This is a genomic window from Mesorhizobium sp. LNHC252B00 (assembly GCF_000502955.1).
Lineage (GTDB): Bacteria > Pseudomonadota > Alphaproteobacteria > Rhizobiales > Rhizobiaceae > Mesorhizobium.
The window spans coordinates 228,799-286,469 of sequence record NZ_AYWO01000001.1 but is presented as its reverse complement, the minus strand read 5'-3'; the positions used below and the strand labels follow the sequence as shown (position 1 = coordinate 286,469).

Genomic DNA, 57,671 nt, shown 5'->3' with positions numbered 1-57,671 from the left:
AGGCACAGCGGCAGGCTTCGGCGGAAAGATGTGGCTGTATTCGCGGCCGATCATCAGTTCGACCACTTCATTGTCGCTCTTCGAACCAGCCGGATAGCTTGCGACGTTACGACCGTTGCGGAACACCGTGCACTGGTCAGCCAATTCGGCGATCTCGTTCATGCGATGCGAGATGTAGAGCAGGGCCAGCCCTTCCGAGCGCAGCCGCTTCAGCACCGCGAAGATGTTCGAGACGTCCGCCACCGTCAGCGCCGACGTCGCTTCATCGAGGATCAGGATGCGCGGCTTTCTGGCGAGTGCCTTGGCGATTTCGACCATCTGCCGCCGCGACAAGGGCAGGTCCTTGACCAGTGCCGACGGATGAATGTCGGCCGCACCCGCGCGCGCCAGGGCCTCTTCCGCGATGCGGCGCTGCGCCTTGCGGTCGATCATGCCGAAGCGTTTGGGCGGATCGGAGATGACGATGTTGTCGGCGACGCTGAGTTCTGGGACCAGCGACAGCTCCTGGAAGATGCAGACGATGCCAGCATGGTTGGCAGCAGCCGGCGACGCGAACGTCAGCTCGCGGCCATCCAGCGTCATTCGGCCTTCATCGGCCGCGACGACGCCCGCCATGATCTTGATCAGCGTCGATTTGCCGGCGCCGTTTTCGCCAAGGATGGCGTGGATGCTGCCGGACGTGACCGAAAGTTCGGCCTTTTCCAGCGCCCGCACGCCACCATAGCGCTTCGATATACCTTCCATCCGGAAGAGCGGAACCGCACCGTCCATCGGCCCTCCCCAGGCACTTTGACGACCAGACTATCGAGTGGTCGGCGCCGTGGGTTCCACGGCGCCGATTGTGCAGCCTACTGGTTTTCCTTGGTCTGCCCCATGATTTCCTGCGCGGTGAAATTGATGCCGCAAGTCGGGAAAGAATTGCCGACGAAGAAATTGTCGGATTGGTCGGGGAAGAAATCCTGACCAGCCTTGAAGTTCGGATCCTCGACGATGGCAAGCGGCAGCTTGACTGACTGAGGGACGACATTGCCTTCAAGCGCTGCGATCGCGGTCTTGATAGCAACGGCCACCTGCGCCGGCCCGGTACCGGCTGACGAACATTTCAACCCGTCGGCTGCATGGGCCGCGCAGAACTTGCGGAAGCCGTTTTCGGTCTCGCCACCGAACGGCACGAATGGATGCTTGGCATCGATCATCGCCTGCACGATGCCAGTGTCGCCGCCCTGGCCGGTAATGCCGACGAACGGACCATTGGTGGCGATCGCGTCAGCCGTGACCTTCTGCGCTGTCGGATCATCCCACTTGCCGGCGACTTCGGTGACGTCCCATTTCTTGCCCGAAGCATCGAAGACCTCATGGATGCCATTGTGGCGGTCGGTATCGACCGACGTGCCAGCAACACCGCGTACCTCAAGTATCTTGCCGCCATCGGGTATATGGTCGACCAGCCATTTGCCCCAAAGTTCGCCGAGACCCTTCTGATCGACATTGACGTTGATGGCGTCCTTGGTGTCGAGAATGTTGTCGAAGGCAACCAGCACGACACCGGCCTCCTTGGCGCGCTTGATGACCGGCGCGAAAGCGGTCGGGTTCTGCGCGTTGACGACAATGGCGTCATAGCCGGAATCGATGAAGTTGTTGATCGCCGAAATCTGCGCCGGCACATCCTCGCCGGTCGACACCACCTTGAATTCCTTCAACTTGGCGGCGACGTCCTTTTGCGCTGCGTAAGCCTTGGCGGTCTGGATCATCTGGATGCGCCAGGTGTTGGCGATGTAGCCATTGGCGAGCGCGATCCGGTATGGGCCGTCCTTTTTGGGAAACTTGAAAAACTGCGTATCCGCGGCCCAGGGCGCGAAGCAATCCGGCTCCGCTGCCGGGCCCTTGACGATTTCAGGGCCCGCGGCAATCGCCGACGAGCTCAGCATGACGAATGCAGTGGCGGCAACGATGCCACCAACAAGTGACTTGATCATCGATATTCCTCCCAGTTGCAGTTCTGATTGTGGTTTTCGCTATGCGAAATTATTGACGCGATCGGGCCGGCACCTCCTTGCCTTGGCATACGCGTTTAGTCGCCTGTGACGGCCGACCCAGTTCCTCCCCTTGTCACCGCCAGCCGAGCGAAAACTATCATATTATCCATAATAAACAAGAATTAGTTGTCGCTTATGTATAATAAACAGCCGCACCCCGCTGCGCGCCCATCTGCTCAGCGGAAAATGGTAGCGCTACCAAATTGTCCTGTAAACCGGCATTCGCACAGTCGTTTCTGTGTATTCAACGGGCGGTGCTCTCGCGGCGCTTGAGCTCGAAACCGAGATCGACGATCCGTTGCTCCGGCCTGTCGCCGGCGATCGCAGCCAGCGCCATGGCGACCGCACGCCTGCCGATCTCGTAGCGATGGGTGCGGATGCTGGTGATCGACGGAAACGCCACCTGCATCATGTCGAGGTCGTTGAAACCGACGATACCGATCGTCTTCGGCACCAAGATCGAGGTGCGATGACACTCGAACAACACGCCGAGCGCGATGTCGTCATTGTTGCAGAAGACAGCGTCGAGTGTCGGCACCTTGGCCAGTGCGTCGCGGAACATCTCGCGGCCGAGCGATACGCTGGACGGAACCGGCGTGGTGGTGACGAGGCGCGGGTCGAATAGCCCGGCCGCCTCCATCGCCGCGCGGTAGCCGGCAAGGCGTCGCTGCGAACGTGGGTCCATGCGCGCGCCGATGAAGCCGATGCGGCAATAGCCGGCCTCGATCAGATGTTCGGTCGCCGTCCTGCCGCCGTCCAGATGCGAGAAGCCGACCATCATGTCGACTGGATCTGGCCCGGTTTCCATGACCTGCACCACCGGGCAGCCGGCGTTCTCCAGCAGCTTTCGCGAGACTGGTGTCTGGTCGATGCCGGCGACGATCAGCGCTGCCGGCCGCTGCGAGCCGAACACCTGCAGCAGCCGTTCTTCCTCGAGGCCGGAATAATGGGTGTTGCCGAGTTGGATGCGAAAGGGGCTGTCGGACAGGCTGTCATAGATGCCGCGCACCACCTCGGCAAAGACGTTGTTGGTAAGCGACGGCACCAGGACGCCGAACACCTCGGCGCGCGCCGAGGCCAGCGCCCGCGCATTCGGGTCCGGCACATAGCCGAGTTCGTCGACGGCGGCCTGGATCTGGCGACGCAGCTCTTCCGAGACACGCTCCGGCTCGCGCAAGGCGCGCGACACTGTGATGGCGCCGACCCCGGCCTTGCGCGCGACATCCGATATGGTCGGGCGGCCGCCACCACGGCGAGAGCGCGGCTTGATCACGGAAGCGCTCGCTCGGGAATGCACCCGGCAGTGCGCGGTCGCGATACAGTCGTTTTTGCTGTCACCATCCCGCCGGCCCGCTTTGCCGCACCCACTCGCCTTCTGGCGTCGCGCAGCCTGTTGTCCTTGTCAAGCAACGGCAACAATCCTGCCAGCCTTCAAGCCATCGCGGCGGTGCTGCGCCGGGCCTTCCAGAACAACAGTCCGATCGCCAGTATGTTCAGCAAATTCCAGGCGATGCCGTTCAGGAACGCCGCGGCATAAGAACCGGTGAGGTCGTAGATCCAGCCCGACATCCAGCCACCGATCGCCATGCCGAAGATCGTCGCCATCATCACGATGCCGATGCGCTGGCCGGCCTCTTTGGCGGGCATGTAGTCGCGCACGATGATGGCGTAGCAAGGCACGATGCCGCCTTGCGACAGGCCGAATACCAGCGACACCACATAGAGCGAGGCAAGCCCGTCGAACGGGATGTAGAACAGCAGCGACAGACATTGCAGCACCGAACCGATCATGAGCGTTTTCATGCCGCCGATGCGATCGGCAACAAAGCCCGATGCCAACCGGCTGACGACGCCGCCCGCCATCATGATCGACAGCATGTCGGCGCCGTGTGCCACGCCGTAGCCGAGATCCATGCAATAGGCGACGATATGCACCTGCGGCATCGACATCGCCACGCAGCAGCCGAGGCCGGCGACGACCAGCAGCACCTGCAACGCCGCCGGCGACAGCGAGATCGGCTGCACCGGCCGGCTCCCGGGCGAACCTGCGGCTGCCGCCGCCGGGGCACCGCGCCGCAGCATCAGCACCAGCGGCACCATGGTCACCAGGCAGAAGATGCCGATGGCCGCATAGGTGAAACGCCAGCCCTCCGCCTTCATGAGTGTCGGCATGATGGTCGGCCAGAACGCCCCGGCAAGGTAGTTGCCGGCGGCCGCCGCGGTCACCGCGACACCGCGCCGGCGGTTGAACCAATGCGAGATATCGGCGATCAGCGGCCCGAAGATCACCGATGTACCGACGCCGATCAGCAGCCCTTGGGCAAGGGTGAACTGCAGGATCGAGGTCGACAGCGCCGCGAGCAGGAGGCCGGCGGAGAGCGCAATCGAAGAGAGCAGCGCCGGGACCCAGTAGCCCATACGGTCGATGGCGCGGCCGATCAGCACGTTGCCGGCGGCAAAGCCGACCATGGTCGCGGTGTAGGGCATGGACGCCGCGGCGCGGTCGACGCCGAACTCGGCCTGCACGGCGGGCAGCACCACGACAACCGCCCACATGCCGACGGCACCGATCGTCGCCAGCAGCATCGAGATGGCGAGCCGCATCCAGGCATAGGAGCTGTCGATGCCGGTGCTCGGCTGAATGCTGTCGGTTCGGGCCAATGCGTTTCCTGTCGGCGCTCTCAGTTCGGCTGCCGTCTCGCGCCCATTATCGGCCCATCCTCAAGCCGCAGCAGCGCCACAGCGGGCAAATCCGTGGCTCCAGAGCCAGGGACGTGGGAACCGATGCCAAAGTGCGGAGTTTCCCGGCCAGCCCCCTGCATAAGGAGTCCTGCCGTGAGCGCGAAGAAAAAATGGTCGGCCGACGTGACCGAGCACAGCGATGCGTTGGATCTCGAGGACCACGTCTTCGAATCCGACGACGCCAAGAAGATCGCCGCCTCGCTCAAGCGATCCGCCGAACACAGCCACCGGCGCAAGGCCGGACCGTTCCAGTCAGCCATGTCGATGCTGAACTTCTACATCAACCGCGCCGGCAAGAACCTGCCCGCCGAGCGCAGACAAGTACTTGAGGACGCCAAGGACGAACTGCGCGCCGCCTTCGGGCGTGAGAAAGACGATTAGCAGCGCCCAATAGGCCCTATCGGGCGCGGATGACGCCGTCGGTGTTTGCCAACAACTTGCGCACCGCGTTGCGCGCCGCATCCGGGCGTTGCAGCCGGATGTTCTTCTCGATTGCCTCATGCAGCTTCTGCGCATGATTGAGATCGTCGATCTCCCGCGTCGTATAGGCAAAGAGATGATCGAAGGCGGATTCGATCAGCACGCCGAGCGGCACCAGAAGGTCGTTGCCCGAGGCACGCAGAATGGCGAGGTGAAAACGGGTGTCGGCGCGGGTGCGATCCTGCAGGCTGGCCGCCTCGCCCATCTCCCGGCATGCCTGGCTGATCTCGGCCATCTGTTCGTCGGTCCGCCGCATCGCGGCAAAGGCGGTCGCTTCCGGCTCGATGATGTGGCGGAACTCCTGCACGGTCTTCAGGAACACTTCGCGATCCGGCGATGTCGCGTACCAGGCCAGCACATCGCGATCGAGCAGGTTCCAGCGTTCCTTCGGCTCGACCCAGCTGCCGATCTTGGGGCGTGAGGCCAGCAGGCCCTTGGCCATCAGCATCTTGATCGCTTCACGCACCGCCGAGCGGCTGACGCTGAAGGTCTCCGACCATTTCGCTTCATTCGGCAGGATCGTGCCGGGCGGATAGTCGCCACGCACGATCCTGAGGCCTATCTCGCTGGCCAGCGAGGCATGAACGCTCGAGCCTGGAATGCGCGCCGCGTCGGGTCGGCGTACGCCGGCGGAACGCTCGGTGGAAGCCGCTTTCGCTGGCGATTTTTCCTTGTTCGGCTTCGCGTCCCGCATGCGTTCCAGAAAGTCCGGATTGAGGGTGCTGTCAAGCGCGGCAAGCGGCTTGGGCCGCAAAGCCGGGCGCTGTGCACAGATCAGCCCAGTTGCTCTCGTGAATCAGGCCGTCGTCACGTATTTGCGCCAGCTATGCTCCGGGTGGAAACCGAGCACCTCGCGTGCCTTGCGGTTGGACAGCAGCGTTTCATATTCGCCGAGTTCGGTTTTGACCGGCACGCCGGGGTAGAAACGCTTCAAGAGCTCGGCGGTCGGCAGATCGGACGAGGTATCATCGTTGGCGGCGTTGAACACCTGGTAGCCGAGGCCGTCCTTCTCGATGGCGCGCAGCGTTATCTGGCCGAGGTCGCGCGCATCGACATAGCTCCAGGCGATGCGCTTGCGGAAACCGGGATCGGCGAACCATTTCGGAAAAAGCGAATATTCATGCGGCTCGATGACGTTGCCAATGCGCAAGGCGTAGATATCGGTGCCGTTGCGCTGTGCGAACGCGCGTGCCGTCTTCTCGTTGACGACCTTGGACAGCGCATAGCTGTCCATCGGATCGACGTCGTACTCCTCGTCGAGCGGGAAATATTTGGGATCGCGCGGCTCGTTGGCGAAAACCAGGCCATAGGTCGTTTCGCTGGAGGCGATCACCACCTTGGGGATGCCGAGCTTCACAGCCGCCTCGATGACATTGTAGGTGCCGAGCGCATTGATACGGAACACCTCATTGTCGGTGGTAATCATGATGCGCGGGATGGCGGCGAAATGGACCACGGCATCGACCGGCTGGGGGCGCAGCGATGGGTCGAATTCATGCAGGCCCATGTAGCTCGACAGCGCGTTGAACACCTGCCCGCTGTCGGTGATGTCGGTGATCAGCGTGCGCACCTTGGGGTTGCCGAGCGGCTTGGTGTCGATGTTGAGCACCTGACAGCCCTGCTCCACCAGATACTGCACGACATGGCGTCCAGCCTTGCCGCTGCCGCCGGTGAACATGATCCGCTTCGCCATTTTGCTCTCCACATCCTCTGGAATTTATGTGTATTGTCAGACAATACCGCGATCCGCAACCGCTCTCGCCTGCAAAACGGCAGCGCCGATCATCAATCATTGCAACAGGACTTGAAGACATGAATACGACCGCCGCGAGCGAAAAGATCGGCTTCATCGGCCTTGGCCTCATGGGACACGGGATCGCCAAGAACATCGTCGACAAGGGCTACGCCCTGACCTTTCTCGGCCGCAAGAACCGCAAGCCGGCGGAAGACCTTATTGGCCGCGGCGCCACTGAAGCATCGACCTCGCGCGATGTGGCGGCGGCATCGACAATCGTCTTCATCTGCGTCACCGGCTCACGCGAGGTCGAAGCCATCATTCGTGGCCCCGGCGGCCTCAAGGAGGGTTTGAAGAAAGGCTCGGTCGTGATCGATTGCTCGACCTCAGATCCTGTCTCGACGGTGGCGCTGGCGGCGGAACTTAAGGCGCTCGGCATCGATCTTGTCGACGCGCCGCTGAGCCGCACGCCGAAGGAAGCCTGGGAAGGCACGCTCGACGCCATGGTCGGCGCGCCGGACGACCTCTTTGCCAGGGTGAAACCGGTGATCGAAACCTGGGCCGGCCGCATCGTCCATATCGGCGATACCGGCGACGGCCACCGCATGAAGCTGCTCAACAATTTCATCTCGCTCGGCTACGCAGCGATCTATTCCGAGGCATTGGCGCTGGCCGAGAAGGTCGGCATCTCGCCGCCGCGCTTCGACAGCGTCATCCGCAATGGCCGCATGGATTGCGGCTTCTACCAGACCTTCATGCGCTGGACGCTGGAGGGCGACCGCGACGCCCACAAATTCTCGATCGCCAACGCCTTCAAGGACCTGACCTACCTGGAATCGATGGCGGGGGCAGCCGGCATCGCCAATCCGCTCGGCAACGCCACCAAGAACTCCTTCGCCGGCGCCCATGCCACCGGCCCTGCCGAGCAATTCGTACCTATGCTGGCGACGCATATCGGCAAGATCAACGGCGTCGACCTGATGCCGACCAAGGACGGCAAGAAGCAGACGATCTGAGCCAGACAAAGGCGCCTGTCAGCGCCTTGACCGCCCGATCCCATCGTCGGTGTTTTCAAGCAGCTTGTGCACGGCACTGCGCGCGGCTACCGGACGTCGCAGGCGGATGTTCTTCTCGATCGCCTCATGCAGTTTCTGTGCCTGCCGCTGATCACCGACCTGCTGCGTTGTGAACGCGAAGAGATGGTCGAGCGCCGACTCGATCAGAACGCCGAGCGGCACCAAAAGGTCGTTGCCGGAGGCGCGCAGGATAGCCAGATGAAAGCGCGTGTCGGCGCGGATACGGTCCTGCAGGCTCAGGGCCTCGTTCATGTCGCGGCAGGCCTGGCTGATCTCCTCCATCTGCTGGTCGCTACGCCGCACGGCGGCAAAGGCCGACGCCTCGGGCTCGATGATGTGGCGGAACTCCTGTACGGTGCGCAGAAAAGCCTCGCGGTCAGGAGCGGTCGCGTACCAGGCCAGCACGTCACGGTCGAGCAGGTTCCAGCGCTCCTTCGGCTCGACCCAGCTGCCGATCTTGGGGCGCGATGCCAACAGGCTTTTCGCCATCAGCATCTTGATGGCTTCGCGCACCGCCGAACGGCTGACATTGAAGATCTCGGCCCATTTGGCCTCATTGGGCAGGATAGTGCCGGGCGGATAGTCGCCGCGCACGATCCGCAAGCCAATCTCGCCGGCCAGCGAGACATGCACGCTCGCCCCTGCGAAGTGCGCCGCACCACCCGTTCGCATGACGGCCGTACGGCGGCTGGCTTGTGCCTTGGTCCGATCGGCTCGCTCTTTTGACTTCTCGTCCGGCATCCACGTTCCAATGCGTCGGCCGTCTGACGTCCGGACTGGCCCGAACCTGCACGGTGCGCCGATCTTGCCGAAAAATCCAAACCATGGACGCGCCAAAGCCGGCGCCTGTCGCCCCAACCATTGCGTCCAATTCAGGAAGTGACGGGGCGCCCGTTGCCGAGCGCCCCGAAATCGAAAACCTACTTCTGGATGCAGGTGTCGACAGTATCCTTGGTGCATTCGTCGAGGCCGGTGAACACCGGATCGGCGACGGCCTTGCCCTCGATGAGGTCGATCATCACCGACGGCGCCTTGTAGCCCATTTCGAACGGCCGCTGACCGACCAGCGCGGTCACGAGACCGTCACGGGCGATCGCCACCTCGTCGCCGATCGTGTCGGCGGCACCGATGACGAAGTCGTTGCTGGCTATCCGGTCCTTGAGCGGTCCGAACAGATCGCGATAGGGCTGCGGCGCGCCGAACAGCGGCCAGCCGCCCATGATGCCGAAGGCGTCGAGCTTGGGGTTGGCGGCGAGGATGTCGGTCATCGCCTGTACGCCCTTGGCGCCGTCGTCATTGGTGAACACCGGGCAGCCTGCAACTTCGGTCCAGCCACCTTCACCGGCAAGTGCGGCGAGGCCGTCCTTGCCCGAAAGCGCATCACGCATGCCCTGGGCACGACGCAGGATGTTGTCGGCAGCCGGGTTGCCTTCAATGGTGCAGATCGTACCACCATTCGGCTTGCCCTTCTTGATGTACTCGCCGATCTTCTTGCCCATCAGATAGTTGTCGGTGCCGAGATAGGTCTTGCGAAGTGCTGCATCTTCCTTGCTGAGATCCGCATCGACGGTCATGATCGGGATCGTCGGGTTGGCGGTCTTGATCGTCTGCGCGATCAGTGGCGCGTTGGACGGCGAAATTGCCATCGCCACCGTGTCGGCCTTGCTCAGCATGTCCTGGACGATCTGCGCCTCGCCGGCTTCATCGGAAGTCGACGCCGGACCGGTGTAGAAGCACTCATATTCCGAGCTGGCGTTTTCCTTGTTCCATTTCTCGCAGCCCTGGTGAATGGCTTCGAAGAACGGATTGTCGAGACCTTTCACGACAATGACGAGCTGTTTCTTGGCCAAAGCCGGCCCGGCGCCAAGCGCCATGGCGGCGACGGCGGCGAGCAAAAGTGTTTTCCTCATGTCAGTCCTCCCTTGGAAACAGACGGGCACGGCGTGCCCGCCACACAGATCGACCGGATGCGTGCTGACAGAGGGTCGTTGTGCGAGCGCTCATGTCATACGCCAGGCCGATAAGTATTTTCATCTCGGTCGGCCAGATCGAAAACTGACTGGCAACGACCGACAATCCTCCGATGATCCCGCGCGGCAGGCCGGCATGGGATCGGTATATTAAATTTAGTCCTCCGATGCTCAGCTAATCTCGGCTCGCGGCCAACGTCAATGCCATTTGTCCTACAAAACTGATTTTTCGAAAGATTCAACCCCGTCCCGCAAGAGCCTCCGGCCGCATTTCCATGACTATCGCCAATTCTTATTCGTCTGACAATTGACGCCTGCGCAGGCATTCGCGTAGATGCACGTCAGCGCTGTTTCCGGGAGGAGCTGGAAAAGCGTGGCGAAAGCTGCGCCCGGTCCACCGGAAAAGCAGGCAAGGCACGGGGAGGTTAAGGCTGGTGGCGGTTCTCGAACTCACCAACATCTCAAGGCATTTCGGCGCCATCCAGGCGGTCAACGACGTGTCGTTGTCGATCGAGCCCGGACAGGTGGTCGGCCTGATGGGCGACAACGGCGCCGGCAAGTCGACGCTGGTCAAGATCATGACCGGCATCTACCAGCCCGACACGGGCACAATCAGCATCGANTGTCGATCGAGCCCGGACAGGTGGTCGGCCTGATGGGCGACAACGGCGCCGGCAAGTCGACGCTGGTCAAGATGATCGCCGGCAATTTCCGCCCGAGCCATGGCACCATGCGAATGGACGGCAAGGAGTTGATCCTGCACAAGCCGGCGGAAGCCCGCCAGCACGGCATCGAGATCGTCCACCAGGATCTGGCGCTCTGCAACAATCTGACCGCGGCGGCGAATGTCTATCTCGGCCGCGAATTGCGCCGCGGCCTAGGGCCGCTCCGCATCCTCGATTATGCGACGATGTACAAGCGCGCAGGCCAGCTCTTCGCCGAATTGAAGTCCGAGACCCGTCCGCGCGACCTCGTCAAGCAGATGTCGGGTGGCCAGCGCCAGGCGGTGGCGATTGCCCGCACCATGCTGTCGCAGGCCAAGATCGTGCTGATGGACGAACCGACGGCCGCAATCTCGGTCCGCCAGGTCGCCGAGGTGCTGAACCTGATCCGCCATTTGCGCGACCAGGGCATCGCCGTGGTGCTGATCAGTCACCGCATGCCCGATGTCTTCACCGTCGCCGACCGCGTCATCGTCATGCGACGCGGCCGCAAGGTCGCCGACAAGACGATTGCGTCGAGTTCGCCCGAGGAAGTCACCGGGCTGATCACCGGCGCCATCGAACAGGTTTGATTTCAAGCTTTTCACTATGACAGCAAATGAAGGTCGATGATGGCACTGACAATTGACCAGCCGATCGAGCACAAGCAGCAATCCTTGCCGGCAAGGTTGTTTGCCAGCCAGACTTTCTGGGTGGTGATCTCCGTCATCCTTGCGTGCGTGTTCCTATCGTTTGCCACCGACGCCTTCGCCACGTCGAAAAACCTCTACAACATCACCCGCAACATCACCTTCGTCGCCATCATCGCGCTCGGCATGACCTTCGTCATCATCACCGGCGGCATCGACCTGTCGGTCGGCTCGGTGCTTTGCCTGTCGTCGATGATTTTGGCCGTCACCATGCATGCCGGCTACTCGATCGAGGTCGGCATTCTGGCCTCTATCGCAACCGCGCTCGCCATCGGCGCCTTCAACGGCATCCTGATCGCCTATCTTGGCTTTCCACCATTCGTGGTAACGCTCGGTGTGCTGTCGATCGCCCGCAGCCTGGCGATGGTCGCCTCCAACAACACCGTCGTCTTCCAGTTCGGGCCAGACCACGCCAAACTGCTGGCATTGGGCGGCGGCGCCTGGGTGTTCGGCATCGCCAATCCGGTTCTCTACATGATCCTTCTGGCGCTGATCACCGGCTTCATCCTGCGCTGGACCAAGTTCGGCCGCCACATCTTCGCCATTGGCGGCAATGAGCATGCGGCGACACTGACCGGCGTGCCGGTGCGCAAGATCAAGGTTGCCGTCTACATGATCTCGGCGCTGTCGGCAGGCATTGCCGGCATCATCCAGACCGGCTGGCTGGGCGCCGTCACCACCAATCTCGGCACCGGCATGGAGTTGCAGGTGATCGCCGCCACTGTCATCGGCGGCGCCAATCTGGCTGGTGGCGTCGGCACCGCCTTCGGCGCCATCGTCGGCGCGGCCCTGATCGAAGTGATCCGCAACAGCCTTGGCCTTCTCGGCATCAATGCCTTCTGGCAAGGCGTGTTCATCGGCGGCGCCATCCTGCTGGCGGTGCTGTTCGACCGCATCCGCAATTTCCGCCGCAGCGATTAAGACCATGATCCCCAAGAGTGGAAACCGGTTTTCTCGGACAAACGGAACCGGTTGCCCAGAGATCATCGTCATACGACAAAACAGTCTGTGACAAACGCCCTGTTCAGCCTCGATGGGCGGCTTGCGCTGACGGCTTCGGTTTGAGAGGGCGTTCTTCCCTTCTTCCCTTGTGGGAGAAGGGGAAACCTATCGCTCAGTCTGAAAATCCGCCGGCATCGACCGTCATTCACCTTCGTCGCAGCCCCGCGTCTTGACGCGGCCCCGAACTCAGCAGCACTATCCCGGCGCAGGCGAAGGGAGGCCAGTCGTCTGCGGGAGGATATACCCATGACGGAAGCGATCAGGCTCTACTGGGGCCGGTTCGGACATGTTTCTGTCCTCAATGTCGCAAGCGACTTCGTCACCCATGCCCATGTCGAGGCGCATCTGATCATCTGGCTGGAAGGCACGGCCGGGGAGATGACCATCGGCCGAGAGACCGTACGGCTTGGCCCCTGCACCGCCGCCGGCATCAACTCCTTCCAGCCGCACAGCCATGTTCTGTCGCAAAACAGGACGCCCGGTCTGTTTCTCGCCTTCTACATCGATCCGGATTGGGCGCGGCGCCGCCGCGACCTGCCCTCGTCCGCGCCACTGTTTTCACAAGCCGCGATCACGCTCGAACCTTGGCTGCATCAGGCCGCCGCCAATCTGCTCGACCATCTCAGCGATAATGAGAGCATCGACGACATCGCCAACTACGAGATCGAGCGTTTCATCGACTCGGTGCTCGATGCCGCCGACGCCTCGGCGCCGCAGGAGGTGCGTGTCCGCATCAACACCATGCAGGACTTCCGGGTCCGCAAGGCGATCCAGTTGATGAAAGCCAATGTCTGCGAGCGCATTTGCTTCGACGAGGTGGCGCGCAGTGTCGGACTGTCGCGGCCGCATTTCTTCGCTCTGTTCAAGGAACAGACCAATCTGACGCCCAACGTCTACTGGAACACGCTGCGCATGGACGAAGCGGTGCGGCAGCTGCAATGGTCGCAGGAGCCGCTGATCTCGGTCGCGTGCAATCTCGGCTTCACCACGCAGGGCAATTTCTCGCGCTTCTTCCGCGACCATGTCGGCGTGCCGCCGACGGTCTATCGTGAGGCCGCGCGAGCCATCGCCTGAACCAGCGGCCCCGCCACCCTTTTTCAGACTCCTTGATACGCACTCAAGACGCATTGATAAGCGTCGCTAGACCTGCCGCCCTACCCTTGCACCGGATCGCATTTGCAAGGGAACATTAGATATGGCGAAAGTCACCATCTCCAGCGTCATCGACGCGCCGGTCGAAAAAGTCTGGGCGCGCATACGCGATTTCAACGGATTGCCAAGCTGGCATCCGCGCATGGTCGAAAGCCATATCGAGGACGGCAAGGACGCTTCGACGATAGGCAGCGTGCGCAATTTTCAGCTCATCAGCGGCGCGCGCCTGCGCGAAAAGCTGCTCGACTTCTCCGACCGGGATTTCCTCGTCAGCTATTCTATCCTCGAGACGCCGCAGCCGCTCACCAACCACAAGGCGACGCTGCAATTGCGGCGGGTGACCGATGGCGACCGTACCTATGCCGAATGGACCGCCAGCTTCGACGCAGCACCCGAAGAAGCCGACAAGCTGGCCGAGGGCATGGGCGCCAATGTCTTCCAGGGCGGCTTCAATGCCCTGAAGAGCCACTTCGCCGGCCAGAGCTGACAGGAGCCAAACCATGGCGCTAGCACTGCAGACCTTTGCAACGGTGAAGGACGCCAACGCAGCACTGAAAGCCGCTGGCACGCGCTATCTCGGTGGCGGCACACTCGTGATCCGCGCGGCCAACGAGGGCGATGTTTCGGTCTCCGGCTTTGTCAGGTCGACCGAGCCGTCTTTGTCCACCATCGCGGTTGCCGGCGGCAAGGTCCGCATCGGCGCTTCGGTGACCATGTCGACGATCTCCCGCCATGCGGACCTCGGCGCTCTTGCCAAGGCCGCCCGCGCCGTTGGCGGCCCGGCAGTCCGCAACATGGCGACCATCGGCGGCAATCTGTTCGCGCCGGCTCCCTATGGCGATTTCGCTGTTGCCCTGCTGGCGCTCGACGCCATTGTCGGCACCGATGACGGCGAAGCGCCGATAGAGATCTTCCTGGCCAATCGGTACGGCAGCGCCATCGTCACCTCAGTGAGCTTCGCGCTGCCGAAAGCCGACAGTTTCCGTTTCCTGAAAGTGTCGCGGGTCAAGCCCAAGGGCGTCTCGGTGCTCAGCATCGCCAGCGTTCTGGAACTGGCGCCGGATGGCACCGTGTCTTCGGCGCGGATTGCATTGGGATGCATGGCCGACCGGCCAATGCGCGCCAAATCGGCCGAAAACGCTCTGATCGGCCAAAGCCTGACCAAGGACGGCATCGCGTCGGCCTTGGCGGCAGTCAACGACGGCACTTCGCCTGCAACCGATCCGATTGCCAGCGCCTGGTATCGCAACGAAGTGCTGCCGGTCCATCTCGGCCGGCTGCTGCTCGGCTAATAACCTGTCGGGGGCGCGCGCTTGCCCTGCGGGGCAGGCGCGCTGGGAGGAAAAACATGGCGAAGGTCCCGGTTCAATTCACGCTCAACGGCTCCGAGAAGGCCGAATTCGTCGACAGCGGCACGACGCTGCTGCACGCCTTGCGCGACAAGATCGGCGACACCTCGCCGAAAGGCGGTTGCCATCAAGGCACCTGCGGCGCCTGCTCGGTCATCATCGACGGCGAACTCAGGCTCTCCTGCCTGACGCTGGCCGAGACCTGCAATGGCGTTGCCATCACCACGACGGCGGGGCTTTCGGAAGCTGGCGTGCTGCACCCGCTGCAGCGCGCCTTTCTGGAGGCCTTCGCCACGCAATGCGGCTTCTGCACGCCTGGCATGATCATGGCCGCCAAGGTGCTGCTCGACCACACCCCGAACCCCAGCCGCGACGAGGTGGTCGAGGCGCTGTCGGGCAACATCTGCCGCTGCACCGGCTACGAGCCGATCATCCAGGCGGTGCTGACCGCCGCGCGGTCCAACTCTCAGAACGCGGCCTAGAGCCGGATGATTTCAGGTCGATTCGACCTGAAATCTGAATCCGCCTCTAAATCAAAGAGATAGAGCATGATGTCGTCCGAAAACCGCTTCACACCTTTCGGCATCATGCTCTGAGGGAACAAAAGAATGGAACTGCGCAAGAACTACTTCGCCGATGTCCGCAAGGACGATCTGCATGAGATCGGCCAGCCAAGGCCGCGCTCGGATTCGCCCGGCCATGTCACCGGCAAGACCGCCTTTTTCGCCGACCGCAATTTCCCGGGCATGCTGCATCTGAAGATGGTGCGCAGCCCCCATCACCATGCCCGCATCCGCTCGATCGACGCGTCGGAAGCCGAGAGGCATCCGGGCGTCGTCAGAGTGCTGACCGCCAAGGATGTGCCGCACAATGTCTATACCATTCTCATCCTGATCCAGATCGGGCCGGAGGATGAAACCGTTCTGGCCGACGGCAAGGTGCGCTGGAAGGGAGAGGCCGTGGTCGCCGTGCTGGCCGAGACCGAGCGCGCCGCACAAGAGGCTGTCGCCAAGGTCAAGGTCGACTATGAGGTTCTGCCGGCTGTCTTCGACATGGAGGAGGCGCTGAAGCCCGGCGCGCCGCTGGTGAATGAGTACCACGGCCAGAACTACTACCTCTATGACAGCGGCGAGTGCCGCAAGGTGCGCTTCGGCGATGTCGAGGCGGGCTTCGCCGGCGCCGACCACGTGCTGGAGCAGAGCTACCAGTCCTCGCCGATCGAGCACGCGCCTACCGAAACGACGGGCTGCCTTGTGGTGCCCGAGGGCAATGACCGCTTCACCTGCTACACCAACACGCAGGCGATGTTCTTCACCCTCGACAACACATCGATCATCCTGCAGATGCCGGGCAGCAAATTGCATTTCGTCGGCGGCACCGTTGGCGGCGGCTTTGGCGGCAAGGTCGACGTCATCGTCGAGCCGATCGCCATCCTCGGCGCCAAGCTAACAGGACGACCAGTCTGTTTTATTTACAGCCGCGAAGAGGAGATGCAGATATCGTCACCTCGCGCCGCCGAAAAAATCGTCATCAAGGACGGCGTCATGAAGGACGGCCGCATCGTCGCGCGCAAGGTCACCGGCTACACCGACGCCGGCGCCTATTCGCGCCACTCACCCTATGGCGCGCAGAAGGGCGCGGGTCACTACCCCGGTCCCTACACCATCCCCAATGTCTGGATCGACACCTACTGCGTCTATACCAACCGCACCCCTTCCTCCGCCATGCGCGGCTTCGGCGTCACCATCGGCGACTTCGCGCTGGAGGTGCAGATGGACAAGCTGGCGCGGCTGATCGGCATGGACCCGCTCGAATTCCGCTTCATCAACGCCTATCGCGACGGCGACATGAAGGCGCACCGCCAGCCGACCGAGGGCGCGGCGCTGATCGAATGCATGCAGGAAGCCTCGCGCGCCGCCAACTGGCCGGTGGCGGAAAAATTCATGGCCATGACCTCCTATGTGAAGGGAGCTTGAGATGGCGATCAGGCGCGGACGCGGCGTTGCCGCGATCAATTATCCGACCGGCATGAACCTCGGCGGCGACCCGACGCAGGCGCTGGTGCATTCGACGCCGACCGGCAATTTCATGGTGACGCTGTCCAGCGTCGATCTCGGCCAGGGCATGAAGCAGATCATGGCGCAGATCTGCGCCGAGACGATCGGCGTGCCGACCGACCGCGTCGTCGTCGACACCGCCGACACCGACACCGGCCCGCACTGCATGGGCACCTTCGCATCGCGCGGCACCCACCGCGCCGGCAACGCCGTCATCCAGGCGGCCAGGGAAGCCCGCCAGGTGATGCTGGAAGTGGCTGCGGAAGAGCTGGAAGTGAATGCCTCCGACCTCGAGACCGACGGCCAGGGCAACATCCTGGTCAAGGGCGCGCCGCAGAAATCGATCTCGATCTTCGATGTCGCGCTGTCGGCGCATTTCAAGCGCGGCCGCTCGATTTCCGGCCGCGGCATGTTCCTGATCCCGCGCTCCTATCCGGAGAAAGAGACCGGTGCGATGAAGCCGTCGACCTGCTACGCGCATGCCTGCACCGTGGCCGAGGTCGAGGTCGATGACGAGACCGGCGAAGTCACCGTGCTGACAGTCAAGAACGTCTTCGAGATCGGCCGCGCGCTGAACCCGAAAATGGTCGAGCAACAACTCGTCGGCGGCTCCTGGATGGGCATCAGTCACGCGCTCTACGAAACCACGGAACCCTACTATCCCAACCGCGACCATGGCGGCACCGACTTCAACCAGTATCTCATGCCCGGCCCCGGCGACCTTGCCGAGACCGAGATCATCGTGCTGGAGCGACCCTCGGCAGACGGGCCATACGGTGCCAAGGGACCGGGCGAAATGTGCGCCAATCCGCAAATCCCGGCGGTCGCCAATGCCGTCTTCGATGCCGTCGGCGTGCGCATCGACACGTTGCCGATCACGCCGGAGCGCATTTTGCGCGCGCTGAAGGCGCAAGCGGCGAACTGAGGGCCGCAATGAACGGGACAAGCGCCGAGACTGTCGCGACCTCGCCGGAGGCGGTGGCACAGCATCTGGCCGCCTCACGCTATCTGGCGGATGAGAGCCTTTCCACAGCCATCTTCCTGGCGATCCGGCTGGGCAAGCCGCTGCTGCTCGAAGGCGCGCCCGGCGTCGGCAAAACGGAAGCGGCCAAGGCGATCGCCGCGCTGCTCGGCCGCGATCTGGTGCGGCTGCAATGCTATGAAGGCATCGACGCCGCGCATGCGCTCTACGAATGGAATTATCAACGCCAGCTGCTCGCCATCCGCCATGCCGGCGAGCATGAGATCGATATCTATGACGACCGTTTCCTGATCGCGCGGCCGCTGCTGCAGGTGCTGAAGGCGCCGGAGCAGCGCATACTGCTGGTCGATGAGATCGACCGTTCCGACCACGAATTTGAAGCACTGCTTTTGGAATTCCTCTCCGATTTCCAAATCAGCATTCCCGAGCGCGGCACCATCCGCGCCACCGCGCAGCCGATCGTCATCCTGACCTCGAACCGCACCCGTGAACTCGCCGAGGCGCTGCGCCGGCGCTGCGTCTATCACTGGATCGGCTATCCCAATGCCGAGCGCGAGGCCGCCATCATCATGCTGCGCGCCGGCGATGTGGCCGAGGCAACGGCGCGCGCGGTGGCCGCAGCCGTGCAGACCATCCGCGCCCGCCCGCTCGCCAAGCCGCCAGGCATCGCCGAAGCGGTCGAATGGGCCAACGCCGCCACCATCCTGGAAAAAGGCGGCAGCCCATGGCCGGAAGCCTTCCGCCGCGCCATCGGCGTGCTGATCAAGGACGAGGAGGATCTCTCCTACATCGCGCCCGAGCTTGGCCGCATTGTCGAGGAGGCGCTGGCGTGATGCGCGACGTCAACGACCCCTTCGCCCCGTTCCTTCCGGAACGCTGGCGGGACAGCGCCCCCCTCTGTCCTGCCGGACATCTCCCCCTCAAGGGGGGAGATNAGGGCAGGGCTATCGCATATGAGTAAAGAGGCTAAGCAGGTTTTGATCGGCCCATCGTGCCTTGAGTCGTTTGTGGCTGAGCGGGATGTTTTCAAGATCGGCTCTGAGAACATTGAGAGTGAGGCGGCGAAGTATGGCGTGATTGGCGGCGGTATTGTTCTTGCGGCCTCTGATTTGATCTTCGCCGAGCAAAACGTCGAGTTGCCAGTGCAGGTCATTCTCGATGCTCCAGTGGCGGCGTACTGTGGCGAGCAGTTCGTGTGCCGNGCATTTTGCGCGACAGCGCATAGCAGCGGACCTTGTGCGTGGTCTTGCCATCGACGGTGCGCCAGCTTTCGACACGGCCGACGGCGCAAAGGTCGACGAGTGCATTCTTGCCCGGCGGCTGCACAAAGGGAATGACGAAGGCACGCCGCACCTCGTGACGGCCATGGGCATCCTCCTTGGTCTGATGGAACTTGGTTGCTTTGCCCGCCGCTGCCTTGTCGAGTGCGGTGTTGGCTTCGGCGGCCAGCTTCGACTGGTTGGCCTTGATGGCGATCGCGTAGTGGCCGCCACCGTCGCGGATGGTCTGGGTCATGCGGCGATGGCAGTGCAAGGCGTCGGCGGTGACGGTCAATCCCTTGAGCGACAACAATTCGAGCGCCGCGATCGCGGCCTGCACCTCCCCGCCTTTCTGCGCCACGGTCTGGGCCAGGCTCATGAAGGTCTCGCAGCCAAAGACGGTCACCACCAGCGGCGGCATATGCGAAAGGCCCTTGGCATAGGCGCGCCTGAGGCTCTTGCCGTCGATGGCGATCTGGCCTTTCGGCGCATCGATGCGCGCCTGTGCGCCGAAAGCGGCCATGAAGCGCATGAACGCATCGTTGAGGGCGACAGGATCGAGGGCCGCCAGCACCCGGCTGAAGGTGTCGTGGCTGGGCGCGCCACGCTCGAGCGGGATGAACTGCCGCAACAGGTCGAGCCGATTCCTGGCAAACAGCTCCATTTCCGTGCAATGCGTCGCACCGCAAAGGACCGCCGCAAGCGCTACGAACAAAATCTCCGGCAACGGGTGCTGTGCGGTCAAGTCTCGAGGGTCCGGAACCTCGCCGAATACATCCAGAAACACCATGCTGACCTCCGATCATCCAGAGGTCCTTTCAGAATCGATTTCCGCACACCACACAAGAGTCCCTTTGTACTCATGTGCGATTCCCCTGCCNTCCAGAGGTCCTTTCAGAATCGATTTCCGCACACCACACAAGAGTCCCTTTGTACTCATGTGCGATTCCCCTGCCTTTGACTGGGGTAATCCTTTTGGCGCAATTGCGTTAAACGCTGAGGTACCGTCAAATCGCGGATATCCCGTGGGGAGAGTGACAAATGCGGCGGGTCATCAGCCCCTCCAAGGTCGCCCGCTGCACCGGTCATTGTCCCCAGGCTAGATGGTGGTCATTCACTGTTCATTCATCATATTAGGCCACGATCATATGCAGACATGATAGGTAGCTCGTACATGCCTCAAGGGCCCCGGTGCTGGGTGATGCGCCGGGGCCTTTAAGTTTCATCTCGCTGTCGTCAGATGCCGCCGCCGCTGTCGTATTGGTCTTCGGCAATGTCGCGCTCGTTCAGCCAGTGTTCCAGGGCGTCTACCATCTGTTCGGCCGATTTGCCGAGTGTCTGGAGATGGATTTCCGGGTTTTGCGGCGCTTCGTAGGGAGAATCGACGCCGGTGAAATTCTTGATCTCGCCATTCAGCGCGCGCGCATAGAGGCCCTTCGGATCACGCCTGGCGCATTCCTCGAACGGCGTGTCGACGAACACCTCGATGAACTCGCCATCGGCCATCAATTCGCGCGCCATGCGCCGCTCGGCGCTGAACGGCGAAATGAACGACACGATGACCACCAAGCCGGCATCGGCCATCAAACGCGCCACTTCGGCGACGCGGCGGATGTTCTCGACGCGATCGGCGTCGGTGAAACCAAGATCGCGGTTGAGACCGTGCCGGACGTTGTCGCCGTCCAGGATATAGGTATGGCGGCCGGTGGCGAACAGCTTCCTTTCGAACAGGTTGGCGATGGTCGACTTGCCGGAGCCCGACAGCCCGGTGAACCAGAACACCGCGGGCCGCTGGTTCTTCATGTCGGCGCGCACACGCTTGCCGACATCGAGCGATTGCCAGTGGATGTTTTCGGCGCGGCGCAGCGTGTGCAGGATCATGCCGGCGCCGACGGTGGCATTCGAGATGCGNACTGCCAGTGGATGTTTTCGGCGCGGCGCAGCGTGTGCAGGATCATGCCGGCGCCGACGGTGGCATTCGAGATGCGATCGATCAGGATGAAGGCGCCGGTGGTGCGGTTCTCGGCGAAGGGATCGAAGGCGATCGGCGTCCGCGTCGAGATGTTGCAGATGCCGACTTCGTTCATTTCGAGCGACTTGGCCGCCTCATGGGCAAAGTCGTTGACGTTGATCCGGTATTTCAGGTCGGTGACGGTGGCGCTGGTCTGGTCGGTCTCGGTGCGCAGGATGTAGGAGCGGCCGGGTAGCAGCGCATGCTCGTCGAACCAGACGATGTTGGCGGCGAACTGGTCGGCGACCTGCGGCCGTGCGGCCGGCGAAACCAGCATGTTGCCGCGCGAGATCTCGACCTCGTCGTCAAGAACCAGCGTGACGGCCTGGCCGGCAGCCGCCTGGGCNAGCATGTTGCCGCGCGAGATCTCGACCTCGTCGTCAAGAACCAGCGTGACGGCCTGGCCGGCAGCCGCCTGGGCGAGGTCGCCGCCATGCGAGACGATCCGCTTGACGCGCGAAGACTTGCCGGACTTGGCGACAACGATCTCGTCGCCTGACGCGACCGAGCCGGAGGCGATCGTGCCGGCAAAACCGCGAAAGTCGAGATTGGGGCGATTGACATACTGGACCGGAAAGCGGAACGGCAGGTCGACCACCGCTGCATCGACCGACACGGTTTCGAGATGCTCGATCAGCGTCGGGCCGGAATGCCACTCCATGTTGTCCGAGCGGCGGCTGACGTTGTCGCCATAACGAGCCGACATCGGGATCGGCACGATGGTCTGGAAGCCGAGATCGCGCGAGAATTGCCGGTAGTCTTCAACGATCCGCTCGAACACCGCCTGGTCGAACCCGACCAGATCGATCTTGTTGACGGCCAGCACGATGTGGCGGATGCCGAGCAGCGAGGCGATGATCGAATGGCGCCTGGTCTGGCGCAGCACCCCTTGCCGCGCATCGATCAGCACGATCGCCAGGTCGGCGGTCGAGGCGCCGGTTGCCATGTTGCGCGTGTATTGCTCGTGACCGGGCGTGTCGGCGACGATGAACTTGCGCTTCGGCGTGGCGAAGAAGCGGTAGGCGACNTGCTTGCGCGAATCGCGTTCGAGCGCGGCGAGCTGGTCCTCGAAAATCTGCTTGGTGTCGGAAAGCAGGCGCCCGATCAGCGTCGACTTGCCGTCATCGACCGAACCGCAGGTCAGAAAGCGCAGCAGCGACTTCTTCTCCTGCGCCGCCAGATAATCGCGGACGTTCCTCGCACTGGAAAAGGACAGGTTAAGAATTGCCGTCCGGCGACCCTCATCCACGGCAGTCGGCCGCGATGCAATTCGAAAGGCGGGCCTGCACTTTGCCGCGCGATCCGATCTGGCGTCTGATGGACATGGCCGTCTCCAACCCTATGACCGGCTGTCTTCTCGCGATCTGCGCTTCCGCAAGGTCAGGCGAGAAGACTGCTGGACCGTTATACGCTTGGGCGCGCGTCCATGAAATCCCACTATCGTTGCCGCGAGCTCCGATGTGGAAGCTCGTCCGCCGCTGGGCCAAAAGTGACCCGTTACGGGTCAGTACATCTGGCACCGCAATTGCTTTGATAGATGTGTGGGCTGGGGCGAGGGCTCGTCGCCTCGCAAATGGGGTGGCGGGCCTTTAGTCAACGAGGAGTTCTGATGGAGCGGCCCGGCACCCGTTGTTGGGATGGGGCTAGGACACCGGGCCTAACCGACGGGCAGTTTGTGAGAAACGGCGCCGGGGGCTGGGGGACTATATGCGCTCACGCTGAACACGCGCAAAGCATACGAACGGAGTACGAGAGCCACAATTCGGGGGTCGGCCGATAGCCAATTTAGCTCGCTGGTTGTCGAGGCAGAACTGGTCAACCGGCGGTCTCAGTTCGGAGCTTGAGTTCGCCTTATTAGTGTCGCGTGGGAGAAATGCAATTGCAGGTTGTGATGCGGTCAGGTATATTAGCTACCTAAGATATAATTACCAAATTGTTAACCAGGATTAATGCGCCTTTTCCACAGCATCGTAGTATGCCTTCCAGGTTGGGTTACCTCCATGGAGCGAGGAAGCCATACGTCCGTGCGTTGGGGCGGCGTATGCCCTACTCCTTGAATCCAATCGTCAGTTAACAACTACGCAACCTGACACATGATGAACGAGCGTACAGGTCACGCTTCTGCCGAATTTTGCGAGAGGGGGCAAAACAAAAAGGGAGCGACGGAGAGGAGTAGTAAGGCGATGGGACACCCCCAAATTTCCGATTTTTGGAACGACGCAACAAGACCGATACACAATGGACATCTGCCGGACGCGAATGGTCTTAGCGGGTCCGATCTCGATGAAGGACGCCCAAGCGAAGGCTTGGTCATGATTGTCGACAAGCGAGCACTCGAACGTGAATGCCTTGCGCGCGGCCTCATCGAACACAATCCCACTTGGCGGGTCAGCGCGGTCGGATCGCTCGACGAAATCCAGCACATTGCCGGGGAAGCGCAGCCGTCCGCGATCCTCGTAATTCTCGGTGCCAGAAAGGTCACGGACCAGAGCGTTCGGGCGGAACTTTCGCACTTCATTTCCGAGTTTGGCACCGTACCCGTAATCGTCGTGGTGGATTCCGACGAGCCGGGGGAGGTTCTCGCTGCTCTCGAATGCGGCGCCCGAGGCTACATCCCTACCAGCGTGAAGGTGAAGGTCGCGGCCGAGGCCATCGGGCTCGCTCGTGCCGGAGGGATCTTTGTCCCCGCCAGCTGCGTGCTGGCTCTTCGAGAGATCATCCACTCGACCACAAACGGTGCCCGTCCGCTCACCGGCATGTTCACCACACGCGAGGCGGCGGTTGTGGAGGCGCTCAGGACAGGCAAGGCGAACAAGATAATTGCCTACGAGCTCAACCTCTGCGAGAGCACCGTTAAGGTCCACATCCGAAATATCATGAAAAAACTCAAGGCTACAAACCGCACCGAGGTAGCGTACAAGCTCAGACAAATGTTGCTGTGAAGGCTGCCCGATCGGTCATTGCCTGGCCGGCTTGGCAATATAAACCGCCGGGCGCGTTAAGGGCGGGACCACGGGTTCGCCGTTCTGGTAAGTTCCGAAGATCGATGCTGCCGTCCGTGCCTTGTCGCGAACGGCACGCTGGGCGTGTGCTTAGGCACCAACCGTTGCGGACCCCGCCGTCACGAGAAATCCAATGCTGTCCCGTCCAAGCTCTACGCCACGATATGCTGCTTCGGCAGCCTTCAGCCCTCCCGTCAGTCTGCGGACGATTGGAGCCGATCCGAGTACGTCAAGTGGAAGGCCTAGCTGACCACGGGTGAGCCGCTTCGGTGGCCAGACCCTGAGGCCAAAATAGCTCGCGGCGGAGCGATCGATGCCGCCGCTGAATTGCACCAGGAGCGCTTGGCGAGAGTTCCGGGCAATACGGCCCAGGCTGTTAATGTCCATTGAAGGTTTGTCGGACGGCCTCATCGCGACCACGATCACATCCCATGTGTCGTCGGTCAGGAGCATGGGATGCGAAAAAACACTTACTCTCGCCCCGCCGGCGCGTAGCGCCTGCTCAAGGGATGGTGCACAGGGCGTGTCGCAGACGATGGCGAGCCTCGCGGCTCGTTGATCGACACCAGCATCGCTGAGCAAGATGCAGCATAACCGCGCGAATTCCGGCAGCAGGTCTATGGCTGGGTGGCTAAGATTGGGAGCGGCGACTTTGATGCCGGCCTCTTCACAGGCGTCGAAGTCCACAAAGCCCGGCCGAAGCTCCCATGGTTCAGCCATCAGCGAAATCACCGCATGTGAGGGCAAGAGTTCAATGAGAGACCTCGAAATCGGTCCGACCTGGGGACAACTGGTGACGAGGTCGACGTCCTGCCATTTGCGGCTGCCGATGCGGTTCGTCACTTCAATGCGTTCGGAGACTTTAGCGTGTTTGGCAAATGCCAACGTCGCATCTGCGATGGCTGCCAGGCTCGGATGTCTGGAGGTTATGCGGGCGAGCGCAACGACACGGCTGGCATTGGCGAGCGCCGCCGCTGTGGCAGTCACCGCTTGGTATCCTGTCGTAGCGCCAACGACCACGGTGAGGCCGGAGAGATCAAGATCAAGCAAGGCAATCTGCTTGCGCACAATGGCAAGTACTTCGGCAAGCTCGATCTCGTGAATATCACGAGCAAACGACGCCGCGGCAAGATCACGCGGTAAAGGCATCAAGCTGGACACCACGTTGCGCGCTCCACTGTCAAATAAGCCTGAACTGTAAGCCTGGAATGTCCGTTAAGCTGACAAACCGCCCAGGGGGATCTTGTCTCGGCGTGATGCACGTGTATTTCCTGCATTGCTTTGACGGACGCCTTTGCGCCTTGCGCATTTATCAAACGTGGTTCCTGTATCTCCACGAGCGTGACGGCCTGGATTCGGTTGGCACCCTGATCTCCTGGTGGTTGAGCCAGGTCCAATGCAGACTTTGGCAATACAGCCGACCTGCCCGGACTGCTACCGCAGCAAACGGATGCTAGGTGATACGCCGTTTGATCAGAAGGCTTATAGACACCACGCCATCGACGCGCGGGTCAGGCTTAGGAGTAACGAGCACCGGGTACGCCGCTACCTCCTTTGCTTCTCTTGCCAAGAATCCCAAGCCGCTGTGAAGTTGGGCAGCAACACCAACCGCGTTTCTTGGTGAGACCCGTGACAATCAGCGCATTTGACATAAAGCGCCGCAGGCCCAGCACCCGGATCGGCCAAAACCTCCGTCCGCTTGGAGGCCGGCCCAAAAGGATCATGGACATGGCTGTCGCATCGATCGCACTTGTCCTTGCCGCCCCGGTCATGCTGGCGGTTGCCCTTTTGATATTGTTGACTGATGGGGGACCGGCGGTGTTCTCCCACACCAGGGTCGGATTCAATGGCAAGCGCTTCGCCTGCTATAAATTCAGGACCATGGTGGCGAACTCGGAGCGGGTTCTGGCCGACTATCTCGCGAGCAGTCCCGAAGCCGCCAAGGAGTGGGAGCAGAATTGGAAAATCAAAAACGACCCGCGCATCACATTCCTGGGGCATATCCTCAGGAAATCGAGCCTGGATGAGCTGCCTCAGCTCATTAACGTGCTGCGTGGCGAGATGAGTTGTGTCGGCCCTCGTCCGGTCGTTCCCGACGAACTACAACGTTACGGCTCCTGTGCGATCGATTATCTAAAAACCCGACCGGGACTAACCGGCCTGTGGCAGGTAAACGGCAGAGACGCGATGGATTATCCCAGTCGTGTCTCCATCGACAGCCGCTATGTGCGGGAATGGTCGCTGTGGGCCGATGTCGTTATTCTCATCCGGACTGTCTTCGCCGTGATGAAATTCGACCATGCGTCTTAAGTAAAGCGCACCGCAAATTCTTGCTCTCATGTTCTTGCTCTCATGCATGTCGTTGCCGCAAAGACGCCGGCGTGTCCTGGCGGCAAAACAACGGCGAACAGCTCCGGCGCCGGGGCGCGAAAAATGCAGCCGGGATCGTCATTGCTCGCGTGACATGCCACGGCGCCAGATGACGCCAAGGACGAGGCCGAGCAAATAGGCGCACTGCAGAACGATTACGAGAAGCAGGATTGAAACCAGGCGGCCCCAGTCAAACCAACTGCCGATGCCGCCTGCAACGACGCCGACCACGAAGGTCACCGCCGTCATGATGATGAGCGCAGCCGCTCGAAAACGAAATCCCAGCAAAATGCCGATCAAGCCGACTGCGACAAGGCCCCAAAGCACGGCGATCTCCTACGGTGTGGAAGACTCAGAAGACTCAAAGTGCCGTACCTGAGTCTCCCACATCTGCGAATCCGTACCAACACCCAATCCGGCTGCACTGACTGGCCGACTGTCGATCAAGTTGTGGGAAATCGCTACACCTCAGCCGCTTTGCACAAAAGGCGTAGTGCACCCTGTCCCAATGCACCCTTTTCGCACATTTCCATGTCCATCCGCTGAGCCTAGGCTGCTCGTGAAAATAGGTATGCGGAGATTCACCTGCCGTGCGGCAGCTTGCCAACAAGGCGCTGTACGTTGCGCATCAGGGCAGAGTTGCGTCGGCACGAAATTCCTAGATCACGCGTTCGGTGTGACATCCCATCTATGCTGCAGGTATCCGTTCTTTTGCTGATCGTGTCCATCTGGTTCCCTGGCGCCACGCGGATTGCCGGAACGGATGGCTCGCTTTCTTTCCTGCTTGCTCTGTTCTGCGCCCTGGTAAGCGTCGGTGCCTATGCCGAAACAGCAAGACGCCTCCATCGGACCGAAGCGGCACTGGCGACTGCGGTGCTGGCCATATCTGCTTTCATCATGGTTCTGTCCCTACTGTCGATGCTTTACGCCGACAGTCCGATCAGGACGATGCGCGCGGTTTTTGCGCAGGTGTTCGGCTTCGCGATTATTCCAGCAGTCGCAGCGATTTCCACCAGACCAAAGGGTCTCGTGGCAATCGATAGGATAGTGATGGCGATGATCATCATGAGTGTTGCAACATCCTGTCTAGTCGCAATCGGGCTGGGCGATGCCAGATTTGCCGATCGCGCGGAAGGCTATTTCAAGCACTCTAACCAACTCGGGATCGCCTTGTCGGCTGCTCTGCCGCTTGTCGCCGCGAAGCTGGTCTCATCCCGCAGCCACCGTGTTCTCCTCTTGGGCTGCCTCGTTGCGGTGCTCCTGGGTTTGGTGAAATCGGGTTCAAAGACAAATTTCGTTCTCGGCGTTGCAGGCCTCGGAGCGTTCTTCGGAATATACAGCTTCTATCTGGTCAGAAGAAAGCAGAGCCCAATAGCAGTAATCGCGGGTATGGTTACGGCTCCGATATTGCTGGAAGCGAGCCTGGTGGCATTGCAGTACCTCAATCCACGGGCTTACAATCTGCTCGCCCTCCAATTGTCCGGAGGCGAGGCACATTCGGTCATCTCGCGGCAGCGGCTGTGGTCTATATCTATAGACCTCGGCCTATCGCATCCGTTTATGGGGGTCGGCGCAGGGCAGTGGGTGGGCGATATTGCTCCCCATAGCCACAACCTGTTCATCGACGCCTTTAGAACACTGGGGGTGCCCGGCGTCGGGTTGATGTCAGTGATGGTACTCGTGGTCGTGACATATGTTGTCAGCGCTGTCTTCAGTACATTGTTTGATAAGGACAGGGGGGACCACTCGACGGAAATTAATGTGATGGTGCTCGGAACATCGGTTTCCGTTTTCAACTACATCGCCGCAAACCAGATGAGCGATTCTTTCGGCCCATCAACAGCGCCCTTCTTCTGGCTGCCCTTGGCTTTGCTCATCTTCTACCGCGGCAGGCAACGATCAATGCAGAGCGGGCTTGGTGAGAGCCCAAAGCTGTACGCAAGAATTGGAACTCAGCTCTTTCAACATTGAGCTTCCGCCATGTCTCTTTGTCTCCCTAGAACCAACCTCGCCAACCGAGCCCAATGATTCCGCACACAGCTAGCGAGCTGGCGCTAGGCTTGCCGCCAAGCCTTGAAGCAAGCGCGCCTCAAACAGACATTCGATTCGTCGAATTCTTTGGTCTCCCTGGGATCGGAAAGACAACCGCTTCCACCCTGTTGGCGAACGACTTGCGACGGTGCGGCCCGCTGGCAGGCGATGTGAGAATAGCGTGGGAGACAAGAACGTTCATCGACCGCCAGATCCACAGGATCGGTATTGTTGCCCCGAGATTCAAGGACCGTCAGTTTCGCTCGTTGCTCGCCCGAATTGCACGTTTTGTCATCGAGAGTGGCCAATCGTCGTTTGTCGATGCAATCAGGGTTATTTGGAACCTTTCCGTTTTGGTTGCCTATATCCAAACCGAAAGGCAGGGAAAGAATACTATCACTATTATGGATCAGGGGCTGCTGCAGGGATTCCTCTCCATATCGCTTAAGGCTAAGCATCGGGCAACTTCGGAGAGCTGGATTGACATCTTGTTCGCCATTGGCGTGCATGACATGGTTTTTGTCCATCTGCGCGGCGAGATCGGCCTAGCACGAAATCGACTTCTGAAAAGGGGCGATCGGTCCTCGCGGATGCAAAGGGCATCTCCTGATTGCGGCGGTCATCTCTGGTCGGCTGCGGATTGTGCTTGCCGCGAGATTGCGGCCGATCTTGAGAGGGGAATGGACACGGAAGATCACGTCGGCGTGCTGGCGGCGGTCGACGTGGAAAGGTTGGCATCGCCCGAAGATGTCGCCGAAAGGGTTCTGGAGGCTGTGCTTTTGGCCTGTCTCGAACGACGTCGGCTGGGCGATCCGGCAGGTCAATGAGCACTACAATGAACCGCCGATCATTCATGGGCGTCGCCGGCCTGTATCCCCTGATCGCCCTGTTGCCGGGCTCGGGCTCAGCGCAAGAGGAACAGGCGCCGAAAGGCAAGGAATTCGTCCTGGCAGGTGCCTATGGATTCGAACAGCAATCGATTAAGAACCTCGAGCCGGGAGCAACAATCGACGCTCGAAATGCTTCCTTCACGGTTGCCAACAGCAGAAATAGCGATCCCAGCGCGACGACCGGATGCGACGAGGGGCCGTTGCCCGTCAATCGCTATCCCCTCGTCATCCGCAACTGCCCCGGCGTTCGCCTTATCGGAGGGCGCTTCGATGGTCAGGTGCCGCTAACGTCTGATTGGCGCGACACGTATTGCAACAGCGCCGCTCTGCTTGTCAGGGACGGAACCACCGACGCGACAATAGAGGGTATCCGTGCGCGTCGCTGCTGGGATGGCATTCGCTTCGCCGAGCACGCCGACGGCTTTCGGCTAAAAGGCTGCTGGCTCAGCGAAATCAGGGATGATGCGGTGGAGAACGACTATCTTCTCAGCGGCATCGTTGAAGACTGCCTGTTCGACGGATGTTTCTCAGGGATCAGCCTGGATCCTGCATCAAACGAACGGGACGGAACAGGCCAAATCGTGCGGATCGACAGATCCCTCATTCGTATGCACGCCTTTCTCTCCAAGGGCGAAATCACACATCAGGCGCCGATCAAAGCTGTCGACCAGTCACCCAGGTTGCGGATTACGGAATCGGTTTTTGCGTTGGCTGCGGCTAACATGCGTGGATTCCGTCGCCTGGAAAGAACATGGCGGCTGACGATTGAAAGTCGCGACAATGTGTTGCTGTGGCTGCCCGACGCGCCAATACCCTCCGCGTTGCCGCTGCCGCCGTCTGGTTTCAGAGTGCTGACCGGCGCCGGCGCCAGGAGCTACTGGAGCAGGGCGCACCTCCAGTGGATCGCAGCGCATCAGGATGTGGCCAGGTTTTCCGACGAAGTGCTGTGAGAAATCGCAGCCCTCGGTGACGATAATGCATGTCGCTCGCCCATCGACCACACCCGCCTTGCCATAACAGCTTGGACCGTCACCGCGATGAATCAGCACGAGGCCATTGACAGAACTGCGACACCGCGCCTCGCCGATCACAGTTCTGCGACGTTTGTAATCCAAGGACGGTTGGTACGCGTCAGGGAAAGAAACGTCCTGTTCAGCCCGACAAATCAGGCCATTTTCGCCATCAACGACACTGCTGCCGACATCTGGCGCTGTCTGGAAGAAGGCATGGCACCGCAAGCCATTTCGGTCGAGATGATGCGCAGGGGCGTTGAAAGGCTTGAGGCAAACAGGCATGTCGAGGCGGCGCTCGCGGACTGGCAGCGGCTTAGCCTGATACGGCCCCGCGTGCCTGTGTCTCCGTCAGCAGCTCAGGAACTCGTGAGCCAGGTGGTTGCCGTTGCGGGCCTCAACATGCGGATCGTCTATCCAGCAGCCTCCGCATTCCCCGCAATCACCGTATTTCGGCATCTTGAGGTTCGAAGTGAGGCTGCCGACGTTCTACTCGAGGTAGTTGAGCACGGGGGACGGATCCATCTGTTCCGGGATGGCGATTGGATTCTGTCCTGCCCTGCCGACGAACTAGCCGTCACACTGAAAGGACAATTGCTGAACGAGGTTCTCGATCGCGGCGTCTATGAACTCGCTCTCCATGCGGCGGGCCTTTTCAGCAATGGACGTATGGTCCTTCTTTGCGGCAATCCGGGCGCGGGCAAGACAACACTGACTTTGGCATTGGTCCATGCCGGATTCGGCTTTGCCGCTGATGATGTTACTCTGCTGGACTCCAGGGGGCGTGGCGTTGGCCTGCCGTTTGCCTGCGCGGTCAAGGCGGGGGCATGGCCGCTTCTGGCCGAATACTGCGCCGATCTCGACGATGCTCCAGTCTGCCGCCGGCCCGACCGTAGGCGTGTGCGGTTTGCCGTGCCCAAGGCGTCGGCGCCCTTGGCTCATTCTCCCCTGCCTATCGGCAGTGTGGTCCTGCTGCGTCGAGGCCACGGTTCGAAGGCTTGCCTGGAGCCGGTCGATCCTGCCAACGCATTGCGCGGTCTTCTCAACGGCGCGCTTGCACCCGGCGGAAGGCTGAGTGGCACCGCGTTCGAAGTTCTGACCCAACTCATCGGATCGGCCGAAACCTATTGCCTGAACTATTCGAAGCTTGATGATGCGGTACAACTTATATCGCAAGCGTGCCGATGATGAGCAGGGGCAACGCGCTTGAGGCGTTGATCGCCGGACTTCGCGGCAGTCCGACTGACAGGGCCGATTGGCAGGCCGTGATTGCTTTGGCAAATCACACTCTGCTCACACCCGATTTGTTTTCCTCCCTCGCGCGTGCCGGACAAATCCACCAGCTCCCGCAGGACGTGCGTGAGTATCTTCGGTTCGTTCACGACTGCAATCGGGAACGGAACCTGCGCTTGCGTTCCCAATTGCGTGAAGCCGTTGCGGCCCTCAATGGCAGCGATATCGTTCCGCTCCTGCTCAAGGGTGCCATTCCGTTGTTCCTTTCACCGGCCGGCCGGATTCCCAGCAGGATGACGAGTGACCTTGATCTAGCTGTGAATCCGCGCCAAGAGACGGTCGCCAGAGCCTGTCTTGAAGAGCTTGGCTACGTCGATGTGGCGGGCGCTCGAGGCATGGCCCGCCAGCAGGACGCCGGAATGCTGGAGCTCCGCTCGAGCCGAGCGAACGGCTGTCACCCCCCCAAGCTTGTTCAGCGAGGCGGCCTTCGGGTGAAAATTCCTACCGCTCAGGCCCGCGCCATGCACTGGATGGTGCACGACCTTCTCAAGGAGGGAGATTACTGGCGCGGAAGGATAGATCTCAGGCACCTTCATGATCTGGCACGATTGGCGGAAAGCGATGACGTGGATTGGACGTCACTGCAGCAATCCATGTCGGATGGAACCGCCCGTAATGCGCTCGACACCCAGCTCCTGGCCATGCATCATTTCTTTGGAACCAGAATCCCGGCAAAGTGTGCACAACGCCGGATGGTCCGTATCCAGCACTGGAGACGCATCTTCACGGCGACCCACCCCGTCGTCGGAGCGCCGCTGCGCTTGGCCGGCAATTTGATGTGGGGGACATGGCGATTTTCACGCGGCTACGGCTTGGTGCGACGTGGGCCGTCGGACTTCTTACGTCGCATTGCTCGCACGCTTTTCAACCCTCGCACCAAAATCTAAGCCTTTTGGAGAACTAGTGCCCCCGGGTCACAAAGCATAAGCTCGATCTGTAAATTTGAGACGGTTGTGGAGAGGTTTGACATGTCAACTGAAAGCACAAAAAGCTCAGAACGGACTCAGGAGAACCTGGTCTCGGAAGCTCAGGCACGCCGCGACTTTCTCAAGAAGGCGGGGCGCTTTGCGGCAGTTACGCCGCCGGCTGTGACGCTTTTGCTCGGCACGAGCTTGAACTCCAAGGCGATTGCCCAATCGGGCGGATCACGCCCGGGCAATGGTTGGGGAGACAAGAACCACATCCACTCCGGTCCTCCCGGGCAGGCGTAAGCTCTTCGAGCATCATGGTCGCTGAAAACAGCGTTGTGAGAACGTAAGCCTGTCATTTGAAAGCCCGGACCACTTGCGGCACTTTTGTGTGCCGCAAGTGGTCCGGGCTTTTCTTTGCCGGCGGCTACCGGCTCACGGGTCCGAATTTCAAATCAGTGAGCCGGCCGGGCATGACGAGTTCCGGTGGTCTGAAACACGCGCCGTGCAGGATCAGGCGAGCAGCCAATCATTTATATGGAATTCATAGATCTTGCCGTCGTTCTCGGTCGGATGGGAGTCATTGTCCACGCCGCGATCAGTGATGTACAGGCTCATACTATGGCTTGGATCGTCGCTGCTTGGCGCCAGCGCCATTCCCGACGGTTTGTGGGCATGGGCCGCGGAGATATCGAGCGTGCCCAATAACTGCCCGGTAGGCGTTACCATTGCCACCGAGTTTTTCGACGTAATGATATAAAGGAGGTCGTGGACTGGATCGTACGCAATACTTTCGTCGCCAGGGGTCCCCAGCGCACGCGCAGAAAAACTCGTGACCACGTCGTCGCCGCCCGTGCTCGCGACACCATCGAATTTGCCATTCGGACCCGCAGCGATGGTGTAAATCGTCTGGGTTGTGCCGTCGGCGACATATAGGACCCCACGTTTTGTATCATAGGCAATCCCCTCCGGGTCTGTGCTGCCGAATGCGGCCGTCTTGAATGAGGTCACAAGGTCGTCCGACGTGTTGTAAAGTCCGTCCCGTCCGGGGTTGAGTTCGTACACGCTCTTGGTGCCAGTGTCGTCCGTGAAGAAGAGATGGTGGTTGGTGGGATTGTAGGCGATCCCCGACGGCTCATCGGAAAAATTGATCGTCGTGAGCGTGCCCGCCAGGGTGCCGCTCAGATTCATTTGGTAGAGATTCTTGCCGGTAAAGATGGACATTTCGTCAACTTCACTATCGGCAACCAGCAGCGTGTCGAGATGAGAAATATAGACGAGATCCGTGGGATCGGGGCTCGGTGGCGACCACAGCGACGTCAGGATGGTATGCGCCAAGGTCACTGATGTCGGCAGCTGATTAGCACCGGTGATGCTGACGGCGAAGGCGTGGGTATCGGTACTGCCGTCGGCCGAGGAGGCCGTGACGGTGAGGTTGACCGACGGCTCTAACTGGGCGTTAAGCGTGCCGGTGCTCGAGCGTGTGATGATACCGGTGCTGGCATTGATGGCGAAGCGCGTGTCGTTGATGCTGTAGGCGACCGTCGAGCCGGCATCGGGATCCGTGGCCGAGGCGGTGATCCCGACCGCCGTGCCGGCGGCGGCGTTCTGGGCAATCTGGTTGGCGGCGGTGTCGGTATCCGGCGGGGTGTTGAAGGCGACCGGCTCAGCGCTGTTGAGGACGGCGAGGGTGAAGGCCTGGTTGGCGGTGGTGCCGTCGGAAGACTTTGCCGTCACTGTCAGATTGATCGACGGCTGGGTCTCGAAGTCGAGCGTGCCGTTGGCAGAGCGCGTGATGACGCCGCTGCTGGCATTGATGGCGAAGCGCGAGTCATTGATGCTGTAGGTGACGGTCGAGCCGGCATCGGGATCCGTGGCCGAGGCGGTGATCCCGGTGGGTGCACCAGTCGCGGCAAGCTCGGCGATCTGGTTGGCGGCGGCGCTGGCGTCAGCCGGGCTGTTGAAGGCCACCGGACTTCCGGATCCTGGCAGCAGATATTCTATGTGCAGCAGCGGAGCGCTGGTCGGCGAGTATTCGTAGGAATCGGCTGTGCGCGTGCCAGTGCCGGTGACCAAAAATGCCATGTCGTTGAGCGCAGCCCAGCCCGAGCGATTGATGATCTCCTGCACGATCGCCGACAGGTCCGGCGAGCGCTCGGTCAGCCCTTGCTCGCCTACCGTGTTCCACGGGTCCGGCGTCCAGGCTGCGGACGCGTCCGTCGTCGCGCGTGAGGACACGTCGAAGCTGACGCTTGTGAAGGCGCTCGCGTCGTCGGTATCTTCGCCCTTGATCAGCAGCGAGGTCACGCCGGTCTTCACCTCATTGGCCTGGAACTGGATATAGGCGCCGGTGATGATGGCGCCTTGCGGGATGTCGATCGCGGTGAAGCGGATGCCTACCGTTTGTCGGGTGCTGCTGTCATAGCCCAGCTCCAGGTCGTTTATGTTGGTCGAGATCGAACCCGAACCCTTCTCCTCGACATCGTCGCCGGCGGTCGCCACTCTTGTTTCGAAGATCGGGTCGATTGCATTCGAGGCGGCGGCGAGGAGACTGCTGGAGGCAGCCGCGGCGCCCGTCGAGACCGTGCCGAGGTCAGCAACTGCCTCAGGGGTGGTGGCGGCATAGGTGACTTGGCTGTCGGCATGGCCCGTTGTCGCGTCCTGCCACAAATCGAGAAAGCTGCTGTCCAGATGAATGCCAACTCCGGCTGCCGCCTCGGCCAGTCCGCTGAGGTTCAATCTGCCATCGCTCCCCGATGTCAGAGTGATCCCATCCGCGGAAATGAGATCGAGGCTGTTCGCGGCGCGATCCAATCCGTGACTGTGAATCCCCTTGCCGGTTTCCGCAGCAGGTTCGTCGCTCAGATCGGAGATATCGCCAGTCTTCTCGTTGCCGCTCACGCTTCCGATTGGCAGCGTCAAATTGTCGATGTTCAGCCAGTCGCCTTTGATGCCGGAGTCAATGCCGGAGTCCGTCAGCAAGAGTTTCGTGTCAGTCCAGGGAAGCCCAGCCAGTTTTGCCATGTCGAATCTCCTCTCCATATTTCTCGACTAAAATCGCAATCTCGACGTGTCCGACCAGGGGCGGTTCCGACCCCAGATCGAGCATGGCGGTGGGTAACGTTGACATGAAAGCCGTCGCCCGCAATGCATGGCCGGGCGGTCAAGCGCTGAAGTCTATTTTGATCAGTCAGTTGCCTTCCTCATCCTGGGCCAGGCGGGCGCCACGGCGGCAAGCAGACGCAGCAGTGATAGCCCGTCCCGCCCAAGGAACAGTGACGGCAGGATCCAGCACAGTAGCAAGCCCCCGGCAGATGCCAGCAATGCCGTATCGATGAGCAGGGGAAGAGCAGATAGATGGAACTCGTGCAGCCATTCCACGAGTGCCCAGACGCCCGTTCCGACAACGCCCGCGAGCGCAAGCCCAGGCAGGTGCGCCATGAAGAAGTCGCCCCAGGTCATCCCGGTCACGCGGAGGCTCAACTGTGCCATGAGGAAGAAGTTGATCCCGAATGCCGCGCCGACGCCGAATGCCACGCCTTCTATTCCCCAGAATTGCCCCATCAAGGACCCAACCAAGACGCCGATGGTGAAAACGGCCTGGCGCCAGGCGCGTGCGTAGACCGTCCCCGTTGCGCGCGAGACGGAATCGCTCAGCTTGTAGCTCGTGCGGAACAACATGCTGAACGCCAGGATCTGGAGTGGGGCGACAACCCCCTCCCATCCCCGCCCGAGAGTGACCTTAACCAACTCCGGCGCGACGATCGCCACGACCATACTAGCCGGTAGGACGATCAGGGCGCATCCTGCGACCGCGCTGCGATAGGCGCGAGCAAGCCGCGCGGGCTGCTCCTGGACCAGCGCCATGGTCGGGAAAAGCACCCGATCGAGAACCTGACCGACAATGACGGCAGGCGTCGTCATCAGCTGTGACGACAGGCCGTACAGGCCAAGCGCATCTGCGCCAAGCCAGCGCCCCACGACGAGCCTGTCTGCCTGGGTGGCGAGGTAGTTGCATACCCGGGCTATGGTGAAACCGCTTCCGAAATACAGCAGTTCGAAGATGGCGCTTCGTTCCAGCAAGGGCCGCATCGGATGCGGCTGGCCAGCGAGCAGCACGACCATGCGGATGAATTGCTGGATCAGAAGTGCGCCGACAAGGGCCCAGATACCGAAGCCGAGCCAAGCCAGTACCGGACCGGCAACGACGTAGCCCGTGGCGAAGGCACAGGCATCGACGAGCGCCAGCCAGCGGAATCGCAGCGCGCGCTGGGCCGCGGCCAATGCCACCATGGAAGCGCCTTGGAAAAGGAACACGAAGCAGATGGCACGAACGACCGGAGCCAGATCGGCAAGTCGAAGCAGGCCGGCAATTGCCGGTGCCATCGCCCAGACCAACGCGGACACAACGAGGCCGAGGAGGCATGACAAGGTGAATCCAGCCCGGAGATGTCGCTCTTCCAGCACAGGTCGCTGGACGATCGCGGGGGTAATGCCAAGTCCCTGGAAGATCGCCGAAAACTTGATGACGATCAGCGCTGCGGAGTAAAGGCCGAACTCATTGGGCGAGAGCAGCCGGGCCAGGATGAGAAGTGAGGCAAGCTCGGCGACGGCGAGGGCGCCCATGGACAAGGCCGTCCACAACATGCCCACGACACTCTGTTTTGCCAGCCCTCGCCTGTCGTTGCTCACGCCTGTCTCCACTCTTTGGCCGATCCAAACAGGCGGCCATTGCGTCCATCCCGGATCCGCCGAGGGACACGATTACATTGGGTGACGCCCGGCGACGCGCCCGCGCCTGAATGAAACGACCGCATTGGTCACGAAGGGGCTTCGGCTGCGGTGCCGCCCGCCAGCGCGCAGTGCGCCTTGCCTATTGAAGAAGCGAGGGAATTTCGTAGCGGTAGAATTCCATCTCATCCCGGACCTCCGGTATGATCGCCGTCAGGTCCTTCCTTTCGAGGCGGAGCCACTTCTGCTGTCGGCCTGGGTCGATCATCTCCTTGGCCATGCGGACGATATCGTCGGTACAGCTCAGCCCGCAATGTTCATAGATGCGGCGCAAGACCAGTTCGGGATCCTGTATCAAATCCTCATAACGAAACGACAGAACGCGGCCGTTGCCAAGCTTGGCGAGATCTTCTCGAGCCTTTCGATTGCCGCGCGCCCACTGACGCGCGATCACCGTCAACTTTTCATTATCCTTCAAATCCCGATCTATTCCGTTGTAACGCGGGCCATAGATCGATGTATATTTCCTTCCGAGCACCCTTTTTGTGATCACCTGTTTTATAATATCTCTTGCATAATAATGAATTTGTGTGACAGGAGTGATTTTCAGCAGGCGTATTATACCTTTTAAGGACTTTGCTCTCTGCCACTTAAGCTCCATTGAGCTTATGTATGAAAATGGATTTCTCGTAATGTAGAGAAATATGGCCTCCGGAAAAATCTCGTGGACAAACGGCACGCGCAAGACATTGGCAGGCGTATTTTCCATGATCTGTCGGTCGCCGTGCCGCGACTGATATTCGAGGAACCTGCCGCGAATGTAACGAGCGACCCTTTCGGTAGCATCGGTTTCGACGAATTCGTCATGACGCCGCGCCGGATCGGCATATAGCCACAATGTTTTCGGCTCGTACCAGGTAACGATGTCAGGATGCAGCCCGATCAATTTTTGTGCAATTGTGGTTCCCGACCGATAGTTGCCGATCAGAAAAATGGGACGTTTCAGCTCTGTTGCTGCCATGACAAGTCTCCGTCGCTGAAGGTTAGCCAAGATAGCGCCGATCCTCACGACAAGCGCCGCCGCTCGGCTATTGGTCTCTGAACGCACGCATCATCTGGTCCGTCAAAGGCTTCATCAGGTACGACAGCACCTTGCGGTCACCAGTCCGTATGAATGCTTCCACCGGCATGCCGGGAATGATCGAGACGGGTCCAAGCTTCTTCGAATCCTTCGGATCGGGCGTGATGCGGACTGCGTAGTAGACTTCATTGGTATGCTGATCGCGCGTTACGTCGGCCGCGATCATGGACACCGTGCCCTCCATTTCGGGTGTAGTGCGGACGTTGAAGGCGGTGAAGCGAAGAAGTGCGCGTTGGCCGACCGAGATCTGATCGATGTCTTGCGGAGCGGCCTTCACCTCGACCGTGAGAGTGTCGGTGTCGGGAACGATCAACATGATCGGCTCCCCCGCATTGATCACGCCGCCGACTGTATGAACTGAGGATTGATGGACGACGCCGCTGGAGGGAGCGCGAATGTCGATGCGTGACAGCTGGTCCTCGGCGCTTACTTTTCGTTCCTCGAATTCGGCGATCTTGGCATCGACATCGCGCAGTTCGCTGCCAGTCTCGCTGGAGAACTCCTTGTCCAGCTGCAGGATCTGGAGCTCGACTTCGGCGATGGCACCCTTTGCCTGCGCCATGTTTGACACAAGCTGTGACCTTTCACCCTCGATGCGTGTTGCCTCGCGTTCATATTCGGTCAGCTTCGACTTGAGTGTGAGCTTCTTTTCGACAAGGCTGCGGATGTCGACGAGTTCGCTGTTGATCAGCTCGATCTCCTTGCTCTTTGCCGATTCCTGAGCCAAATCGCCTTCGATCTGCTTTCCGAGTTGCTCGATGCGTTCGCGCAAGCGCGCCTTGTTGCCGAAAACCTCGGTTCGACGAAGCTCGAAGAGCCGTTGTTCGCTGGCCACCGTGTTGGCAATCTCCGGGTCGCTCATTCGCGTGGCAAGTATCGGAGCAAGTGTCATCCGCCCGCTGCCGTCACGCTCGGCCTCGAGCCGGGACTTTCGCGCATAGAGCTCATCCAGATTCTTTGTCACGTAAGCCAGGGTGGCACGCGGGATGGTGTCGCTAAGCTGGACCAAGACATCCCCGGCTCGGACACGGTCGCCATCGCTCACGAAGATCTTGCCGACCACGCCGCCCGTCGGGTGTTGCACTTTCTTTTCGCTGTTCTCGACGACCACCCAGCCATGCGAAATAATTGCTCCCGAAATGTCCACTGTCCCGGCCCAGACTCCCATTCCGCCGAGGAGCAGTGCGACGACAGTCATTCCACCGAGCAGATTGCGGCGAATGGATCGCCGGTTGGAAAGCGATCGGTTCAAGACAGGAGCCGTCATTGCCCGTTTCCCCTGTGCCGCAAGTCGTCAATTCGGCAGTTGAGGAGAGGTTGAAACCGGCCGCAGGCCCTCGGTATTGACCTGCATCGGAAACAGCTTGGACAGGACGGACTGCTTCGTTCCAAACATGTGCATCTGCCCTTCTTTCATCATCAGCACGAAATCCACGGTGGTGAGAATGTTCGGGCGGTGCGCGACGATCACCACGATGCCACGACGTGCCTTGATTGCGAGGATCGCCTCGGCGAGCGCCCGTTCGCCTTCCATGTCGAGATTGGAGTTGGGCTCGTCGAGGACGACGAGGAACGGATTTCGATAGAGTGCGCGTGCCAAAGCAACGCGCTGGCGCTGCCCTGCTGACAACGCGGTTCCGCCCTCTCCGATCTGCGTCTCGTAGCCATTGGGAAAGCTGATGATCAGTTGATGGACACCCGCCGCGCGGGCGGCGGCGACGATGGCCTTCGGGTCCGATCCAGGATCGAAGCGGGCGATGTTGGCGGCAACCGTTCCCGCGAACAGTTCGACGTCCTGCGGAAGGTAACCTATATGGCGGCCAAGACGCTCCGACGACCACTGATCGAGCGCGGCGCCATCAAGCTTGACACGCCCCGCCAGCGGTCGCCATGCGCCGACCAGCCCACGAGCCAGGCTGGATTTGCCAGAACCGCTTGGTCCGATGATGCCAAGCACCGAGCCGGCGTCCAGGCTGAATTCCACACCTCGCACGATGATCCGTTGCGCGCCCGGTGCACCGATCGTCATGCGTTCCACCGTCAAGTTCGAACCGGGAACCGGAAGTGCCATCGGCTGGGCGTCTTGCGGCAATCGGGCGAGCACCTGGCTCAGCCTGCTCCAGCTCTGGCGTGCGGCCACGAAGGTACGCCAATGGGCGATGGCAAGATCGACAGGCGCAAGCGCTCGGCCCGCAAGGATGGAGCCGGCGATGATGATCCCGGACGTAGCCTCGCCCTGGATCACCAGCCAGGCCCCTATACCAAGCATTGCCGACTGGAGCATCAGCCGCAAGGCGCGGGCGAAGCTGCCGAAGCCGCCTACGATATCGCTGACATGCTGCTGTTGCATGAGGTATTCGCGGCTCGCCTCCCGCCAATGGTCGTGCAGGCGGTTGCCCATTCCCATCGCCGCGAGGACCTCCGCGTTGCGGCGACTGGCCTCGGCAAAGCCGTTGCGCATCACACCCGTCGAAACCGCGGCGCCCATTGGTTTGCGCGTAAAGACCTCGGTCGCTGCCGTCAGCGCCACCAGCACGATTGCACCGCAAATCGCCGTAATCCCGAGCGTCGGATGAAGGCTCCATATGATTGCCAGGTAAAAGGGCATCCACGGAAAGTCGAAAAGCGTGCTAGGCCCCGGGCTCGACAGAAATATGCGGACGTTGTCGAGATCGCGCTGCGGCTGCAGCCCATCGCCCTGATGGCCGATGTACAAGGGCAGCCTGGACACGGCTGTAAATACGCGCCCCCCGACCGCTTCGTCCAGTTCAACACCGATCCGGGTCATAATGCGGCCGCGCACGAGATCGACGACCGCCTGCCCGACAAACAGAACGCCGGCCAATATCGCCATGGCTATCAGAGTCGGAACGCTGCGGCTTGGCAGTACGCGATCGTAGACCTGCAACATGAACATCGCACCGGTCAGCATGAGGATGTTGCTCACGCCGCTAAAAACCGCGACGCCCGCGAATGCTGCCTTGCAGGAACGCAACGCATAGGCCAGTTCCGAACCGGGCGCCGGCTGGATATTCCCTGGCGAGGGCTGGGCGCCGGCGTTCGCGAGCGCGCTTGGCAAACCGCCCCTTCGCCTTGCCTTGCGGGCGACTGCCATGAGCAGCAAGCCCAGGGCCGCGATCGCCAGCCCAACCAGAAGAGCGTCTGGACCGGGCAGCAAGACATCGGAAAGATGGCCCCAGTCCCGCACGAGATCCGTCCACGGTCGCGGCAGCCAGTTCCTGCCGAGATCAACGAGGCGCGGCAGGAATGCAGCTCCCGCAAGCGCAAGAGCGAGGAGGAGCAGGATTGCTCCTGGAATGCGCGATCGGATGATGGAGCGGTGGCGCGGAGCATTGCGCACCGTCGTCTTGCGGCGCGCCGTTGCACGCAGGAGATTGAGCCGCCTCTGCTCCATTTTGGCATGGGAATTCGTCCGGCGGAAGCGGTTTGCCACGACTGTCAGTGCTGCCCCAAGGATCATGTCAAACCCATGAGGTGCCAAGGCCGGACTATGTCGGTCCGTTCAAGGCACAACGAACCCAGGAGCGTTGCGAAGCGACGATCGCGGCCCTGAAGCAAAGCGTTGCTCGAGGAAGTGGGCATGTTCGTGCTATTGGCCGACAATGCTTGGCTGGAGGGCCGGGCCCTGCGCATTTGGGGTACCCATTGTTCCGGAAGTGTCCGGTGCGTAGAACCCTTTGTTGGCTACAATCGAAACCTCGATGACATCGCCAGCGAGGACTTCCGTATTTTCATCGGCGATGATGTCGTGGGCGACTTTCTGGTCGCGCCTGAAAATCGAAATCTTCACAGAGCCTTGCAAGTCGTCGAACGTCCTCTGTTCGCCATAGGTAAAGATAAAGAGAAGCTTGTCGGCAACGTACCTTATTTGACTTTGAATCTTTCCCAGCTCGACCTGCGTGTCCTGGGCTTGCGAGATCAGATCCATTTCATAACTCTGCTTCTTTTTCCTCAGCTCACTCTCCGAGGTCAGCATCGCCTGCTGCGCCTGCTCCTGCTGCAATTCGGTCTGCGCAAGTTCGGCGCGATAGCTGGTATGTGCTCGTTCCGCCGTCATGACATTCGAATTGGTTACCAGACCTTTTTCCCGCAGTGACCGGGCGGATTGCAGTTCCTCGAGTTGAATGTTCGCGGTCTTTTCCCGTTCCGTTCGCGCTGCAGCGACCATATCTGCTTCCTTCCTGGCCCGATCCAACGAGACCTCAAGGAATGAAATGTCGTCCCGATATGCGGCAAGGCGGGCGTCCAACTGCGCCTGTTCGGACGCTACGATGTCGACTATCAAGTGTCCGCCAAACTCGACTGGCGGATCCGGCGGAGCGACGAAGGATTTGTCCTGCCGGCTTTCCGCCTGGAGCCGGGCGAGCCGTACCTTCAGACGATATTCTTCGATCGCAAGACCTGCGCGCGCGCTGCGCAGATCAGCTATTTGCAAGGCCGGCTCCATGTTTCCGACGGCGGTAGCCCGGAAGCCACCGGCTATGGCCAGCGCATGGCGAACCGTTATTCCAGGTTGAAATGGATATGATCCGGGATGAGCCACCGTTCCGGAAATAAAGAATGGTCGGTATTGACCGATCTCCACCTTCACGAAAGGCTCGAGAATGAGCTTCTGCTGTTGTAATGCACGCTGAATGGCCTGCGAAAGGGCAACAGTGGTGAGGCCGCGCGCCTGAATATCGCCCAGCATGGGAAGTGATATCGAGCCCCGATCATCGACCACGACGTCCAGCGGATAGGATTGTTCGCCAATCACGGATATCCGCAGGATGTCACCGGTGTCGAACGTATATCCGTCCGCACGGGATGCGTCGGCAGTGAGCAGAACAAAGGCAATGGCGAGGCCACCAATCATTGCGAGCATGCGGTCGGCCGCAAGTTCAAATCCGGGAAGTTCAAATCCGGGAAAATGCCGTCGGCCCCAATCCTTCACTCGCAGAGGCTTGGAAGGAAATTGCTGGTCAGCACGCAAACGCATCGTCGTACTCCGTTGTCTTGTCTGCCGTCAGGACCAATCGACTTTCGTCGGCCGGAGCGTGACAGCAGGGTGTTCGTTGGGTTCGAGCAGTAAGCCTTGGGAATCCACGCTCCGTCGAAGGAGCAAAAGGATCAAAATCCGTGCAGTCCTACGGTTTGCTTGGTGAGGCCAGCGCGAATTTGCGCCTCGTTCGGTCGTGCGGCTGGAAGGGCTGACTCAAGAGCGGATTGATAAATCAACTCGACGCTATCGCACATGGCATCCAGCCCCCAGGACGAAAGGTCGGTGAGTTTCGCACTCTCAGCCAGTCGAGCGCGATACTGCTCGTTCTCAAGGAGATCGGCGACCGCTGCAGCTGCGGCACCCACATCTTCCGCCGGCGTCACGATTCCGTTTACGCCATGCTTCACGACCTCTTCCACTCCCGGCAGATGCGAAACCACACTTGCTCGACCGCCCGCCAGATACTGCATCATGACGCGAGGCAGCCCTTCTCGCATCGACGTCAGCACACACACGTCCGCCAGACTGATCAGTCGCTCAGGCTCGCTATGGTAGCCGATCATGCGAACGTTGTTTGCGAAAGGGGATCGTTGAATCGCCGATTCAACGGTGGATCGCGCTGGCCCTTCACCGGCCAGCAGCAGTCGCACGTTCGGAATTCGATCGACGATCTGCCCAAATGCTTCAATGAACTCTACGTGGCGTTTTCGCGGTTCCAGTGCGGCCAGCATCAGCACCACCGGCGGCTTGGGCTCTCCGAAAGCCGTCCCCAGGAGGAGATGCGATTGTTGCGGCCATTGCGCGTTCGTGAAGCGTGTCAGATCGAAGCCGGAGTGGACGACGTGGTGCTGAGCGGCGCTACCCAAATGATTGGCGATGCAAATGTCGCGCATGGCCTGGCTGACATCGATGAAAGCCTGTGTGACCTTCGCGGCCAGGCGTTCGGCAGCCAGGTACATCAGGCTCTGCGCTTTGCCCACATGCACAAACGGTAAAATGTGCACGCCATGTATGATGCAAGGGATATTGGCTTCTCTCGCGGCAAGGCGGCCGACGATGCCAGCTTTGCTTTGATGTGTGTGCACGATGTCAGGCCGCCAATCGCGCATAAGGCGCGTGAGTTGCCCAAATGCCGAAATGTCGCGCGGCGGTGAAATCGAGTTGATGAGTTTTTCCAGAGTCATGACCCGAACGGCTTCGGCAACGGACGCCCGCAAAATCGGGTCGTACTCCTCGCCGTGAACCAAAAGCACTTCATGGCCGTGCCGCGCCTGAGCGAGACAGCAGGCCAATGTGTTCTCTTCCGAACCTCCCCGAAGCAGTCGGGTGAGCACATGGACGATCTTCATTTGCTTGCACCTCTGGGCATCCGGGGTTGGTACATCCCGGAAGATCGAGCGCATCGAGCGGCAGCGTTTGACAACTCTTTCGGCGGCCTTCCCGAGCATGGTCGGGATGGGCTGTCGCCGGCGCCTTCGTGGCAGGGCTGGCCGTTTGCGTTGGCTATGGTGGTGAATGTCGGCGGTTGAGCCGCCAGCTCTGTCTCTACAGGGACAGCTCTGTCTCTACAGTGACAGCCAGATATGCCTGAACAGTTCCTGACCGACCGCCTCTATGCCTGCGCTCGCGTCAATGGTTAGGATGTTCTTGTCCTTGGATCGCAGCTCCGCCATCAGCGATAGCCGGGCATCGAACGCTTCTTTCCTGATTTCACCGGGCTTTCGCTGCTCGGAGACCGCAAAATCTGAGACGAGGTGCAAGGTAAGGTGTGGCCGGCATTCTGCCATCCTCTGATAGAGTCTTTGCTCGAGCCGGGCGAGTGCCGACAAGCCTGGGATGGAGAACAGGTGCGGTGGAATCGTTGGCCCGTCCAGATACCCTCTGCAGATCGCCTGCGGCCACCTGTCACAAATGACGATCAGGCCGCGCGTCGCCCATCGATGTGCACGTTTCACGACAGCGTATCGCTCGAACGCGATCAAAACCGCCCACAATGCCAGCGCGGCAGCGACAAATCCTCCCTTCGACCAATTTCGACTGAGGGAATTGTCGTTATTGTGCTGAACCAAGGACTTAAGGCGGCGTCTATGGGGTAAAACCAGCGTCTGCAACGCCTTGCGAAGCCACCATCCATTGCCGTCTCCGGTTCCGACATAGGCTTGCGCACACCCGAACTTCCATCGAAATATCTGTGTCAGCCGCTCAGCCTGAGTGCTCTTCCCCATGCCATCGGGACCTATGAGCGCGACTACAAAGCCACCAGCCGCAGGCCGTCTCTTTGGTGGAAATCTGCCGGGCATCAAGTGCTGAAGAGATCTCAAGGCGAGATACGTGGTCTTGCGGGCCAGATGGATGGATGCATCGGCGATTTCGTAACGACCCGTGAAACCGCATACTTCTCGGATTGCGCGCCGCAACCTGGCAAGATCTCCGCGGTGGACGACCAAGCCGTCGGCGTTTTGCACAAACCTGCAGCTCACCGCTTTCCCGCCGGCAAACATGTATTCCACGACATCCACGCTTTGCTCGCTTGACGGAAATGGCAGGCGTGCAAATTGGTCCCTCCAAGCATCACCGACGGTGATCCATTGTCTCCAAGGCAATGCCCAGGCCCGAAAGGCGAAGCGGGCAATTGCTATTCGAATCTCGTCTTCGGGAGAGACGACCGGAATCGATACGCCGTCCACACAAATCGGCTCCCATCGTGTAATCGTCGCATAGTCGAATGCCGGATATCGCTTGCGGAACTCCCAGCCGACGCGGAGCCCGATATGCATGTCGAGATGGAGATAGCGACCTTGCGAAAAGTCAGGCAGGAACCAGTCCTCGCGGCCGGCGCAGACATTGTCGTAGCAAGACAGGCTGACGCCTCGACAGCCGTGCAGCTTGCTCACGATCGAGCAGAAGGCCGCGTAGTCGTGTTTGTCCAGGAGGACGTCCAGATCGTCCCGGCCCGCAAGCCCGTCTTGCAGGGATGCGAGATCCTGGATTATCCCGTACCTCAGGCCACTTTCGTTGAATGCTCGAAACATTTCGCTGGCGATCGGCAGGGCCGGTAACGCTTCAAGGGGGGCATTTCGGTCAGTTTGAGAGAGACCTGCATCTGCTTTGGTCCGCGACAGGCCCGCCCCAATCAACTTGGCTGGCGCCGGAACATTCAACCCCTCCGTCAACGCTTCGGCCGCCATGCTTGCCTTCGGCTCTGGAGTCCAGCGACGATGACGATACTGTTGTGGCCGCAGGCCATCCCAAGGCTCTCCAGGGGCCGCGGGACGTTGGCTTCCGGGGTTGGATCTGCGTGAAGGTTGCAAGGGGAATCCCCTAGTTGATCGCGTCGAGGGTTATTCGCTCATCGTCGCCTCAAAAGGCCTCGACCTGGCGGAGCTATATCCACGCCGATTGCTTCGTTGGGACGCAGCACCAATGTTCTCACTGTCGACCCGCAGGCTCGGATGTCACCTTGCAAGCTGCCGCAGAGAGGGTGAATTGGGTGCCAACTCATTTCCTCATTGCTGGGTGGTTCCAGCATCTTGCGAGCGAACAGTTGTATTAACTGACAGCTAACGCATAGACTTCAAGAAACTACCGAGATTTTATCCCGGTCGATGGTAATCGGAATTGATCGGTTCATGATATCAAGAAGAATTCTGACAGCTCCGGCGCTACCGACATGATCAAGAATGCCAAGCTGGTCCGAGAACGGCCCATCTAATATCCTAATTCTTTGACCTGGCATCAATAGAATGTCCGGATGCAAAATTCCGTCATCATCGGTTGCTGATATCAAAGACTCAACTACACCGTAAGGAGCCGGTATCGGCATTCCTTTGCTCATGACAATTTTCCGCACACCGACGGTTGAGTTGATCGGGTACCAACTCTGCTGCTGAACAAGCGAGACGAACAGATAGCAGTCGAAATACGCACTGGAAACGGTTCTGACTATGCGAGCGTGCCGGACAGTTCGCCTGCGCTTGGGCAGATAGGTTCGGAAGTTTTGCGATAGCAGGTGTCGCTCCGCCAAGCCCTCGGAATGCAGGTGCGTCTGGACCACGCACCAGCGCGCAGGTTCCCCGTCGGGGGCTTTCTGTACCGGCTCTGGGAACCGATGATATAAGTCAGCGTGCTGCATGGCGGAATATCTGCTCTCTCTAGTTTAGATAGTAACTGTCCAAGACACTACTTTCGAGTGAAGTGTAACGGCCATATCTCGGTAGCTTTGGCTCATCCACCATCGTCAGGGCGATGCCGGCAATCTTGGAGCGGCCGCCAAGATGCCGAATTCCTTCGGCGACGGCCTCGCGCGAGGTCTCACGCCATCTCACCACAAAGAGAACTTTGTCGACATACCTCGCCAGGATCGAGGCATCGGCAGCAGGTCCAACAGGCGGTGCGTCAATGATCACCGTGTCGAATTTTCCGCGAAGCTCATCGAGGACCGAGCGCATTCGCACCGAAGCAAGAAGGGCAGGCGGGTTCCGGGTCCTTGCGCCGGCAGGGAGCAGGGAAATCCCCGAACGTTCGTCCAGATGAATTGCGTTTGCGGCCTTCACTGGCAAAGTCAGAAGGTCAACCAGCCCGATCCTGTCGGCCATGCCGAAGAAGGCCGTGGCAGCCGAAAGCCGCAAGTCCGCATCGATGACCAAGACCCGTTCGCCATCGGCAGCGGCGGAGCAGGCCAGGCTCAACACCAGGGTTGTCTTTCCTTCGCCGGGCATCGCAGATGTCACCAGCATGACGCGCGGCAAACGTGCCTGTTCGGGTGTCCCGTCGATGCCCAGGCGGAGTCGACGCACGGCTTCGCTATATCTGGAGAGGGGTCTGCGTTCGAGATAGGCCACAGGCTGGGCAAGCGACTGGGCGTCCCTCGACCAGCCCGACATCCTTGGCATGGACGCGAGAACCGGAACCGCCAGCTCGTCCTCGATCTGCTTCTTTGCCATGAAGCCCGAGGCGAAAAGCTCACGAAGTACGGCGCCTGCGCCTCCGACGAAGAGGCCTAGGACGAGTCCCAAGGCCGCAAAAAGAGGCCTGTTCGGGAAGCTTGGCGAACCCGGAACACCTGCGTCGGTTATCACGCGTACGCCGCTGTTGAGGAGAGTGGACTTCTCCTCGGTGAGCTTGGCGCGTGAAAGGAATGTCTCAAAGAGCTCCTTGTTCGCGGCCGCAATCCTCTCCAGATCGCGCAGCTGGACGCCAACCTGACCTTCGACCTCGGATCGGTTGGATACCGAATCCAAGGCCCGCTTCAGTGAAGCCTCCCGGGCTTCTGCCGCGTCGACTTCATTCTTTAGGTTGCCGATGAGACGCTGGACTTCAGCGGCAATCTGCCCCTCGATGTCGCGGCGCTCGGCTTGGGCGGTCATGACGTCCGGATGCCGTTCGCCATATTTCAACTTAAGGTCGGCTTCCCGCCGTGTCACGCCAGAGAGCTGAGCCCGAAGCGCGCTGATCACCACAGACTGCAATACATCCGGTATCGACTGGATGTCGCCTCCGCTAGCCAACAATTTGTCAACTTGAGAAAATTGGGCCCGCTTCTCGGACAATTCGGCGCTTGCGTTAATCAAGGCGATATTCAACTCGGACAGCTGCTGATCAGTCAGACTGCCTGCTGGAGTCGCCAATAAATTGTGATCGATCCGAAACTTCTGGACAGTTTGTTCCGAGCGGCTCAGCTCCTCGCGCAAAGATGCGGCCCGCTCAGTGAGCCATGTGGATGCTTTTCTGGCTCCTTCGTAACGCGACCTTACTCGATCAGCGAGGTAGGTCTGGGAAATTGCGTTGGCCAGGGATGCCGCTTTTTCCGGATCGTAAGCGGTCACTGAAATCTCAATAACGTCCGCCATTCCGACGCGTGAGACTCCCAGTGAACCCTTCAGCCATTCCAGTGCCCCCAACCCGATCCTTGGGTCTTCTGTGAGCTTTTCACTGTCGACGACCTTTTGAAGCAGCGAGGTGGATCTCAGAACTGCGATCTGACTTTCAATAAATGTTGAATTGTCGGCAAAATCAGAATTCGAATAATCTTGCGGAATCATATAGTCGATCGGGGCATCGAGTAAGACTTGTGCAGACCCCGTGTAGGATGGAGGAAGGACGTAGGCGGCGACCACAAATATGCCGAAGGTCAGTGCTGCAATGCAGCATACAAGCTTCCACCGGCGAAGAAAGAAATCAAGGATCTCTCTCACGTCAAGCGGAAGTAACTCTCGGGTCATGATAGGATTGTCAGTTGGACTTGCCATTTCCGAATCCTTGCAAACACCAGCGCAAACAGCAGCACAAATTCCGCCCCTCCAGCATTGGCTGGATGTGCTTCACTTCAAAATAATTCGGGCAGTTGCCTGTTAAGCGCTCACACCGCATGAGATGTAGGGATTCGTGCCCCCTTACGACATGTCCAGATCGCTCTCTTCCGCCTACCGACCGACGGCATCGCCCGTCAGCCGGAAACATAACAGCTTCGCGGACATCCCCGCCATTACCATTATTGAGTAGTAAATCGGCTAAAGGTCGATCTGGTCTACCCGGCAGGCCTTCCAGACCTTAGGAAGTCGCCGGACCATACATCTCTCTCCCGCGCTGCGGCGTACAGGGCGCGCGGGAGCGTCTGCATCCCTGACGACAAGAAAGCGGCCGGCCTCGTCTAGTCTGAGCTCGTCTAGTCTGAGGTTGATATGGAAACTTACAGCGAAATTGTTCCGGGCCTCTTAGATTGGATTGCCAACAGACCGGCAGCCATTCTGATTCTGTCCGCTACTTGGCCGTTGATGCTTCTTCTGGAGAAAGGCAGGTTGCTGGGCTATGGGGCCCTTGCCGTTTCTATTGGGGCCGGCACCTTAATTGTGTTCGGCATCGAAAGCTCTGTAGGAGCGGTCATTGTCGTACTTGCCTACGCTTTGCTGGTTTCAGTTGCACTGCTTTCCACCCGGAAGCGTCTTAGCCAAATCGAGGATCGCCTTGCATTGGTCATTTCGGCACTCGATGACCTCGAAGTTGCCGAAGAAAGACGGCAGACTTACAACGCCAAGCGTCCCTCGATCTCGCGGCTTCACCTGCGCCGAAAACCGGCAACCAGCCCTATGGATCGTCCCGAAAGTGAGACGCAGGTGATCCCTGGCCCGCCATGGCAAGAGCTACAACGGCCCGATCCGCCCATTGAGCCCGCGGTTCCGGCTTCAACTCGACCAGCAGGACCCGACTTGCTTTCGGAAAAGCGTCTAACCGGGCTGTTCTCAAGTTGAACAGCCGCCGCTTGGCGACGGTTTCAACCAGTGAGGTGTCGCAGCGGTGATGGTCCGCCGGGCGCAGCCCAAAGGACAAGTTCGTCCGCGGGTGTTGGCTGCTGGCAGCCCAGGGGCAACTTGCCGAGGCCTATCCGGTGGGTAGATTGAGAGACTGCTGGATGGTGAACTTACACCCAAGGTGGTAAGGTTGTGCCCTGGGGAGGTAGACCGGAACGCCATTCGGATGAAAATATAAGCGGAACTTTTTGTGTAGTTGATGGTTAGTAGCTTCAGGTTGATTGAAGGGGCAATCGACGGCTGGGGTGATCAAGACAAAATGAGCTTATCAAAGCAGGCTCTTGATTTGGGACGGGGACCTACGCTCGCCGACGCGAGTTGGGAAAGGGGGATCTCCGTATTGCCGGGAGCTGTGCGTCGCTTCTATCCGGCGAACACAGTGATCGCGCGCGAGCATCGGGCTAAATCCTTCATCCTGGTTGTGACTGCGGGGTGGGCTGCATTCGGCAAAACGTTGCGGAATGGCTCGCGTCTCATCGTCGATTTTGCGCTTCCTCGCGAAATTTCCCTGGTCGAGTTCTGCGGGGAAGGGGGCGAGACGGTAACGGCTCTCTCCGATGTGACCGCGATCGAGTTGACCGGCCCTGTCCATACTTGTTTTTCGCGCTATCCGCAGTCCTTTTGCGAGGCTATCCTGCTGGCTGAGGCAAGGCGGCACTCAAGGGTTGCGGAACATCTGGCAGGAGTCAGTAGACGGGGACCTGTGGAACGCACGGCCCATCTTCTTCTCGAACTGGGCTGCCGAGCACATCGATCGGCAACGAGTTATCCAGACCGCTTTGAATGCCCGCTGACCCAGGCCGAGTTGGCCGATGCGTTGGGGCTTTCGGCTGTACATGTAAGTCGCGTGTTGAAGGATTTGCGAGAAAGCGGACTGGCTTCATTCCGCAATGGTGTGGTCGAGTTGCACGACCATGCGGGACTGATCAAAACGGCCGGATTTGATCGGTCTTACATTTCGAGCTGACATCATTCTGATCTCAACTGCGGCCGGCTCTCCCTCGCGGGGGAGTGCCTCGGTGTTTCCACGCCGCAGCTGGCCTCGTCGCGCATCAGTCTTTAGATCGATCCCCAACCGTCGCCGACTACCAGAGCGTAACGGAAATGGCCGGTGCGGGGGGCAGCCCTCCGGGGACGTGAGGACCGCACCGGCCATTGCGGCGGGCTTAGGTTACGCACCCGCACCGGTCAATTTTACAGGGCCTCTTTGCAGCGACGCAATTAATCCTATTGGTGGTGCCAAGCAATACCGTCTTTGGCCAATAAAGGTAAAACGGAAATGGCCAAAGCTTAAAACGTCAACGATGCAAGGCGTCTAAATCGAGCGTAAGAATCCGCATCGGCGTTAACGGGGCTCAACACAGCGCCATTCCCAAATCAGGCAGATCGGTGCGGCACGGTTTCGCGCCCAACGGACCGGTAGCCATGCCGCCCAAGACGGAGCTAGGCGAAGCTTTTCAGAACCAGATCGTCCGATGCTATGCTACTCGCCGTCTAGTTCTTTTGACTTGTGAGCTTAACCAAGTAGTGGAATGGACCGAACGTCACATGACGTCGTAGCGTTTTATTTCGGCGCGGGGAGGTCATATGACGATACAATTAGAAATCAATGACTTGTTAGAAATTGCGGCGTACCGGCGAACCATCAGGAAGCTCGACCACGCCTATGACATCGACCTGGCAAATGCTTGCACACCTGCGCAACGGGAAAAGTTAGAGTACCGACACTATTGGGAAACATTGATATACTATGAACAGATTGCGGAGATAAAGACCCGGCGGCTGATCCGGAAGGCGGATTATCTCAATATGTCGATTGCTTGCGCGGACGACAACAGCCCAATGTGGAGAAGATCGTCTCAGCTCAACAGCTGGGTACTGACGCCACTTGGTTGCTCTGAAGTCCAAAACATGATCGGTCAAGAACGCAAAGACCGCCGAGAGCGCGCCAGGACTACCTGGGCTAGCGCGATCACCGGCCCACTCACCCGGCTGGTGGCTGTTTGGCTGCTTGCGCGTGGGCACTAGCCGCAGAGGCGGTTCGCGCATGCGTCCAATGGGCTGACGTCCCTGGATATCCGCGTTCACGATGAGCAATATCTGAGGCTTGCCGCCCAGTTCAAAAGACCCCGAGGCTCTTCGAACGGCGGACGGGCCGGGTTGTTCCATGACGGCAAGCAATCGCGGCCCACCTTCACAGCCATCAGGACATTTTTGATTGAACCGTTAAGCCTTGCGCAATCTATGCAGTCTATTCTGGCTGGCAGATTGGCGAGGGAACATGAAACGCAAGCCGCTTCTGCTTTTTGCCTTCCCGTTTCTCATTCTTGCGATCCTGGCAGGGGAGCGCATGGCGACCTTCTTGCTGGGCGCCTATCCGGCCAGCCCCACCGCATGGTGGATATGGCTTGAACTGCGTCCGTTGGCGACGATGCTTTGGCAGCAGGTCGATTTCAATCTGGGGGGCTCGATGGCTCTCGACGCCGCTATCCTTGCCGCGGCATCGATCGTCTGCTGGATGGCGTGCAACACCAGAAGGTCGGCTTTCTTCTTCCTCGCCAACCACGTCGCGCTGATTTTCGCCGGGCTGATGATCGCGACCGGCAGCCACTCGGAAACGGCGAGCACGATCGCCGCGTTCACGTCGCCCAGCGGCCTTCCATTCTCGCTGGCGGTTGATTTCACCCTGAAGAACAGCCTGGTGCTGCTTCTGGGCGTCACGGCCTGTGCATACTGCCACATCGCCTTCCTCGGCGAAGCGCGGGCGCGGACCGAAGCCCGGTCCATCCGCAGCCTGGCCCTGCAGCGCGATCTCTAAACCGCAGACTAGTTGATCCTGCGGTAATAGACCTTGCCGTCAGGCTGCTCCACACGCTGGTAGTTGGAGCTTGGGGGAGGAGGCGCCGCCGGTGCGGTCCTCTTCCTGGGCGCAGGCGGCGCTGCGATGACGTTGGGTTCGCTCGCGCTGTCGCCTTCGAGAGCTTCGGGCGCTTCCGCCAGCGTGCTGGTGGTGATCTCGGACGGTTCCGCCGCACTCGACACGGCCTCGCCGCCGGCGACCGGTATATTCTTGGCCAACCGGGCAATGTTGCCATTGATCTCGTTGAAGCTGCCTTGCAGCTGGCTGTCCAGTTTCTCGAACCGGCTCTGGAAGCCGTTGTTGACCGTGTCGAGCCGTGCCGCGATCCGCTGCTCGAACGCTCCAAGCTGCGCCAGCCGCGCCTCGACGAAACGCAGGTCGCTGATGCCCCGATAGAGATAGACCGCGGCCGCCATGTTGACCGCGGTGATCAGCAAGGCACCGCTGGCGATGAGAATGCCGATCGCCTTTGTTTTGCTGGGTCTCTCGATGGCGTCCTGTTCGCGCCGTTCATGGTTTCCGACGTCGATCGCCGGCATGTCCGGTTCGCTGATCGTCGTCATTGGACCACCACCTTTGCGCCGACCGCGACGCGCTTGAAAAGATCGATCACATCCGTGTTTGTAAGACGAAAACAACCCGATGTCCCGTCGAAGCCAACCCCCGACGGATCGTTGGTGCCGTGGATGCGGTAGAGCGTGTCGCGCCCGTCCCGGGACAGATAGAGCGCCCGTGCGCCCAGCGGATTGTAGGGACCGGCGGGCACCATTTTCGGCAGCTCCGGCTGGCGGACACGCATGTCCTGTGGCGGGCGCCACTCCGGCCATTCGGTCTTCGCCCCCACCTTGACGACGCCCGTCCAGCCGAACCCGTCGCGCCCGACGCTGATCTGGTAGCGCAGCGCCTGGCCCTGGCGGGTCACCAGGTAAAGCGCCTTCTCGTCCTTGCGGATGATGATCGTCCCCGGCTGCTCGGCGGTTGCGAAGGCAACGGCCTTGCGCAGGCTGGGTCCCATCGCAGGCAGCGGCGGCCGCTCGACCGAGCGCGCCTCGGCGAAGTCCTGCACGGACAGCGCCAGCGCCACGCCGAGCACGCAGGCGCCGGCCAGCCGCCCAGCGATCCGGTATCTCGCGATCCGGTGTCTATCGGGCAGCGTCATCGAGCCGCTCTTTGAACATCCGCTTCAGGTCCTTGTTGAAGCGCGCCCGCCCATCCACTTCCGATGGCGGGATGGCCCTGTTCAGCGCGTCGGTCAGAAGCGCGTTGTCCAGCGCCACCGACTTGATGTGCGGCGCCTTGAATATCTTTTCGAGTTCGCTGCGCGAAAAGTGGTTCCCGAACCATTTGCGCTTGTGCTTGTTGGCGACGAGCGTGATGTTAACCGCGTTGCCGCGCAGCTCGCGGATCTTCTTGTAGAGCCGCTTGCCTTGCCGCAGCGAAGCGACATTGAGCTCGAAGACGATGAAGATCTCGTCGCTCGTCGACAGCACGGAATCGTGCCAGGGCGTTTCGAGATTGGGCAGGTCGATGACGATGTCGTCGAAGCGGTAGGCGACGAGATCCAGCAGCCGGAAGACGAAATCGCTGCCGTGCGGCTCGAACGGCAGTTGCGGCCGCTCGAACGCATAGAGGGTGAGGCCGGACGGGCGCGACAGCTTGATGACATCCATCAACTCGACATCGAGCCGCTCCGGCTGGCCGATGATGCCGGCAAGGTCGAACTGGTTGAACAGGTTGAGATAGGCGCCGCAATTGGCGCTCTGGAAATCGAGATCGACCAGGCAGGTGGATGCCGCGCGCTCGGCCGATTTGGAGGCCAGGAATTCGGCCGCCGACAGCGCCATCGTCGTGGCGCCTGCGCCGCCGCTGGCGCCGATGAAGGTGATGATGCGGCTTCTGGCTCCCTGGTTGCCGGTATCGTGGAAGGTCACCGCGTTGAGCAGCTCCTTGCCGTCAAGCGGCTTGTGCAGCCAGTCCGAGGCGTTCATCCGCACCAGCACGCGCGTCCGTTCCGACGTCAGCTCGTCGGAAACCGCGATCAGCGGCACGGTAGCCCACAGCGCGCGGGCCTCGACGATGCCGGGCCTGCCGAGCAGTTCGCCATTGCCGAGATCGAGGATGACGATGCCCGGGCGCGTATCGGCGGGCGGCCCCTTGAGAAAGTCGCCCGTCTCGGAAACCTTGACATCATAGATCGCCAGCGCATCGAGCCGCGTCGCCACATCGCGCTTGAAATCCGCATCCGAAGAGAACAGCGCAACCTGCTTTCGCTTGGTCGGCGTAACCTTGGTGTTGATGGCATTCATGGCGCGGTACTCTTCAAGTCTTCGCCCGTGACGGTGCTTAGCATGGAGGGCATTGTGACGTTATTGAAACCGAGCAAGGCGCCGAGAAAGAAGAACTGGAATGTCACGCCTTGCAAGCTGACCGTTATTGTCGGCACTGGTCCGCCCGGACGGGTCTGATAGCCCAACCCCGTGGCCGCATATCGGACGACCACATTGGCGGGCTGGAGCTTTGGGAAGAAGTGGCACATGCCCGGCCGTTGTCCCGCGACGAGTGGTGGGCAGATGCCGGTACCCGTCGCGTCCCCGCGAAAGATCTTGTTGAAATTGTCGGCGGTGAATGTTGCTGTGCATCCCGTGCCGATACAACTGCAAGTGCTGGTGGCGCCATTGCACGTAAAATCGTAGTTGCCCACAGGGATCGGATCGCCTGGTGTTGTCGTCAGTCCAGCCGCCGCGATTTGGGGCGCAATCGGGTCTGAGATCGAAGCCATACGTGCCCCGATTTCCACGGCTTTGGTCGCGGAATTCCATTGATACCAAGCGTAGCCAAAATCCACGAAGCCAAGGGTCAGTATCAGCAGCAGCGTCATGCTGATGGCGGCTTCCACCATCGCCGCGCCGTCTTGCTCTTTCCTGAACCGGGCTAATGCGTGCATTTCACCACCCGGTGTATCGTTCTTCGTGGCCGGCAGAGAAGGTGATCGGCCCCACACCGAGATAGTTGAGCAAGGACGCGCCGGTGTATGTGAAAGACGTTTCGAGCCGGACAACCCGGACGCTGGCGGTTGTGCTGTGGTAGTTCGCCAAGCCAGTATTTGGGTCGACGGTCACCGCGATAACGAGGTGATTGAGATCGACCGTGACGGCCGCCGGCAGCCAACCGGTGACCCGGCTTGCAACCGTGCAATTTCCCCCGCAATCGTATGATCCTGTGGCAGCGATATTCTTTGCATAGGTGACGCAGTTGATCGCCGTATTGAATGTCTGATTGCATCGCGCTGCATAACGAGCCCCATCATTGAGGCCAGCCTCGATCAGCAGCTTCTGGTGGAGAAGGTTGCCGAACTCGAAAACACCGGCGGAAAGGCTGATCATCAAGGGCGTAATCAGCGTCATTTCGACAAGAACCGCGCCTCGCTCCTCGCAACCAAACCTATGTAAAATTGACCTCAATACCGTCAGCATCACATCACCTGTAAAGCTGCGGTTCGTCGCGGAGGAAGTTATTGAGTGTGCCTTGGCCGGCGTGGCCTGTGACGTCGACGAGTTCGACGAATATATCCGCGTCGTAGTCGAAACAAGTCGTTCCTTTGCCGGTGCAGCGGTCGGTTCTTATCGGTTGTGTAAGAAAGAAACTGGCAAACGCTTCAACAGGAAGATTTGGCGTCTTGCCGCTAAGATTGACGCTGGGATCCGCCTGCAGCGCCTGGCAGTTGATTATTGCCCCGTAAAGAAGTCGGCGGTCCACAGTTGCGACGGCCGGCTGGCATTTGTTCTCGGGTACACCAGATTCTTTCGCAGGATTGGGAGACAGGTCGGCGATCAGATTATTCTTGATTTCAGAACGATAGACTTC

General features: G+C 60.4%; 50 protein-coding genes and 1 pseudogene (2 of these 51 only partly in view). 23 read left to right on the top strand and 28 right to left on the bottom strand.

Annotated elements, in window-relative coordinates:
* The 4 genes from X744_RS167855 to X744_RS167870 form a co-directional block, all read right to left on the bottom strand.
* On the bottom strand, positions 1-771 hold the beginning of the coding sequence (locus X744_RS167855) for a sugar ABC transporter ATP-binding protein (protein ID WP_023756916.1). It extends 777 nt beyond the left edge of the window; the window shows 771 of its 1,548 coding nt (coding positions 1-771); the start codon lies at positions 769-771; its stop codon lies off the left edge, out of view.
* Between the two features lie 77 nt (positions 772-848).
* Complete coding sequence (locus X744_RS167860; protein WP_023756915.1) at positions 849-1,976, bottom strand: sugar ABC transporter substrate-binding protein; 1,128 nt, start codon at positions 1,974-1,976, stop codon at positions 849-851.
* A 304-nt stretch (positions 1,977-2,280) separates the two neighbouring features.
* Positions 2,281-3,309 (bottom strand): LacI family DNA-binding transcriptional regulator, encoded by a 1,029-nt coding sequence (locus X744_RS167865; protein ID WP_023756914.1) that lies wholly within the window; start codon positions 3,307-3,309, stop codon positions 2,281-2,283.
* Between the two features lie 158 nt (positions 3,310-3,467).
* Positions 3,468-4,697 carry an MFS transporter gene (locus X744_RS167870; protein ID WP_023756913.1) on the bottom strand — a complete coding sequence of 410 codons (1,230 nt, stop codon included), beginning with the start codon at positions 4,695-4,697 and terminating at the stop codon, positions 3,468-3,470.
* A 174-nt stretch (positions 4,698-4,871) separates the two neighbouring features.
* On the opposite strand from X744_RS167870, the gene X744_RS167875 reads away from it, so the two are divergent.
* The gene (locus X744_RS167875; protein ID WP_023756912.1) at positions 4,872-5,159 is read left to right on the top strand and encodes a DUF3175 domain-containing protein; all 288 of its coding nucleotides are present in this window, start codon (positions 4,872-4,874) and stop codon (positions 5,157-5,159) included.
* Between the two features lie 16 nt (positions 5,160-5,175).
* Here X744_RS167875 and X744_RS167880 read toward each other — a convergent pair whose 3' ends face one another.
* Together X744_RS167880 and X744_RS167885 are read right to left on the bottom strand one after the other, a co-directional pair.
* The gene (locus X744_RS167880; RefSeq protein ID WP_023756911.1) at positions 5,176-5,952 is read right to left on the bottom strand and encodes a FadR/GntR family transcriptional regulator; all 777 of its coding nucleotides are present in this window, start codon (positions 5,950-5,952) and stop codon (positions 5,176-5,178) included.
* A 102-nt stretch (positions 5,953-6,054) separates the two neighbouring features.
* The gene (locus X744_RS167885; protein ID WP_023756910.1) at positions 6,055-6,951 is read right to left on the bottom strand and encodes an NAD(P)-dependent oxidoreductase; all 897 of its coding nucleotides are present in this window, start codon (positions 6,949-6,951) and stop codon (positions 6,055-6,057) included.
* A 119-nt stretch (positions 6,952-7,070) separates the two neighbouring features.
* Between X744_RS167885 and X744_RS167890 the strand changes: the two genes are divergently transcribed.
* Positions 7,071-8,009: an NAD(P)-dependent oxidoreductase gene (locus X744_RS167890; protein ID WP_023756909.1), complete on the top strand. Its 939-nt coding sequence runs from the start codon at positions 7,071-7,073 to the stop codon at positions 8,007-8,009.
* A gap of 18 nt (positions 8,010-8,027) precedes the next feature.
* Here the strand turns inward: X744_RS167890 and X744_RS167895 are convergent, their stop codons facing one another.
* Positions 8,028-8,810: a FadR/GntR family transcriptional regulator gene (locus tag X744_RS167895; protein WP_023756908.1), complete on the bottom strand. Its 783-nt coding sequence runs from the start codon at positions 8,808-8,810 to the stop codon at positions 8,028-8,030.
* 179 nt (positions 8,811-8,989) lie between these two features.
* The gene (locus X744_RS167900) at positions 8,990-9,979 is read right to left on the bottom strand and encodes a sugar-binding protein (protein ID WP_023756907.1); all 990 of its coding nucleotides are present in this window, start codon (positions 9,977-9,979) and stop codon (positions 8,990-8,992) included.
* A gap of 394 nt (positions 9,980-10,373) precedes the next feature.
* Between X744_RS167900 and X744_RS0135705 the strand changes: the two genes are divergently transcribed.
* The 9 genes from X744_RS0135705 to X744_RS167940 all read left to right on the top strand — a co-directional run bounded on the left by X744_RS0135705 (position 10,374) and on the right by X744_RS167940 (position 18,825).
* Entirely contained in the window at positions 10,374-11,333 is a 960-nt protein-coding gene (locus X744_RS0135705) for an ATP-binding cassette domain-containing protein (RefSeq protein ID WP_245266377.1), read from the top strand.
* Between the two features lie 39 nt (positions 11,334-11,372).
* On the top strand, positions 11,373-12,371 hold the full coding sequence (locus X744_RS167905; protein WP_023756906.1) for an ABC transporter permease: 999 nt from the start codon (positions 11,373-11,375) through the stop codon (positions 12,369-12,371).
* A 327-nt stretch (positions 12,372-12,698) separates the two neighbouring features.
* Positions 12,699-13,526 (top strand): AraC family transcriptional regulator, encoded by an 828-nt coding sequence (locus tag X744_RS167910; protein ID WP_023756905.1) that lies wholly within the window; start codon positions 12,699-12,701, stop codon positions 13,524-13,526.
* A 121-nt stretch (positions 13,527-13,647) separates the two neighbouring features.
* Positions 13,648-14,091: an SRPBCC family protein gene (locus tag X744_RS167915; RefSeq protein ID WP_023756904.1), complete on the top strand. Its 444-nt coding sequence runs from the start codon at positions 13,648-13,650 to the stop codon at positions 14,089-14,091.
* Between the two features lie 13 nt (positions 14,092-14,104).
* Positions 14,105-14,896: an FAD binding domain-containing protein gene (locus X744_RS167920; RefSeq protein ID WP_023756903.1), complete on the top strand. Its 792-nt coding sequence runs from the start codon at positions 14,105-14,107 to the stop codon at positions 14,894-14,896.
* A gap of 56 nt (positions 14,897-14,952) precedes the next feature.
* Positions 14,953-15,435 (top strand): (2Fe-2S)-binding protein, encoded by a 483-nt coding sequence (locus X744_RS167925; RefSeq protein WP_023756902.1) that lies wholly within the window; start codon positions 14,953-14,955, stop codon positions 15,433-15,435.
* Between the two features lie 126 nt (positions 15,436-15,561).
* Complete coding sequence (locus X744_RS1000000175880) at positions 15,562-16,929, top strand: xanthine dehydrogenase family protein molybdopterin-binding subunit (protein WP_023756900.1); 1,368 nt, start codon at positions 15,562-15,564, stop codon at positions 16,927-16,929.
* Position 16,930: 1 nt separating this feature from the next.
* Entirely contained in the window at positions 16,931-17,935 is a 1,005-nt protein-coding gene (locus X744_RS1000000175875) for a molybdopterin cofactor-binding domain-containing protein (RefSeq protein ID WP_023756899.1), read from the top strand.
* Between the two features lie 8 nt (positions 17,936-17,943).
* Positions 17,944-18,825: a MoxR family ATPase gene (locus tag X744_RS167940; RefSeq protein WP_023756898.1), complete on the top strand. Its 882-nt coding sequence runs from the start codon at positions 17,944-17,946 to the stop codon at positions 18,823-18,825.
* A gap of 316 nt (positions 18,826-19,141) precedes the next feature.
* Here X744_RS167940 and X744_RS01000000169110 read toward each other — a convergent pair whose 3' ends face one another.
* On the bottom strand, positions 19,142-20,041 hold the full coding sequence (locus X744_RS01000000169110; protein WP_050589463.1) for an ISAs1 family transposase: 900 nt from the start codon (positions 20,039-20,041) through the stop codon (positions 19,142-19,144).
* Positions 20,042-20,487: 446 nt separating this feature from the next.
* A pseudogene (gene cysC / locus X744_RS01000000169105) lies at positions 20,488-22,487 on the bottom strand (adenylyl-sulfate kinase).
* 1,087 nt (positions 22,488-23,574) lie between these two features.
* Here cysC and X744_RS167945 point away from each other — a divergent pair.
* Positions 23,575-24,204, top strand: coding sequence for a response regulator transcription factor (locus X744_RS167945; protein WP_245266376.1), 630 nt, complete (start codon positions 23,575-23,577; stop codon positions 24,202-24,204).
* 150 nt (positions 24,205-24,354) lie between these two features.
* Here X744_RS167945 and X744_RS167950 read toward each other — a convergent pair whose 3' ends face one another.
* Entirely contained in the window at positions 24,355-25,425 is a 1,071-nt protein-coding gene (locus X744_RS167950; protein ID WP_156938469.1) for a hypothetical protein, read from the bottom strand.
* 561 nt (positions 25,426-25,986) lie between these two features.
* Here X744_RS167950 and X744_RS167955 point away from each other — a divergent pair.
* The gene (locus tag X744_RS167955; RefSeq protein WP_032906875.1) at positions 25,987-26,574 is read left to right on the top strand and encodes a sugar transferase; all 588 of its coding nucleotides are present in this window, start codon (positions 25,987-25,989) and stop codon (positions 26,572-26,574) included.
* 138 nt (positions 26,575-26,712) lie between these two features.
* On the opposite strand, the gene X744_RS167960 is transcribed toward X744_RS167955, so the two are convergent.
* Entirely contained in the window at positions 26,713-26,961 is a 249-nt protein-coding gene (locus X744_RS167960) for a hypothetical protein (protein ID WP_023756893.1), read from the bottom strand.
* Positions 26,962-27,324: 363 nt separating this feature from the next.
* Here X744_RS167960 and X744_RS167965 point away from each other — a divergent pair, with 363 nt between their 5' ends.
* The 6 genes from X744_RS167965 to X744_RS1000000171325 all read left to right on the top strand — a co-directional run bounded on the left by X744_RS167965 (position 27,325) and on the right by X744_RS1000000171325 (position 33,069).
* Positions 27,325-28,605, top strand: coding sequence for an O-antigen ligase family protein (locus X744_RS167965; RefSeq protein WP_023756892.1), 1,281 nt, complete (start codon positions 27,325-27,327; stop codon positions 28,603-28,605).
* Positions 28,606-28,658: 53 nt separating this feature from the next.
* Entirely contained in the window at positions 28,659-29,492 is an 834-nt protein-coding gene (locus tag X744_RS167970; protein ID WP_023756891.1) for a hypothetical protein, read from the top strand.
* A gap of 8 nt (positions 29,493-29,500) precedes the next feature.
* Entirely contained in the window at positions 29,501-30,505 is a 1,005-nt protein-coding gene (locus X744_RS167975) for a hypothetical protein (protein ID WP_023756890.1), read from the top strand.
* Positions 30,506-30,592: 87 nt separating this feature from the next.
* Positions 30,593-31,753, top strand: a complete 1,161-nt coding sequence (locus X744_RS167980; RefSeq protein WP_023756889.1) for a PqqD family peptide modification chaperone — start codon at positions 30,593-30,595, stop codon at positions 31,751-31,753.
* Positions 31,753-32,745: a nucleotidyltransferase family protein gene (locus X744_RS167985; RefSeq protein ID WP_245266374.1), complete on the top strand. Its 993-nt coding sequence runs from the start codon at positions 31,753-31,755 to the stop codon at positions 32,743-32,745. Before X744_RS167980 ends, X744_RS167985 begins: the two co-directional genes overlap by 1 nt.
* An 81-nt stretch (positions 32,746-32,826) precedes the next feature.
* Positions 32,827-33,069 (top strand): hypothetical protein, encoded by a 243-nt coding sequence (locus tag X744_RS1000000171325; RefSeq protein WP_084025041.1) that lies wholly within the window; start codon positions 32,827-32,829, stop codon positions 33,067-33,069.
* A gap of 210 nt (positions 33,070-33,279) precedes the next feature.
* Here the strand turns inward: X744_RS1000000171325 and X744_RS167990 are convergent, their stop codons facing one another.
* The 10 genes from X744_RS167990 to X744_RS168025 form a co-directional block, all read right to left on the bottom strand.
* The gene (locus X744_RS167990; protein WP_023756887.1) at positions 33,280-35,790 is read right to left on the bottom strand and encodes a hypothetical protein; all 2,511 of its coding nucleotides are present in this window, start codon (positions 35,788-35,790) and stop codon (positions 33,280-33,282) included.
* Positions 35,791-35,952: 162 nt separating this feature from the next.
* The gene (locus X744_RS167995; RefSeq protein ID WP_031259496.1) at positions 35,953-37,458 is read right to left on the bottom strand and encodes a lipopolysaccharide biosynthesis protein; all 1,506 of its coding nucleotides are present in this window, start codon (positions 37,456-37,458) and stop codon (positions 35,953-35,955) included.
* Positions 37,459-37,639: 181 nt separating this feature from the next.
* The gene (locus tag X744_RS168000) at positions 37,640-38,518 is read right to left on the bottom strand and encodes a sulfotransferase (protein WP_023756885.1); all 879 of its coding nucleotides are present in this window, start codon (positions 38,516-38,518) and stop codon (positions 37,640-37,642) included.
* Positions 38,519-38,585: 67 nt separating this feature from the next.
* On the bottom strand, positions 38,586-39,905 hold the full coding sequence (locus tag X744_RS168005) for an HlyD family type I secretion periplasmic adaptor subunit (protein ID WP_023756884.1): 1,320 nt from the start codon (positions 39,903-39,905) through the stop codon (positions 38,586-38,588).
* Between the two features lie 27 nt (positions 39,906-39,932).
* Positions 39,933-41,846, bottom strand: coding sequence for a type I secretion system permease/ATPase (locus X744_RS168010; protein WP_245266372.1), 1,914 nt, complete (start codon positions 41,844-41,846; stop codon positions 39,933-39,935).
* Positions 41,847-42,248: 402 nt separating this feature from the next.
* Positions 42,249-43,637, bottom strand: a complete 1,389-nt coding sequence (locus tag X744_RS168015; protein WP_245266371.1) for a polysaccharide biosynthesis/export family protein — start codon at positions 43,635-43,637, stop codon at positions 42,249-42,251.
* 131 nt (positions 43,638-43,768) lie between these two features.
* Complete coding sequence (locus X744_RS01000000169100; RefSeq protein WP_084025089.1) at positions 43,769-44,989, bottom strand: glycosyltransferase; 1,221 nt, start codon at positions 44,987-44,989, stop codon at positions 43,769-43,771.
* Between the two features lie 216 nt (positions 44,990-45,205).
* Positions 45,206-46,828 (bottom strand): hypothetical protein, encoded by a 1,623-nt coding sequence (locus tag X744_RS168020; RefSeq protein WP_023756880.1) that lies wholly within the window; start codon positions 46,826-46,828, stop codon positions 45,206-45,208.
* 386 nt (positions 46,829-47,214) lie between these two features.
* Positions 47,215-47,772, bottom strand: a complete 558-nt coding sequence (locus tag X744_RS1000000175870; protein ID WP_031259488.1) for a transcription termination/antitermination NusG family protein — start codon at positions 47,770-47,772, stop codon at positions 47,215-47,217.
* Positions 47,773-47,791: 19 nt separating this feature from the next.
* Complete coding sequence (locus tag X744_RS168025) at positions 47,792-49,888, bottom strand: polysaccharide biosynthesis tyrosine autokinase (RefSeq protein WP_031259487.1); 2,097 nt, start codon at positions 49,886-49,888, stop codon at positions 47,792-47,794.
* 432 nt (positions 49,889-50,320) lie between these two features.
* Here X744_RS168025 and X744_RS168030 point away from each other — a divergent pair, with 432 nt between their 5' ends.
* The 4 genes from X744_RS168030 (at position 50,321) to X744_RS168045 (ending at position 53,765) form a co-directional block, all read left to right on the top strand.
* Positions 50,321-50,887 (top strand): hypothetical protein, encoded by a 567-nt coding sequence (locus X744_RS168030; RefSeq protein ID WP_023756877.1) that lies wholly within the window; start codon positions 50,321-50,323, stop codon positions 50,885-50,887.
* A gap of 259 nt (positions 50,888-51,146) precedes the next feature.
* Positions 51,147-51,914 (top strand): Crp/Fnr family transcriptional regulator, encoded by a 768-nt coding sequence (locus tag X744_RS168035; protein WP_023756876.1) that lies wholly within the window; start codon positions 51,147-51,149, stop codon positions 51,912-51,914.
* 620 nt (positions 51,915-52,534) lie between these two features.
* Entirely contained in the window at positions 52,535-52,975 is a 441-nt protein-coding gene (locus X744_RS168040) for a hypothetical protein (RefSeq protein ID WP_023756875.1), read from the top strand.
* Between the two features lie 334 nt (positions 52,976-53,309).
* Complete coding sequence (locus tag X744_RS168045; protein ID WP_245266370.1) at positions 53,310-53,765, top strand: hypothetical protein; 456 nt, start codon at positions 53,310-53,312, stop codon at positions 53,763-53,765.
* Between the two features lie 8 nt (positions 53,766-53,773).
* Here the strand turns inward: X744_RS168045 and X744_RS168050 are convergent, their stop codons facing one another.
* The 6 genes in view from X744_RS168050 to X744_RS168075 are tightly spaced (at most 4 nt apart) and all read right to left on the bottom strand, a layout consistent with a single transcriptional unit that may run on beyond the window.
* Entirely contained in the window at positions 53,774-54,370 is a 597-nt protein-coding gene (locus X744_RS168050) for a hypothetical protein (protein ID WP_023756873.1), read from the bottom strand.
* Entirely contained in the window at positions 54,367-54,966 is a 600-nt protein-coding gene (locus X744_RS168055) for a L,D-transpeptidase (protein WP_023756872.1), read from the bottom strand. The genes X744_RS168050 and X744_RS168055 overlap by 4 nt, the downstream gene beginning before the upstream one ends.
* A complete protein-coding gene (locus X744_RS168060; RefSeq protein ID WP_023756871.1) occupies positions 54,950-56,113 on the bottom strand; it encodes an AAA family ATPase in 1,164 nt (387 codons plus the stop codon). The genes X744_RS168055 and X744_RS168060 overlap by 17 nt, the downstream gene beginning before the upstream one ends.
* Positions 56,110-56,751, bottom strand: coding sequence for a TadE/TadG family type IV pilus assembly protein (locus X744_RS168065; RefSeq protein WP_023756870.1), 642 nt, complete (start codon positions 56,749-56,751; stop codon positions 56,110-56,112). Before X744_RS168065 ends, X744_RS168060 begins: the two co-directional genes overlap by 4 nt.
* Position 56,752: 1 nt before the next feature.
* Positions 56,753-57,280 carry a TadE/TadG family type IV pilus assembly protein gene (locus X744_RS168070; RefSeq protein WP_031259485.1) on the bottom strand — a complete coding sequence of 176 codons (528 nt, stop codon included), beginning with the start codon at positions 57,278-57,280 and terminating at the stop codon, positions 56,753-56,755.
* Positions 57,281-57,284: 4 nt separating this feature from the next.
* Positions 57,285-57,671: the 3' end of a pilus assembly protein TadG-related protein gene (locus tag X744_RS168075; protein ID WP_023756868.1), read on the bottom strand. The gene runs 1,167 nt beyond the window's last position; 387 of the gene's 1,554 nt are visible here — the last part of the coding sequence; its start codon lies off the right edge, out of view — the gene reads right to left on this strand; the stop codon is at positions 57,285-57,287.

Bases quoted from the DNA above. Each gene is read 5' to 3' on its own strand.
- X744_RS167860 (WP_023756915.1), bottom strand. From the start codon at position 1,976: ATGATCAAGTCACTTGTTGGTGGCATCGTTGCCGCCACTGCATTCGTC.
- X744_RS167880 (WP_023756911.1), bottom strand. From the start codon at position 5,952: ATGCGGGACGCGAAGCCGAACAAGGAAAAATCGCCAGCGAAAGCGGCT.
- X744_RS167885 (WP_023756910.1), bottom strand. From the start codon at position 6,951: ATGGCGAAGCGGATCATGTTCACCGGCGGCAGCGGCAAGGCTGGACGC.
- X744_RS167890 (WP_023756909.1), top strand. From the start codon at position 7,071: ATGAATACGACCGCCGCGAGCGAAAAGATCGGCTTCATCGGCCTTGGC.
- X744_RS167895 (WP_023756908.1), bottom strand. From the start codon at position 8,810: ATGCCGGACGAGAAGTCAAAAGAGCGAGCCGATCGGACCAAGGCACAA.
- X744_RS167900 (WP_023756907.1), bottom strand. From the start codon at position 9,979: ATGAGGAAAACACTTTTGCTCGCCGCCGTCGCCGCCATGGCGCTTGGC.
- X744_RS167905 (WP_023756906.1), top strand. From the start codon at position 11,373: ATGGCACTGACAATTGACCAGCCGATCGAGCACAAGCAGCAATCCTTG.
- X744_RS167910 (WP_023756905.1), top strand. From the start codon at position 12,699: ATGACGGAAGCGATCAGGCTCTACTGGGGCCGGTTCGGACATGTTTCT.
- X744_RS167915 (WP_023756904.1), top strand. From the start codon at position 13,648: ATGGCGAAAGTCACCATCTCCAGCGTCATCGACGCGCCGGTCGAAAAA.
- X744_RS167920 (WP_023756903.1), top strand. From the start codon at position 14,105: ATGGCGCTAGCACTGCAGACCTTTGCAACGGTGAAGGACGCCAACGCA.
- X744_RS167925 (WP_023756902.1), top strand. From the start codon at position 14,953: ATGGCGAAGGTCCCGGTTCAATTCACGCTCAACGGCTCCGAGAAGGCC.
- X744_RS1000000175880 (WP_023756900.1), top strand. From the start codon at position 15,562: ATGGAACTGCGCAAGAACTACTTCGCCGATGTCCGCAAGGACGATCTG.
- X744_RS1000000175875 (WP_023756899.1), top strand. From the start codon at position 16,931: ATGGCGATCAGGCGCGGACGCGGCGTTGCCGCGATCAATTATCCGACC.
- X744_RS167940 (WP_023756898.1), top strand. From the start codon at position 17,944: ATGAACGGGACAAGCGCCGAGACTGTCGCGACCTCGCCGGAGGCGGTG.
- X744_RS167945 (WP_245266376.1), top strand. From the start codon at position 23,575: ATGATTGTCGACAAGCGAGCACTCGAACGTGAATGCCTTGCGCGCGGC.
- X744_RS167955 (WP_032906875.1), top strand. From the start codon at position 25,987: ATGGACATGGCTGTCGCATCGATCGCACTTGTCCTTGCCGCCCCGGTC.
- X744_RS167965 (WP_023756892.1), top strand. From the start codon at position 27,325: ATGCTGCAGGTATCCGTTCTTTTGCTGATCGTGTCCATCTGGTTCCCT.
- X744_RS167970 (WP_023756891.1), top strand. From the start codon at position 28,659: ATGATTCCGCACACAGCTAGCGAGCTGGCGCTAGGCTTGCCGCCAAGC.
- X744_RS167975 (WP_023756890.1), top strand. From the start codon at position 29,501: ATGAACCGCCGATCATTCATGGGCGTCGCCGGCCTGTATCCCCTGATC.
- X744_RS167980 (WP_023756889.1), top strand. From the start codon at position 30,593: ATGAATCAGCACGAGGCCATTGACAGAACTGCGACACCGCGCCTCGCC.
- X744_RS167985 (WP_245266374.1), top strand. From the start codon at position 31,753: ATGAGCAGGGGCAACGCGCTTGAGGCGTTGATCGCCGGACTTCGCGGC.
- X744_RS1000000171325 (WP_084025041.1), top strand. From the start codon at position 32,827: ATGTCAACTGAAAGCACAAAAAGCTCAGAACGGACTCAGGAGAACCTG.
- X744_RS167990 (WP_023756887.1), bottom strand. From the start codon at position 35,790: ATGGCAAAACTGGCTGGGCTTCCCTGGACTGACACGAAACTCTTGCTG.
- X744_RS168000 (WP_023756885.1), bottom strand. From the start codon at position 38,518: ATGGCAGCAACAGAGCTGAAACGTCCCATTTTTCTGATCGGCAACTAT.
- X744_RS168005 (WP_023756884.1), bottom strand. From the start codon at position 39,905: ATGACGGCTCCTGTCTTGAACCGATCGCTTTCCAACCGGCGATCCATT.
- X744_RS168015 (WP_245266371.1), bottom strand. From the start codon at position 43,637: ATGCGTTTGCGTGCTGACCAGCAATTTCCTTCCAAGCCTCTGCGAGTG.
- X744_RS01000000169100 (WP_084025089.1), bottom strand. From the start codon at position 44,989: ATGAAGATCGTCCATGTGCTCACCCGACTGCTTCGGGGAGGTTCGGAA.
- X744_RS168020 (WP_023756880.1), bottom strand. From the start codon at position 46,828: ATGGCGGCCGAAGCGTTGACGGAGGGGTTGAATGTTCCGGCGCCAGCC.
- X744_RS1000000175870 (WP_031259488.1), bottom strand. From the start codon at position 47,772: ATGCAGCACGCTGACTTATATCATCGGTTCCCAGAGCCGGTACAGAAA.
- X744_RS168025 (WP_031259487.1), bottom strand. From the start codon at position 49,888: ATGGCAAGTCCAACTGACAATCCTATCATGACCCGAGAGTTACTTCCG.
- X744_RS168030 (WP_023756877.1), top strand. From the start codon at position 50,321: ATGGAAACTTACAGCGAAATTGTTCCGGGCCTCTTAGATTGGATTGCC.
- X744_RS168035 (WP_023756876.1), top strand. From the start codon at position 51,147: ATGGTTAGTAGCTTCAGGTTGATTGAAGGGGCAATCGACGGCTGGGGT.
- X744_RS168040 (WP_023756875.1), top strand. From the start codon at position 52,535: ATGACGATACAATTAGAAATCAATGACTTGTTAGAAATTGCGGCGTAC.
- X744_RS168050 (WP_023756873.1), bottom strand. From the start codon at position 54,370: ATGACGACGATCAGCGAACCGGACATGCCGGCGATCGACGTCGGAAAC.
- X744_RS168055 (WP_023756872.1), bottom strand. From the start codon at position 54,966: ATGACGCTGCCCGATAGACACCGGATCGCGAGATACCGGATCGCTGGG.
- X744_RS168060 (WP_023756871.1), bottom strand. From the start codon at position 56,113: ATGAATGCCATCAACACCAAGGTTACGCCGACCAAGCGAAAGCAGGTT.
- X744_RS168065 (WP_023756870.1), bottom strand. From the start codon at position 56,751: ATGCACGCATTAGCCCGGTTCAGGAAAGAGCAAGACGGCGCGGCGATG.
- X744_RS168070 (WP_031259485.1), bottom strand. From the start codon at position 57,280: ATGCTGACGGTATTGAGGTCAATTTTACATAGGTTTGGTTGCGAGGAG.